General features: G+C 33.8%; 57 protein-coding genes and 1 other RNA gene (2 of these 58 only partly in view). 24 read left to right on the forward strand and 34 right to left on the reverse strand.

Features of this window, described 5'->3' with window-relative positions; all coding sequences use genetic code 11:
* Window positions 1-83, forward strand: partial view of a DUF6252 family protein gene (locus tag ED556_RS06905; protein WP_296321180.1) — the 3' portion only. The gene continues 868 nt to the left of window position 1, outside the view; the window shows 83 of its 951 coding nt (coding positions 869-951); the start codon falls outside the window, past its left edge; its stop codon occupies window positions 81-83.
* Between the two features lie 346 nt (window positions 84-429).
* Entirely contained in the window at window positions 430-1,359 is a 930-nt protein-coding gene (locus tag ED556_RS06910) for a hypothetical protein (RefSeq protein ID WP_296321183.1), read from the forward strand.
* Window positions 1,360-1,409: 50 nt separating this feature from the next.
* Here the strand turns inward: ED556_RS06910 and ED556_RS06915 are convergent, their stop codons facing one another.
* From ED556_RS06915 to ED556_RS06930, 4 genes are read right to left on the reverse strand one after another with little or no spacing between them, the layout of a single operon-like run.
* Window positions 1,410-2,141: a head GIN domain-containing protein gene (locus ED556_RS06915; RefSeq protein ID WP_296321185.1), complete on the reverse strand. Its 732-nt coding sequence runs from the start codon at window positions 2,139-2,141 to the stop codon at window positions 1,410-1,412.
* A 35-nt stretch (window positions 2,142-2,176) separates the two neighbouring features.
* Complete coding sequence (locus ED556_RS06920; RefSeq protein WP_296321187.1) at window positions 2,177-3,268, reverse strand: hypothetical protein; 1,092 nt, start codon at window positions 3,266-3,268, stop codon at window positions 2,177-2,179.
* Window positions 3,265-3,792 (reverse strand): hypothetical protein, encoded by a 528-nt coding sequence (locus ED556_RS06925; protein WP_296321191.1) that lies wholly within the window; start codon window positions 3,790-3,792, stop codon window positions 3,265-3,267. Before ED556_RS06925 ends, ED556_RS06920 begins: the two co-directional genes overlap by 4 nt.
* Before the next feature lie 2 nt (window positions 3,793-3,794).
* Window positions 3,795-4,349 (reverse strand): RNA polymerase sigma factor, encoded by a 555-nt coding sequence (locus tag ED556_RS06930; protein WP_296321193.1) that lies wholly within the window; start codon window positions 4,347-4,349, stop codon window positions 3,795-3,797.
* Window positions 4,350-4,580: 231 nt separating this feature from the next.
* Here ED556_RS06930 and lon point away from each other — a divergent pair, with 231 nt between their 5' ends.
* The 3 genes from lon (at window position 4,581) to cmk (ending at window position 8,835) form a co-directional block, all read left to right on the forward strand.
* Window positions 4,581-7,031 carry an endopeptidase La gene (gene lon, locus ED556_RS06935; RefSeq protein ID WP_296321196.1) on the forward strand — a complete coding sequence of 817 codons (2,451 nt, stop codon included), beginning with the start codon at window positions 4,581-4,583 and terminating at the stop codon, window positions 7,029-7,031.
* 98 nt (window positions 7,032-7,129) lie between these two features.
* Window positions 7,130-8,149 carry a type IX secretion system protein PorQ gene (gene porQ, locus ED556_RS06940; RefSeq protein WP_296321200.1) on the forward strand — a complete coding sequence of 340 codons (1,020 nt, stop codon included), beginning with the start codon at window positions 7,130-7,132 and terminating at the stop codon, window positions 8,147-8,149.
* Entirely contained in the window at window positions 8,149-8,835 is a 687-nt protein-coding gene (gene cmk / locus ED556_RS06945) for a (d)CMP kinase (RefSeq protein ID WP_296321202.1), read from the forward strand. The genes porQ and cmk overlap by 1 nt, the downstream gene beginning before the upstream one ends.
* Before the next feature lie 47 nt (window positions 8,836-8,882).
* Here cmk and ED556_RS06950 read toward each other — a convergent pair whose 3' ends face one another.
* Window positions 8,883-9,260, reverse strand: a complete 378-nt coding sequence (locus tag ED556_RS06950) for a LysM peptidoglycan-binding domain-containing protein (RefSeq protein WP_296321206.1) — start codon at window positions 9,258-9,260, stop codon at window positions 8,883-8,885.
* Window positions 9,261-9,619: 359 nt separating this feature from the next.
* Here ED556_RS06950 and rpsA point away from each other — a divergent pair, with 359 nt between their 5' ends.
* From rpsA to ED556_RS06985, 7 genes are all read left to right on the forward strand, one after another.
* On the forward strand, window positions 9,620-11,461 hold the full coding sequence (gene rpsA / locus ED556_RS06955; RefSeq protein WP_296321209.1) for a 30S ribosomal protein S1: 1,842 nt from the start codon (window positions 9,620-9,622) through the stop codon (window positions 11,459-11,461).
* Window positions 11,462-11,586: 125 nt separating this feature from the next.
* Window positions 11,587-12,126 carry a bifunctional pyr operon transcriptional regulator/uracil phosphoribosyltransferase PyrR gene (gene pyrR / locus ED556_RS06960; protein WP_296321212.1) on the forward strand — a complete coding sequence of 180 codons (540 nt, stop codon included), beginning with the start codon at window positions 11,587-11,589 and terminating at the stop codon, window positions 12,124-12,126.
* Window positions 12,127-12,130: 4 nt separating this feature from the next.
* Window positions 12,131-13,060 carry an aspartate carbamoyltransferase catalytic subunit gene (locus tag ED556_RS06965; protein WP_296321216.1) on the forward strand — a complete coding sequence of 310 codons (930 nt, stop codon included), beginning with the start codon at window positions 12,131-12,133 and terminating at the stop codon, window positions 13,058-13,060.
* A 2-nt stretch (window positions 13,061-13,062) separates the two neighbouring features.
* On the forward strand, window positions 13,063-13,395 hold the full coding sequence (locus ED556_RS06970) for a ribonuclease Z (protein ID WP_296321219.1): 333 nt from the start codon (window positions 13,063-13,065) through the stop codon (window positions 13,393-13,395).
* 96 nt (window positions 13,396-13,491) lie between these two features.
* Window positions 13,492-14,397 carry a ribonuclease Z gene (locus ED556_RS06975; protein ID WP_296321222.1) on the forward strand — a complete coding sequence of 302 codons (906 nt, stop codon included), beginning with the start codon at window positions 13,492-13,494 and terminating at the stop codon, window positions 14,395-14,397.
* Window positions 14,398-14,481: 84 nt separating this feature from the next.
* Window positions 14,482-15,129: a pyridoxamine 5'-phosphate oxidase gene (pdxH, locus tag ED556_RS06980; protein ID WP_296321226.1), complete on the forward strand. Its 648-nt coding sequence runs from the start codon at window positions 14,482-14,484 to the stop codon at window positions 15,127-15,129.
* Window positions 15,130-15,318: 189 nt separating this feature from the next.
* Window positions 15,319-15,810 (forward strand): CAP domain-containing protein, encoded by a 492-nt coding sequence (locus ED556_RS06985; protein ID WP_296321229.1) that lies wholly within the window; start codon window positions 15,319-15,321, stop codon window positions 15,808-15,810.
* A 312-nt stretch (window positions 15,811-16,122) separates the two neighbouring features.
* Here the strand turns inward: ED556_RS06985 and ED556_RS06990 are convergent, their stop codons facing one another.
* From ED556_RS06990 to ED556_RS07000, 3 genes are read right to left on the reverse strand one after another with little or no spacing between them, the layout of a single operon-like run.
* Window positions 16,123-18,039: an OmpA family protein gene (locus tag ED556_RS06990; RefSeq protein ID WP_296321232.1), complete on the reverse strand. Its 1,917-nt coding sequence runs from the start codon at window positions 18,037-18,039 to the stop codon at window positions 16,123-16,125.
* 14 nt (window positions 18,040-18,053) lie between these two features.
* Entirely contained in the window at window positions 18,054-18,971 is a 918-nt protein-coding gene (locus tag ED556_RS06995; RefSeq protein ID WP_296321235.1) for a type IX secretion system membrane protein PorP/SprF, read from the reverse strand.
* A gap of 21 nt (window positions 18,972-18,992) precedes the next feature.
* The gene (locus tag ED556_RS07000) at window positions 18,993-20,078 is read right to left on the reverse strand and encodes a gliding motility-associated C-terminal domain-containing protein (protein ID WP_296321237.1); all 1,086 of its coding nucleotides are present in this window, start codon (window positions 20,076-20,078) and stop codon (window positions 18,993-18,995) included.
* On the opposite strand from ED556_RS07000, the gene ED556_RS07005 reads away from it, so the two are divergent.
* The gene (locus ED556_RS07005; protein ID WP_296321240.1) at window positions 20,050-20,403 is read left to right on the forward strand and encodes a hypothetical protein; all 354 of its coding nucleotides are present in this window, start codon (window positions 20,050-20,052) and stop codon (window positions 20,401-20,403) included. The two genes, ED556_RS07000 and ED556_RS07005, sit on opposite strands and share 29 nt — an antisense overlap.
* On the opposite strand, the gene ED556_RS07010 is transcribed toward ED556_RS07005, so the two are convergent.
* A complete protein-coding gene (locus ED556_RS07010; protein WP_296321243.1) occupies window positions 20,400-28,652 on the reverse strand; it encodes an Ig-like domain-containing protein in 8,253 nt (2,750 codons plus the stop codon). The two genes, ED556_RS07005 and ED556_RS07010, sit on opposite strands and share 4 nt — an antisense overlap.
* A 506-nt stretch (window positions 28,653-29,158) precedes the next feature.
* On the opposite strand from ED556_RS07010, the gene ED556_RS07015 reads away from it, so the two are divergent.
* The 4 genes from ED556_RS07015 (at window position 29,159) to ED556_RS07030 (ending at window position 33,304) form a co-directional block, all read left to right on the forward strand.
* A complete protein-coding gene (locus ED556_RS07015) occupies window positions 29,159-29,656 on the forward strand; it encodes a phosphoglycerate mutase family protein (protein ID WP_296321277.1) in 498 nt (165 codons plus the stop codon).
* A 41-nt stretch (window positions 29,657-29,697) separates the two neighbouring features.
* Window positions 29,698-31,755, forward strand: a complete 2,058-nt coding sequence (gene ppk1 / locus ED556_RS07020; protein WP_296321279.1) for a polyphosphate kinase 1 — start codon at window positions 29,698-29,700, stop codon at window positions 31,753-31,755.
* A 3-nt stretch (window positions 31,756-31,758) separates the two neighbouring features.
* Entirely contained in the window at window positions 31,759-32,664 is a 906-nt protein-coding gene (locus ED556_RS07025) for an exopolyphosphatase (protein WP_296321281.1), read from the forward strand.
* A 97-nt stretch (window positions 32,665-32,761) separates the two neighbouring features.
* Entirely contained in the window at window positions 32,762-33,304 is a 543-nt protein-coding gene (locus tag ED556_RS07030) for a porin family protein (RefSeq protein ID WP_296321284.1), read from the forward strand.
* Window positions 33,305-33,353: 49 nt separating this feature from the next.
* Here the strand turns inward: ED556_RS07030 and ED556_RS07035 are convergent, their stop codons facing one another.
* Genes ED556_RS07035 through ED556_RS07045 form a run of 3 tightly spaced genes read right to left on the reverse strand, consistent with a single transcriptional unit; the run spans window position 33,354 to window position 36,262 of the window.
* Window positions 33,354-33,935 carry a tRNA-(ms[2]io[6]A)-hydroxylase gene (locus tag ED556_RS07035; protein ID WP_296321289.1) on the reverse strand — a complete coding sequence of 194 codons (582 nt, stop codon included), beginning with the start codon at window positions 33,933-33,935 and terminating at the stop codon, window positions 33,354-33,356.
* Between the two features lie 12 nt (window positions 33,936-33,947).
* Entirely contained in the window at window positions 33,948-34,508 is a 561-nt protein-coding gene (locus ED556_RS07040) for a hypothetical protein (RefSeq protein WP_296321291.1), read from the reverse strand.
* A gap of 5 nt (window positions 34,509-34,513) precedes the next feature.
* Window positions 34,514-36,262, reverse strand: coding sequence for a DNA polymerase III subunit gamma/tau (locus ED556_RS07045; protein WP_296321294.1), 1,749 nt, complete (start codon window positions 36,260-36,262; stop codon window positions 34,514-34,516).
* 99 nt (window positions 36,263-36,361) lie between these two features.
* On the opposite strand from ED556_RS07045, the gene rnpB reads away from it, so the two are divergent.
* Window positions 36,362-36,668, forward strand: an RNA gene (gene rnpB / locus ED556_RS07050) — RNase P RNA component class A.
* Between the two features lie 32 nt (window positions 36,669-36,700).
* On the opposite strand, the gene rsmD is transcribed toward rnpB, so the two are convergent.
* The 3 genes from rsmD to ED556_RS07065 are packed head-to-tail and all read right to left on the reverse strand — an operon-like array spanning window position 36,701 to window position 38,716.
* Entirely contained in the window at window positions 36,701-37,237 is a 537-nt protein-coding gene (gene rsmD / locus ED556_RS07055) for a 16S rRNA (guanine(966)-N(2))-methyltransferase RsmD (protein WP_296321299.1), read from the reverse strand.
* On the reverse strand, window positions 37,237-37,992 hold the full coding sequence (locus ED556_RS07060; RefSeq protein WP_296321302.1) for a DUF3822 family protein: 756 nt from the start codon (window positions 37,990-37,992) through the stop codon (window positions 37,237-37,239). The genes rsmD and ED556_RS07060 overlap by 1 nt, the downstream gene beginning before the upstream one ends.
* 1 nt (window position 37,993) lies before the next feature.
* A complete protein-coding gene (locus ED556_RS07065) occupies window positions 37,994-38,716 on the reverse strand; it encodes a hypothetical protein (RefSeq protein WP_296321305.1) in 723 nt (240 codons plus the stop codon).
* 146 nt (window positions 38,717-38,862) lie between these two features.
* On the opposite strand from ED556_RS07065, the gene ED556_RS07070 reads away from it, so the two are divergent.
* The 6 genes from ED556_RS07070 to ED556_RS07095 are packed head-to-tail and all read left to right on the forward strand — an operon-like array spanning window position 38,863 to window position 44,068.
* Window positions 38,863-40,293: an AAA family ATPase gene (locus tag ED556_RS07070; protein WP_296321307.1), complete on the forward strand. Its 1,431-nt coding sequence runs from the start codon at window positions 38,863-38,865 to the stop codon at window positions 40,291-40,293.
* Window positions 40,294-40,341: 48 nt separating this feature from the next.
* Window positions 40,342-41,070 carry a 3-deoxy-manno-octulosonate cytidylyltransferase gene (gene kdsB / locus ED556_RS07075; RefSeq protein WP_296321310.1) on the forward strand — a complete coding sequence of 243 codons (729 nt, stop codon included), beginning with the start codon at window positions 40,342-40,344 and terminating at the stop codon, window positions 41,068-41,070.
* On the forward strand, window positions 41,070-41,774 hold the full coding sequence (locus tag ED556_RS07080) for an HAD family hydrolase (RefSeq protein ID WP_296321313.1): 705 nt from the start codon (window positions 41,070-41,072) through the stop codon (window positions 41,772-41,774). Before kdsB ends, ED556_RS07080 begins: the two co-directional genes overlap by 1 nt.
* Window positions 41,771-42,388: a CatA-like O-acetyltransferase gene (locus tag ED556_RS07085; RefSeq protein WP_296321316.1), complete on the forward strand. Its 618-nt coding sequence runs from the start codon at window positions 41,771-41,773 to the stop codon at window positions 42,386-42,388. Before ED556_RS07080 ends, ED556_RS07085 begins: the two co-directional genes overlap by 4 nt.
* A gap of 47 nt (window positions 42,389-42,435) precedes the next feature.
* On the forward strand, window positions 42,436-43,518 hold the full coding sequence (locus ED556_RS07090; protein ID WP_296321319.1) for an iron-containing alcohol dehydrogenase family protein: 1,083 nt from the start codon (window positions 42,436-42,438) through the stop codon (window positions 43,516-43,518).
* Between the two features lies 1 nt (window position 43,519).
* Entirely contained in the window at window positions 43,520-44,068 is a 549-nt protein-coding gene (locus tag ED556_RS07095) for a 1-acyl-sn-glycerol-3-phosphate acyltransferase (RefSeq protein WP_296321321.1), read from the forward strand.
* On the opposite strand, the gene ED556_RS07100 is transcribed toward ED556_RS07095, so the two are convergent.
* The 19 genes from ED556_RS07100 to ED556_RS07190 all read right to left on the reverse strand — a co-directional run.
* Window positions 44,065-44,571 (reverse strand): hypothetical protein, encoded by a 507-nt coding sequence (locus ED556_RS07100; RefSeq protein ID WP_296321324.1) that lies wholly within the window; start codon window positions 44,569-44,571, stop codon window positions 44,065-44,067. The two genes, ED556_RS07095 and ED556_RS07100, sit on opposite strands and share 4 nt — an antisense overlap.
* A 211-nt stretch (window positions 44,572-44,782) precedes the next feature.
* Complete coding sequence (locus ED556_RS07105) at window positions 44,783-45,253, reverse strand: nuclear transport factor 2 family protein (RefSeq protein ID WP_296321327.1); 471 nt, start codon at window positions 45,251-45,253, stop codon at window positions 44,783-44,785.
* Between the two features lie 46 nt (window positions 45,254-45,299).
* On the reverse strand, window positions 45,300-46,046 hold the full coding sequence (locus tag ED556_RS07110) for a YebC/PmpR family DNA-binding transcriptional regulator (protein WP_296321330.1): 747 nt from the start codon (window positions 46,044-46,046) through the stop codon (window positions 45,300-45,302).
* A gap of 126 nt (window positions 46,047-46,172) precedes the next feature.
* Window positions 46,173-46,463 carry a 4a-hydroxytetrahydrobiopterin dehydratase gene (locus ED556_RS07115; RefSeq protein WP_296321333.1) on the reverse strand — a complete coding sequence of 97 codons (291 nt, stop codon included), beginning with the start codon at window positions 46,461-46,463 and terminating at the stop codon, window positions 46,173-46,175.
* A 50-nt stretch (window positions 46,464-46,513) separates the two neighbouring features.
* Complete coding sequence (locus ED556_RS07120; protein ID WP_296321336.1) at window positions 46,514-47,344, reverse strand: sugar nucleotide-binding protein; 831 nt, start codon at window positions 47,342-47,344, stop codon at window positions 46,514-46,516.
* 27 nt (window positions 47,345-47,371) lie between these two features.
* Window positions 47,372-48,454, reverse strand: coding sequence for a glycine cleavage system aminomethyltransferase GcvT (gcvT, locus tag ED556_RS07125; protein ID WP_296321340.1), 1,083 nt, complete (start codon window positions 48,452-48,454; stop codon window positions 47,372-47,374).
* A 67-nt stretch (window positions 48,455-48,521) separates the two neighbouring features.
* Window positions 48,522-48,995, reverse strand: coding sequence for a hypothetical protein (locus ED556_RS07130; RefSeq protein WP_296321343.1), 474 nt, complete (start codon window positions 48,993-48,995; stop codon window positions 48,522-48,524).
* 14 nt (window positions 48,996-49,009) lie between these two features.
* Window positions 49,010-49,699, reverse strand: a complete 690-nt coding sequence (locus ED556_RS07135) for a LytTR family DNA-binding domain-containing protein (protein WP_296321346.1) — start codon at window positions 49,697-49,699, stop codon at window positions 49,010-49,012.
* Window positions 49,689-50,753 (reverse strand): sensor histidine kinase, encoded by a 1,065-nt coding sequence (locus ED556_RS07140; RefSeq protein WP_296321349.1) that lies wholly within the window; start codon window positions 50,751-50,753, stop codon window positions 49,689-49,691. The genes ED556_RS07135 and ED556_RS07140 overlap by 11 nt, the downstream gene beginning before the upstream one ends.
* A complete protein-coding gene (locus ED556_RS07145) occupies window positions 50,740-51,396 on the reverse strand; it encodes a hypothetical protein (protein WP_296321351.1) in 657 nt (218 codons plus the stop codon). The genes ED556_RS07140 and ED556_RS07145 overlap by 14 nt, the downstream gene beginning before the upstream one ends.
* Before the next feature lie 118 nt (window positions 51,397-51,514).
* A complete protein-coding gene (locus ED556_RS07150; protein WP_296321354.1) occupies window positions 51,515-51,898 on the reverse strand; it encodes a DoxX family protein in 384 nt (127 codons plus the stop codon).
* Between the two features lie 85 nt (window positions 51,899-51,983).
* The gene (locus tag ED556_RS07155) at window positions 51,984-53,171 is read right to left on the reverse strand and encodes a cytochrome c peroxidase (protein ID WP_296321357.1); all 1,188 of its coding nucleotides are present in this window, start codon (window positions 53,169-53,171) and stop codon (window positions 51,984-51,986) included.
* Between the two features lie 59 nt (window positions 53,172-53,230).
* Window positions 53,231-53,455 carry a hypothetical protein gene (locus tag ED556_RS07160; RefSeq protein WP_296321361.1) on the reverse strand — a complete coding sequence of 75 codons (225 nt, stop codon included), beginning with the start codon at window positions 53,453-53,455 and terminating at the stop codon, window positions 53,231-53,233.
* 190 nt (window positions 53,456-53,645) lie between these two features.
* Complete coding sequence (locus ED556_RS07165; protein ID WP_296321364.1) at window positions 53,646-54,539, reverse strand: DUF2807 domain-containing protein; 894 nt, start codon at window positions 54,537-54,539, stop codon at window positions 53,646-53,648.
* Window positions 54,540-54,543: 4 nt separating this feature from the next.
* The gene (locus ED556_RS07170; RefSeq protein ID WP_296321366.1) at window positions 54,544-54,930 is read right to left on the reverse strand and encodes a hypothetical protein; all 387 of its coding nucleotides are present in this window, start codon (window positions 54,928-54,930) and stop codon (window positions 54,544-54,546) included.
* A gap of 17 nt (window positions 54,931-54,947) precedes the next feature.
* Window positions 54,948-55,442: a DoxX family protein gene (locus ED556_RS07175; RefSeq protein WP_296321368.1), complete on the reverse strand. Its 495-nt coding sequence runs from the start codon at window positions 55,440-55,442 to the stop codon at window positions 54,948-54,950.
* Window positions 55,443-55,557: 115 nt separating this feature from the next.
* The gene (locus tag ED556_RS07180; protein ID WP_296321371.1) at window positions 55,558-56,730 is read right to left on the reverse strand and encodes an AraC family transcriptional regulator; all 1,173 of its coding nucleotides are present in this window, start codon (window positions 56,728-56,730) and stop codon (window positions 55,558-55,560) included.
* A gap of 92 nt (window positions 56,731-56,822) precedes the next feature.
* Window positions 56,823-57,383 carry a tetratricopeptide repeat protein gene (locus tag ED556_RS07185; RefSeq protein WP_296321374.1) on the reverse strand — a complete coding sequence of 187 codons (561 nt, stop codon included), beginning with the start codon at window positions 57,381-57,383 and terminating at the stop codon, window positions 56,823-56,825.
* A protein-coding gene (locus ED556_RS07190; RefSeq protein ID WP_296321377.1) for a DUF1801 domain-containing protein crosses the window boundary here: on the reverse strand, window positions 57,352-57,671 show its 3' portion. It continues 115 nt past the right edge of the window; only the last 320 of its 435 coding nucleotides appear in the window; its start codon lies off the right edge, out of view; its stop codon occupies window positions 57,352-57,354. The genes ED556_RS07185 and ED556_RS07190 overlap by 32 nt, the downstream gene beginning before the upstream one ends.

The following is a 57,671-nucleotide window of genomic DNA, read 5'->3' on the forward strand; positions in this document are numbered from 1 at the left end:
TTGAATTTATTGGTAATGAGTTTCCATCAACTGGCAATTCTGTTACTATTACAGAAGGTAGTTTTGATGTATATTATGACTGAGTAAAATAGCATTTTAAATTTTAAGGGTTTTTTCGGTATTCATAGTTTAACTAGATCTGTTAACCCTAAATACTTGCATAAATATTTACATAGGCTATTTCAAACCCATTAATAGCAACAAATGCGGCTACATAAGATTTAAGTTTTTGATCTTGTATTAAAGATTCCGATAGTGAAAGGTATAGTTGTTTTTGAACTACTAATTTCTTTTATACATTCAACAAAGTGGTTCCTTCCAAGTTTAGTCATTTTCTTTTTATTACTATGTAAAGCCTTTAACACAATAAGACGAAAAAATATAATAATTAATTATTTTTTATGTTTGTGTGTATAAATCAAATTGGTTATGAAAAGAATTTTTGCTTTATGTTGTTTGTTTATATTATGTACTGCATTTCAATGTGATGACGAGCCATTAGAAGGCGAATTTCTTACCGATGATGCTGCAGCATGCTTAGAAGCTACAAATGTTACTTTAGATGCAGCTTTGGCATTTTTTAATACTACTGACGAAAATTATACCGAAATCTGTAATGCCTATAAGGATGCTCTCGAAGCTCGAATCATAGTATGTGGTGATGAAGACGGAAGCTTACAACAACTTATAGACGAACTTGGTGACTGCGTATTAGATAATCAAGATACTTGTCAAGAAGCTGTCGCTGCCAAGAATGAGGCTGAGACAGCATTTAATAACTCTACAGATGTTAATTATACTGCATTATGTAATGCGCTAAAAGATGCTATACAGAACGTTATTGATACTTGCGGTGAAACACAAGAATTGCAAGATCAGATAATTGGATTAGGGAATTGTATTCTTACAGGTGACCCTACTAACGAACTTATCGGTACATGGCTGTTAACGGCTTGGATTGGCGAAGAGCCAATTGACTTAAATAATGATGGCACTGAGAATGTCAATTTCCTAGAAGAAATGGATTGTTATAATGAGGAAACATTAGTATTTAATGATGACGGTACTGGTGCATCTGTAAGTACGTCCTTTGCAGAAATAGAAATATTTCTCGAGATAGGCACTACTAATCAGGTTGATTTTAATGTGACTTGCATTGATGAAGATTCAACTACAGACTTTACTTGGACTCAAACGGATATGACAGTAACTATTACCGATGTTTTTGGAACTAATGATTGGACACTAGACGGTAACACGTTATCAATTCTTATTCCCGAAGGCTTTTCAGTAATTAATGTTGATGACGCTACTGTCAATACCATACAAGATTTAACATTTGTCTACACAAAACAATAAAAAAAACCTTCTCAGACGAGAAGGCTTTTTTAGTGTTTCATATAATTTTTCTAGTTCTCTATACTTCCAGAACCAGAAACTTTAGTATCCTCTTTTGTAGGGTTACCTCTGTATTCAATATCTCCAGAACCTGCAACACGAGCTTTTAATTCTCCAGAGCAATTGACAGATATATCACCAGATCCGGCCACAGATGCATTTACGTTTACAGAATCTAATTTAAAACCATGAATATCACCTGACCCAGCAACACTTACTTTTAAGTTTTTGGACTTTCCTTCTAACGTTAAATCACCTGACCCAGCAACACTAGCGTTAGTAGATTGGGTATTAATATTAAGGATCAAATCACCAGATCCAGCCACGGCTGCACTAAATTCTGAAGCGTTGATTGTACCTTTATTCCATACATCTCCAGATCCTGCAAGAGAAACACTGTTGATATCTTTATATGGAATAGTAATTATTAACGGTTTGTTATTACTAGGTTTTAGGTTCTTTCCTTTTTTAACCTTTACAATTAAGTTACCATTTTTGACTTCGGTGACAATATGTTCTAATAGGTTAGATTCGCCTTTAATGGTTATTTTTCCTTCTTCACCTTCTACTAGCTCAAAGTCCATAAAACCACCACACTTAATACCATCATATTCGCCTGTAGTTCTAGTGATGGTTGTTACATCACCGTTTCCTTTAATTCCTTTTCCACCCCACCATTGGGCATTTGCACTAGTAATTGCAATTAAGAAAATAAAGCTGAATGTTAATTTTAGAGTTTTCATAATAAATAATTTTAACTGAATATTATTTTGATTGATTATTGTTTTTTAAATGTTACGCTACCAAATTCGGAATTTATTTTAACTAAGTTTTTAGAGTTGCTATCTCCATAACTTCCAGAATAATATTTGTTTGACCCATCAATTCTCTTTTTTGAAAAATTGAAATTATCACTATTTCTTAAGGAAGCATGCTCCAAATCGATTTCAAAACTAAAATTGTATGAGGATGCATACCCAATATTTATACCGGCATGTTCACCATCAATTTCTATATTTTGAGCATTTGCGGCTATTTTTTCAATCTTTATAGAGCCAAAATCCGATTTTACAGAGGCATTTTTATAAACATTCCCTATTCTTAGTGTAAGATGGTCAGCATTGCCTGTAATGTTATTTACGTTATCTACCTTAAGTGATTTAAAATCACAGTTATAAGTGATGTTTTCAGCAGCTTCAATATGCCCTGAAGTATGGTCAGCACTAATACTTAAATCTTTGGTTTTTGCAACAGTGTAACTGCTAAAATCGGCATTTATTTTTCCGCTTTTTATATATTCAAAATAGCAGTCTTTTGTATGATCAAAATTTAAGTCATTGCCATCGGCTTTAAGCTCTTTAGTCGAGATGTTGCCATGGTCGCAATTAATTTTAGCAACACCTTCTAGTGTATCAACAGTTACACTTCCAAAGTCATTGTTAATGTCAATAGAGTTTGTGATAGGTATTTTAACTACATAATTGATCTCTAATTTTAAATTCTTTTTCTTACCCCAATTCCACCAATTAGATTTATTTTTTTCAATTCTGGTTATGGCAGATACTAAATTATTTGTTGCAGAAAAATTGACATCAATTTTTTCTAATCGTTCTTCTATTTTCTCTTCATCATTACCACTTACTCTAATTAAAATATCAAATTCTATAGTGTTATTATCCCATGTGATAATATCTACATTACCAAATTTGTTATTTATCTTTAAAGTAGCATCTTTATCTACTTTATAGGTTTTCTGAATTACGCGCTCTCTTGTTGATACATCGTCTTTAAACGTCATATCATTTCCAAAAGTTAAAACTGGTATTAGCAATAAAATGCTCAGTAATTTATATTGTATTTTTAGTCTCATATTGTTTGTTTTTTTAAGTCTTCGATGTTGTTTAAAATATTTTTAAGTATCTCTATTCTGCTCTGAAAATTTGAAATCATTGCATAAATAATCCGCTCATCATTTCCTGTTTCTTCTAAGTCTTTCTTCAAAACAGCATAGTCTTCTTCTAATGCCTTTAATTGACGTTCAGCTTCATAAATTATTTGCTGTGTTAAAGGAGTACGCTCAGCGTCTAACTTCTTTAATTCTTCGCGTATTGTTGCTGTGAAAAAATCCTGGGTCTCAGACATTTCTGGAGAAACACTTGCTAAACCTGTTAATTCATTTTCCGCATTTAAACTTGTAAATACTGTTAGCGCAATGACAACGCTTGCCGCTATCGCTAAAAACGGTCTCCAAAAATTTTGTGGTTTAGATTTACCTTCAGATTGTGATTCTAATTTTTTTAGAAAACGAGCTTCGTGACCAATCGTAGGGGTTTCTAAATCAAACTGATTTTTCAAACCATCAAAAAGATGCTCTATGTCTTTGTTATCTTCCATATCTAATATGCGTTAACACTTAGTTTTTTTCTTAAACTTTCTTTCGCTCTTGAGATTAATGTTCTACTATTTGCATAAGAAATGTTCATAATTTCTGCCACCTCTTCATAGTCATAACCTTCAATTAAATGCAGTGTTAATCCTAAATTATAGTTAGGTTTCAGAGTTTTCATAGTATCTATAATATATTTCGCCTTTTCATTGGCTAAATCATGTTCTTCAATACCATTATTATCTTCAACCTTATAGATGACATCATCTAAAGCAATGGCGTTTTCATTTGCCTGTTTGTTATATTCTGCAATACTATTATTAACTACTATGCGCTTTAACCAAGACCCAAAAACAGTTTTATCTTTAAGAGTGTCGAGTTTAGTGTACGCCGTCAAGAATGATTCTTGCATAATATCCTCAGCCTTATAAGAATCTCGTGAAATTCTTAATGCTGTATTGTACATAGCTTTGTAGTAACGATTGTAAACTTCTATTTGTGCACGTTGATTACCAGCACTACATAGCAAAAGTAACTGTTCAATATTTTGATTGGTTGTTGACAAAAAACACTTGCTTTTACTTACAGATACATAAACTTATTTTGTGTTACACTTTTGAAGAAAAAAGTTTTTAATTTTTTAAAATTAAATGGCATAACAATTGAAATTAATGACATGTGTTTTACGACTAAAGTGACTGTAAAACCTTGATATCTAGCATAAAGTTAGAAAATGTATAACGATTGATGATAGCATTTTGTGATTTTTTAATGACAGAATGACTTAAAATATACTATGGCAAAACAAAAATTTATAGGTCTTGACAGTTTGTCATTACAAGATTTTGATGAAAACTCGGAGTTAATTCCTTTAATGACTCCTGAAGATGAAGAATTAATTAATAGTGAAGTTCTCCCGAATTCACTCCCAATTTTACCATTGCGTAATACCGTTTTATTTCCAGGTGTAGTAATACCAATTACTGCTGGAAGAGATACATCCATAAAATTAATTAATGATGCTAATAATGGTGGCAAAGTAATAGGAGTAGTGTCTCAAAAAGATGAGTCAGTTGAAAACCCATCTGAAACCGATATTTATAAAATAGGAACTGTTGCTCGTATCCTTAAGGTTCTGAAAATGCCTGATGGTAATACAACCGTGATTATCCAAGGAAAGAAACGCTTTGAAATAAATAAGGTTATTTCTGAAAAGCCATATTTAACCGCTACAATATCAGATTTATCTGAGGCGAAACCCGCTAAGGATAATGAAGAATTTAAAGCAATTATTGAGTCTATCAAGGACTTATCTTTAGAGATTATAAAAGAAAGTCCCAACATTCCTACTGAAGCAAGTTTTGCGATTAAAAATATTGAGAGTAACTCATTCTTAGTCAATTTCGTCTCTTCTAATATGAATCTTAAAGTAGAGGAGAAACAAGAGTTATTGGCTATTAATGACCTAAAGGAACGCGCTTTAGCGACACTTAAATATATGAACCTTGAGTATCAAAAGCTTGAACTTAAAAATGATATTCAGAATAAGGTTCAAAGTGATATGAATCAGCAACAACGTGAGTACTTTTTACATCAACAAATGAAAACCATACAAGAAGAGCTTGGTGGTGTGTCGTCTGGTGAAGAAATAGAAGAAATGCGTGGGCGCGCAAAGGCAAAGCTTTGGGACAGTAATGTAAAAGAGCATTTTGAAAAGGAGTTGGCCAAAATGCAACGTATGAATCCTCAAGTTGCTGAGTATTCTATTCAACGTAATTATCTAGAGTTATTCTTGGATCTACCTTGGAATGAATTTAGCGAAGATCAATTCGATTTAAAACGTGCAAAATCTATATTAGACAGAGATCACTTTGGTCTAGATGATGTTAAAAAACGAATTATTGAATATTTAGCTGTACTTAAGCTTCGTAATGATATGAAATCTCCAATTTTGTGTCTTTATGGACCTCCAGGAGTTGGTAAAACATCTTTAGGGAAATCTATAGCTGAAGCCTTAGGTAGAGAATATGTAAGGATATCTTTAGGAGGTTTAAGAGACGAGGCTGAGATTCGTGGGCATCGTAAAACGTATATCGGCGCTATGCCAGGTCGTATAATCCAGAGCTTAAAGAAAGCCGGAACATCCAATCCTGTTTTTGTGCTAGATGAAATAGATAAGCTTTCTGCTGGTCATCAAGGTGATCCTTCATCTGCAATGCTAGAGGTATTAGACCCAGAACAAAACAGCGAGTTTTATGATAATTTCCTAGAAATGGGTTATGACCTATCGAAAGTGATGTTTATAGCTACATCAAATAGCCTTAATACCATTCAACCTGCTTTGCGTGACCGTATGGAAATTATAAACGTAACAGGTTATACAATAGAAGAAAAGATTGAAATTGCCAAGCTTCACTTGTTACCAAAACAATTGAAAGAACATGGACTAGATGATAGTGCACTTAAGATTGGCAAACCACAATTAGAAAAGATTGTTGAAGGTTATACAAGAGAATCTGGGGTTCGTGGTCTTGAAAAGCAAATTGCAAAAATGGTGCGTTACGCAGCGAAGAATATTGCCATGGAAGAAGACTACAATATCAAAGTTTCTACAGAAGATGTGGTAGAAATTTTGGGTAGCCCAAGACTTGAACGCGATAAGTATGAAAACAATAATGTTGCTGGTGTAGTTACCGGATTGGCTTGGACTAGAGTAGGTGGCGATATTTTATTTATAGAATCTATTTTATCAAAAGGAAAAGGTAGTCTTTCTATAACAGGTAACTTAGGAAAGGTGATGAAAGAGTCTGCAACCATTGCAATGGAATATATAAAGGCAAATGCAGACAAATTTGGAATAAAATCTGAAGTATTTGATAAGTATAATGTGCATATCCACGTTCCAGAAGGTGCAACGCCTAAAGATGGACCAAGTGCTGGTGTTACAATGCTTACGTCTTTAGTATCGTTATTTACTCAGCGTAAAGTGAAAAAGAGCATTGCTATGACTGGTGAGATTACATTAAGAGGTAAAGTATTACCAGTTGGTGGAATAAAGGAGAAAATTTTAGCTGCTAAAAGAGCAAAAATCAAAGAAATTCTGCTTTGTGAAGATAATAAGCGCGACATCGATGAAATAAAACCTGAATATTTAAAAGGGTTAAAATTTCATTATGTAAAGAATATGGATGAAGTTTTAGAGTTGGCAATTACTAAACAAAAAGTAAAAAATCCAAAGTCACTATAAATTTTTAAACCTCGGTATAATTACTGAGGTTTTTACTTTTCAAAAAATAAAAGATTTAGACCTACGTTCTAATATAGATTTAGTTATTTTGCAAGTCTATGATTAAGAGGATTACTGCTCTACTTATGTGTTGCTTTGCGTATATGAGTTTTGCCCAACTTGGTGGTGAATCTACATATCAATTCCTTAATCTTATTTCTTCACCTCGACAAGCTGCTCTTGGTGGTAAAATCATTACAAATTTTGACTATGATGTTACTGAAGCCCTTTATAATCCAGCTTCAATAAATGCAGATATGCATAATCAGGTAGCATTAAACTACTCCAGTTATTTAGGAGGAATTAGTTATGGTACTGCTGCCTATGCTTATACTTGGGATCGACGTATACAAACATTTCATTTTGGAGTTACATATATTAATTATGGAGAGTTTGACGGTTACGATCTTAATGGCGTTTCCACAGGTGCGTTTAGTGGTAACGAAGTGGCACTATCATTTGGTTATAATTACAACATACCTTTTACAGATTTTTATATTGGCGCTAATGCAAAAGTTATTACATCATTACTAGAACAGTACAACTCAATTGGAGGCGCAGTGGATATTGGTGTCATGTATATTAATGAACGACTAGATTTTCATGCTGCTTTAACTGTAAGAAATTTAGGTACGCAATTCAAAACTTATGCTGGCAGAAATGAACCGTTGCCATTCGAGGTTAATTTTGGAATGTCACAGACCTTAGAATATATTCCGTTGAGATGGCATTTAACTCTCGAGAATTTGCAACAATGGCCAATTGGTGTTTCAAATCCCGCGCGTGCTACTTCAGATTTGAGCGGTAATCAAACAGAAGAAAAAGTTAGTTTCTTTAATAATGCACTACGGCACTTAATTTTGGGTGCTGAGTTATGGCCAGATAAAGGCTTTAATTTACGCTTCGGTTATAACTTTAGACGCTCAGAAGAATTACGTATTTTAGATCAACGTAATTTTTCGGGCTTGTCATTTGGTGTTGGCCTGAAACTAAATAAAATGAAGTTGAGCTACACTCATGCCAGATATACTGCATCAGCAAATACAAGCTTTTTTGGTTTACAAATAGACCTGAATTAATGAGTAAAATTATCATAGCGATAGATGGTTATTCTTCAACAGGGAAAAGTACTGTTGCAAAATTACTTGCCAAAGAATTAGGCTATATCTATGTAGACACTGGTGCTATGTATAGAGCGGTTACTTATTTTGCAGTTCAGCATAATCTTATTACAGAAGATTCACTAAATAATGAAGCGCTCATTTCAAGTTTAGATGACATAAATATTATTTTTAAGTTTAATGATGCCTTAGGTTTTGCTGAGGTGTATTTAAATGAAGAAAATATTGAATCTCAAATACGCACTCTTGAAGTCTCTAAGTATGTTAGTCGAATTGCCGAAATTTCGGAAGTAAGACGAAAATTGGTTCAAGAACAACAATTAATGGGCAAGGATAGAGGTATTGTTATGGACGGTAGAGATATTGGTTCTGTAGTTTTTCCGGATGCTGAACTCAAAATATTTATGACAGCCTCAGCAGATACACGTGCTAAAAGACGCTATAAAGAATTACTAGAACGTGGGCATAACTTAAGTTATGATGATGTTTTGGAGAATGTAATTACACGAGATAAAATAGACTCTACACGAGAAGATTCGCCATTAATCAGAGTTGAGGATGCCATTGAGTTCGACAATTCCAAAATGACAATTGAGGAACAATTAGCAGCTATACGAAAGCTAGCTGAAGATAAGCTCAAATAAAAAAGGTCTGCTTTCGCAAACCTTCTTCAATTATAGTATTCTGTAGTCTATAAATTAGGAATAACTAATTCTTGATCTGGATGAATCACATCTGGATTACTTAAGATGTTTGTATTAGCAGCAAAGATCTCTTTGTATTTCATTGCATCTCCGTAGTAGTGTTTAGCAATTTTACCTAAAGTATCTCCAGAAACTACAGTATGTCTAGCATACACAGATTCATCTTCTACTTTAATATCTGCCATAATATCAGATGGGTTATCACCACCAATTTCTTTAATCTTGTTCCAAATAGCATCCTTAGCGTATTGCGTACTTGCTGTACCCCAAACCATAAGCTTATCAGCTGATTCTTCTACTTTTCCGTCTTTAATGTTTAATTGTTCTCCTAAGTCAAGCACAGCTTGATATTTTGCTTTGTACATAATATTAAATTGTTTTAGTTTTTAATTATTGTAAAGATATTGATTAAATGTTAAAATCGTAATATGATTTATAGTATTCATACTCTGTTTGTTAGACACCATTTATTTTTGTAAGTCACAATTTAAGGTTCAAAATATAAAAGGACTTAAAATCTGGATTATCTTTTTGTGAACTAATTACTTATAGCTATTCTATTTTGCCTTAAATCTTTGCGAATTAGTAAAAATTAATTAATTTTGCGCTCCCTTTTGCAGGAGATAAGAAAGTGTAAAGGGTTTTAAATAAAGTATATAACAACTTCTGAAGTGTTTCTCCTTAAACTTTCTAAAAGCATTCAGAATACAAATTTTTATCAGCAATGGCTGAAAACAAAACAAAAGAAGCTGAGGTAGCAGTAGAGGCAACTGAAGCTAAAACAACCCAAGCGCCTGTAGTATCTGAGGCACAAGCAAATCCAGAAAAGTTTTTAAAAGAGTTTGATTGGCACAACTACGAAGAAGGTATTGAGCAAGTAGAAGACACTAAACTTGAAGAGTTCGAGAAGTTAGTTTCTGAAAACTTTGTAGATACTTTAGATGATCAAGTTGTAGAAGGTACAGTAATTACTATTACAGACCGTGATGCAATTATTGATATCAATGCAAAGTCTGAAGGTGTAATCTCATTAAATGAGTTCCGTTACAATCCTAACTTAGCAGTAGGCGATAAGGTTGAAGTATTAATTGATGTACGTGAAGACGCTACAGGACAATTAGTATTATCTCACAGAAAAGCTCGTGTAATTAAAGCATGGGATCGTGTTAATAATGCGCATCAAACAGGTGAAATCGTAAATGGTTTCGTTAAGTGTAGAACAAAAGGAGGAATGATTGTAGATGTATTTGGTATCGAAGCATTCTTACCAGGTTCTCAAATTGATGTTAAGCCAATTAGAGATTACGATCAGTATGTAAATAAAACGATGGAATTCAAGGTTGTAAAAATCAATCATGAATTCAAAAACATTGTTGTTTCTCATAAAGCACTTATCGAGGCTGATATCGAGGAGCAAAAGAAAGAAATCATTGGTCAATTAGAAAAAGGACAAGTATTAGAAGGTGTTGTTAAAAACATTACGTCTTACGGTGTATTTGTTGACTTAGGTGGTGTTGATGGATTAGTACATATTACTGATTTATCTTGGTCTCGTATCAATCATCCAAATGAAATTGTTGAATTAGACCAAAAACTTAACGTTGTAATCCTTGATTTTGATGAAGACAAATCAAGAATTCAATTAGGTCTTAAGCAATTATCTAAGCATCCATGGGAAGCATTAGCTGAAGATGTAAAAGTTGGTGATAAAGTAAAAGGTAAAGTTGTTGTAATTGCTGATTACGGTGCGTTTATCGAAGTTGCTGAAGGTGTTGAAGGTTTAGTTCACGTATCTGAAATGTCTTGGTCAACTCACTTACGTTCTGCTCAAGATTTCGTATCTGTTGGAGACGAAGTAGAAGCAGTTATCTTAACGTTAGATAGAGAAGATCGTAAGATGTCTCTTGGTATCAAGCAATTAACGCCAGATCCATGGACAGATATTACATCTAAGTATCCTGTAGGTTCTAAGCATTCAGGTATCGTAAGAAACTTTACAAACTTTGGTGTGTTTGTTGAATTAGAAGAAGGTATCGACGGATTAATCTATATCTCTGATTTATCTTGGACTAAGAAAATTAAGCACCCATCTGAGTTCTGTAACGTAGGCGACAAATTAGACGTAGTTGTATTAGAGTTAGACGTAGAAGGACGTAAATTATCTTTAGGTCACAAACAAACTACAGAAAACCCTTGGGACAAATATGCAGATGAGTTTGCATTAAACTCAACGCATACTGCTAAAATCACTGAGATAGTAGATAAAGGCGCTACAGTTGAATTCAACGAAGATATTGTTGCATTTATACCTCAGAGACATTTAGAAAAAGAAGATGGTTCTAAATTAAAGAAAGGTGAAGAAGCAGAATTAAAAATCATTGAGTTCAATAAAGAATTCAAGAGAGTTGTTGCATCTCACACAGCTGTATTTAGAGAAGAAGAAGCTAAGATAGTTAAGCAAGCTGCGCGTAAAGCAGAAGCTGCTGCTGCCGAAGCTAAACCAACTTTAGGTGACGCTAATGATGCATTACAAGCGCTTAAAGATAAAATGGACGGTAAAAAATAATGTACCATAAATTATAATCTTAAAAGCCCTTCAATTTTGAAGGGCTTTTTTTTTGGATTAGAATTAAGGTTTGTTACTCAAATTATTTAGTTTAACTTTGTTGCCCAAACGCGTTTGGAAGTTCTATGAGTCAAAAAGTATTACTTAATTCAAAAGAAGTAAACATCATCCTTCACAGATTGGCTTGTCAACTCATTGAAAATCACATCGATTTTTCAAATACTGTAATTATAGGTCTACAACCAAGAGGTAAATATTTGGCAGACCGTTTAGCACATATGCTAAAAGAAGATTATGGTATTAAAGACCTAGAATACGGTTATCTAGATATTACATTTTTTAGAGATGATTTTCGTCGTGGCGATAAACCTCTTGAGGCCAACACAACCCATATAGAATTTATTGTAGAAGACAAAAATGTAGTTTTTGTTGATGATGTATTGTATACAGGAAGAAGTATAAGAGCAGCGCTAACAGCAATACAATCATTTGGAAGACCAAAGCACATAGAACTGCTAACACTAATAGATAGGCGTTTTAGCAGACATTTGCCAATACAACCAGATTATAGAGGTAGACAGGTAGATGCCATAAATGAAGAAAAAGTTATTGTAAACTGGAAAGAGAATGATGGTGAAGATTCAGTTTACTTAATAAATAAATAAGCATATGAGTCAATTAAGTGTCAATCACTTATTAGGAATTAAGTACCTTAACAAGGAAGACATTCAACTTATTTTTGAAACGGCTGACCAGTTTAAAGAAGTTATTAATAGACCAATTAAAAAAGTCCCTTCTTTAAGAGACATCACTATTGCTAATTTATTTTTTGAAAACTCTACGCGTACAAAATTGTCCTTTGAACTCGCAGAAAAAAGATTATCAGCCGATGTCATTAACTTTTCAGCTGGGCAATCTTCAGTTAAAAAAGGCGAAACCTTAATAGATACGGTTAATAATATCTTATCCATGAAGGTAGACATGGTAGTGATGCGACATCCAAGCCCAGGTGCAGGAGTGTTTTTATCAAAACATATCAATGCGAGTATTATAAATGCTGGTGATGGTGCACATGAGCATCCAACTCAAGCCTTACTTGATACCTATTCTATAAGAGAAGCCTTAGGTGAGGTTAAAGGCAAAAATGTAGTTATAGTTGGAGATATATTGCACAGTCGTGTAGCATTGTCTAATATTTATGCACTACAATTACAAGGTGCTAATGTCATGGTATGTGGGCCAAAAACATTATTACCAAAATATATAAAGGATTTAGGAGTTAAAGTAGAAACCAACCTAAAAAAAGCATTAGAATGGTGTGATGTTGCCAATATGCTTCGTGTTCAGAATGAACGCATGGATATCAGTTATTTTCCTTCTACAAGAGAGTATGCCCAACAGTATGGCGTTAATAAGGAGTTACTAAACAGCCTAAGTAAAGACATAACAATCATGCATCCTGGACCAATTAATAGAGGTGTTGAGATTACCAGTGATGTTGCCGATTCGGACCAATCTATTATTTTAAACCAAGTAGAAAATGGTGTAGCGATAAGAATGGCCGTTATTTACTTGTTAGCCTCTAAAATAAAGCAGTAGAAATGATATTTAGTAATGACGGAAATATTACAATCATAACCCAAGAGAAAGCCTCTGTAAAGGATTTGGTACGTAAATTAGAGAATGTGTATGATAGATATAAGCATAACCATATCATTGTAAATCTTTCAAGCTTAGAACAGATTTCTCTAGAAGAAATTATAGAATTTTTGAGAATAAGTAATACGCACAGAGCAGATAAAAAGTCTTTTGTTATTGTATCTGATAAGGTTAATCTGGATGAAATGCCAGATGAGATTTGTGTGGTTCCGACACTTCAAGAAGCATATGATATCATCGAAATGGAAGATATAGAGCGCGATTTAGGATTTTAATATAAAAGCCCATAATGGGCAATTGGAAGAGAGTAACCAGTGCCAATTTACATGATTAAATTATTAAAATAATAGTAGTTACAGAAATTCAAATAAATGAAATTGACCATTTTAGGCTGCTATAGCGCTACTCCTAGAACGTTTACTAACCCAACTTCGCAAGTATTGGATATTCGTAATCACTTGTTTTTAATTGATTGTGGTGAAGGCACACAAGTTCAATTAAGAAAAAATAGAATCAAATTTTCACGTATAAAGCACATTTTTATTTCGCATTTACACGGTGATCATTATTTTGGTTTAGTGGGTTTAATATCTACGTTCAGATTATTAAAACGAGAAACTGACCTTCATATTTATGGTCCAAAAGGTCTAAAGGAAGTTATTACACTTCAGATGAAGTTATCTGATTCGTGGACAAATTATAAGCTTATTTTTCATGAACTAACTTCAAAAGAATCAGAATTAATATTCGAAGATGATAAGGTTGAAGTCTATACAATACCACTTCAACATCGAGTTTACACAAATGGATTTTTGTTCAGAGAAAAATTAGGTGAACGTAAATTAGATATGAACGCCGTGCTTAATGAAGATATCGAAGTGGCATACTTTAGAAAACTTAAACAAGGCTTTGATGTTGAAAATAAAAAAGGCGAAATAGTGAAGAATGCGTCTGTAACATTACCGCCTGAAGCCCCAAAGAGTTATGCGTTTTGCAGTGACACAGCTTATGATGAGGATAAAATTTCATTAATCAAAGACGTAGATGTCTTGTATCATGAATCAACGTTCCTTGAAAAAAATGCAAATCTTTGCGAGACAACAAAGCATAGTTCAGCCAAACAAGCTGCTACTATTGCAAAAAAGGCGAATGTGGGACAATTAATTTTAGGGCACTATTCTACACGTTATGATGACATCTCTTTATTTAAAGAAGAAGCAGAACCTATTTTTGCAAATGTAGATTTAGCAGATGATGGAAAAGTCTTCGAGTTTTAAACTAAAACAATTCACAACACTTTAGCTTTTTAACCTCCTATTATCAAGTCAAAAAAAGTAACTTTGCTGTAAACCATAACATGTATGGAAAACGATTTAAGCAATTACAGAAAGTCTTATGAAAAAGGCGAATTACTTCTAAGTAATGTGCCAGAAAATCCTATTGAGTTATTTAGAGATTGGTTTATTGAAGTTGATACACATTTTAACCAAGGAGAAACTAATGCCATGACCATTTCTACTATAGGCTTAGATGGTTTCCCAAAAAGCAGAGTCGTGCTACTAAAGAAATACACGCATGAAGGTTTTGTATTTTACACCAATTACAATAGCGAAAAAGGAAAAGCCATATTAGCTAACCCTAATGTATGTTTATCATTTTTTTGGCCAATGGCTGAACGTCAAGTCATTATTAAAGGTGTAGCAGAAAAAATTGCAGAAAACTTAAGCGATGGGTATTTCGAATCCCGTCCACGCGGCAGTCAGTTAGGTGCAGTAGTATCTAATCAAAGTGAAGTTATTGTTAATAGAGTAGAGTTAGAAGATAAATTAAAAGCGCTTGAATCTCAATTTGAAGGAAAAGAGATTACAAGGCCTAAACATTGGGGTGGATTTATAGTAAAACCTGCTGAGATAGAGTTTTGGCAGGGTCGACCTAATAGACTGCATGATAGGATTAGGTATATATTGACATCAAATTATAGTTGGAAAATAGAAAGATTATCACCTTAAGCCAGCAATAGATAAAGTGTATCAAATATTCGATTAAAAGCACTTAAAATTCAAAATGCGTTAGTAAACAACGATTAAAAACATAAAAAATCGACGAAATACATGTTTTTTATCGATTTTAACATTTTATTAACACTATTAACTAAACAGTAGGTTACTTTAGTAATCCCAAATCTAAATAACCTACTTATGAAAGTAAGACTATTACTATCAGCTATCGCTGTTTTCGCCCTAATGTCTTTGACGTCATGTTCGTCTGAAGATTTCACAGAACAAGAGGTATTAAGTATCGCTGACGCTCCTCAAGCTAAGCCTTTAGAGATTGAAATATTAGAATTAATTAATGCCTACAGGATTAGTAAAGACTTAAACCCATTAACTAATAATACTACTGTTAAAGCAGTTGCGTATACGCATACAGATTACATGAGAGAAGTTAATAATGTTTCTCATGATAATTTTTATGCACGTAAGCAAAGCCTACAAGAAAATCAAAACGCGCAAACCGTTTCAGAAAATGTGGCATTTGGTTATACATCAGCAGAATCTTTAGTTAATGCATGGATTAATAGTCCATCTCATAGAAATAACATCGAAGGAAATTATACAGACTTTGATATTTCTGCAGAACAAGATGAAGAAGGAGACTGGTATTACACAAACATATTTATTAAGAAGTAAGTAATAATAATTATAATTAATGTTAGTAAGCCGTATGAGTTTTTAATTCATACGGTTTTTTTAGTTATGTACCTTTAATCGAATCTCAATTTAAGATGTGTATAAGTCTCTCGCTCCAATTATTAGTCCTGTATTCTCTTAGGAAATATCTAACAAAGTATTTAAAGCTTATATCAGCTGTTTATTAAAGAAATTGATATACAGCTATCAAATAATGTAATTTAGTCTTTAGAATTGGGCTTAATTCCAATAAAAAAAAGCTAGAGACAGGATGCTCTAGCTTTTAAATATAATTGATTGATTTAGGTTCTATTATTCTTTAAGAATATAGAAATAAGATCTTCTATTTAACTGATGTTCTTCTTTAGAACATTTAACACCATTAGAACATCTGTTAAGTAATTGAGACTCACCATAACCAATTGCGCTCTCAATTCTGTCCGCTTCTATTCCGCGAGAAATTATATAATCTCTCGTAGATTTAGCACGTCTATCAGAAAGTCTCATATTATAGCGTTCACCACCACGACTGTCAGTATGCGATTCAATCTTAATGACCATAGTTGGATGTTTTCGCATGACATCAACAATATTTTCAAGCTCAAATTGCGCATCTGTTCTAATATTCCATTTGTCAAAATCAAAGAATATCGGATTAATAACGATTTGATTATCAACAATTAAAGGAATTAATTTTAGGTCAGCGACATTCACTTTTTCATTCTCGTCAGAAGTTGCTACTGTTTTTTGATCATCTTTAAAGTCTGGCTTAGTACCTAATACCGTATACGTTTTATTACAAAGTAGGTTTTCAAATATGTATTTACCGTCTACATCTGTAGTATATTCTTTTAGAATTTTACCATCTTCATCAATTAACTTTACGGTCGCTTCCGGAATTACCTCATTAGTTCTATCATCTCTAACAACACCAGTTATGGTTTGTTCACAGAAATACGTGTTAAAGGCATAAATATCGTCACTTCCTTTTCCGCCTTCACGATTTGATGATAAATAACCTTCTTTCGTATCAGAATCAAAGTTATATGCAAAATCATCAAAACTTGAATTAAATGGCTCACCAAGATTAACGCTTTGAGCATTTTCGTCATTGATAATATTAGATTTATAGATATCTAATAAACCATAGTTAATAAAACCATCTGAAGAATAATATAATGTTCCGTCTTTAGCAATAAATGGAAATGTATCTCTACCAGGTGTATTTACCTTATCACCTAAATTACGAGGTGCAGAATACGTACCATCATCATTGATATCTACGACGTATAAGTCAGATTCGCCTAAACCACCTTCGCGGTCTGAAGAAAAATATAATTGTTTATTATCTGGACTTAATGCAGGATGTGCTGTTGAGTATTCTCTTGAGTTAAATGGAAGTATTTCCAAGTCGCCCCATTCATTATTGTCATTAAGCGTTGCTTTGTAAAGTTCTAAATGCGTAGTTCCTTTTTTGTCATAACCAAGACGCTTTTTAGTGACTAGATTATCTCTTGTAAAGTACATAGTTTTACCATCGTTAGTAATGGCGATAGAGGACTCATGGTATTGCGAGTTTATTCTACTTCCAGGTACTTTACTAGAATTGTCAAATGATAATGATTTATTAGTTCTGTCAACGTTTATTTGATATACATCCAAAAATGGCTCTTTGTTCCAGTCATAAACTTTTGAAGACTCATCTCGAGATGAAGCATAATAAAGTGTATTGTCCTTTACAAAACTACCAAAGTCAGACTTTTCAGAATTAAAATCAACGTTGATGAGTTCTACAAGATTACGTTCGTCAATCTCACCAGTAATTTTATAGATATTAAAATCATCTTGAATATAAGTTTTACCTTCAGTGCCACTATCTTGTCTTTCTTTTAGTTTATTGGCCCATACTTCAGCTTTATCATATTGTTTAGTACTTATCAAAGATTGAATATACTTATAGATATATTCTGAATCTAATTTGTCTTCGTACTTATCTACCGCTAAACCATACCAATAAGAAGATTTTTCAGTATTTGTGTTATTGTAATAAGCATCACCTAAACGTGTTAAAACATGCATAGAACTGTCACCGTCTTTTACAGCAATTTCATAAAGTTCAATTGCTTTAACATAGCCATATCCTTTGAAGAACTTATCAGCTAGCTTCAATTGTGCAAAGCTTGTGGAAAAACAAATTGCAAATAATAATGTTAGTAGTCTTGTTTTCATAGTAATCTGCATTTTTAGAAGTATCTAGGAGATTTAATTCTTCGGCTTTTAAAGATTTCGAACATTAATAAAACTTCGTGTGTACCGCTAGTAAATGGTCTAATATCGGAAATTGGATATTCGTAAGCGTAACCAATTCTCAATTGTTTAGATATTTGAAAGTCTGCAATACCACCGATTGCTGCTGCTTGCTCATTGATACGATATCCACCGCCTATCCAAAACTTATCATAAAATAAGAAATTAGCAGAGATATCAAATGACAATGGCGCACCGTTAGTAGCTTTTAAGAGAGCAGATGGTTTTAATTTTGTGTTTTCACTTAGGTCAAATACATAACCACCGGTAAAGTAATAACTTACTCTTTCAAGCGCTTCAAAAGTACCTTGACCAGTAAATTCATTGGTAAGTATTCTAGGAGCAGAAAGCCCTAAATACCAACGTTCACTATGCCAATATACACCAGCACCAAAGTTAAAATCAAGACGATCTTCAAATCCAAAGATTAGAGGGTCGTTAGCCTGAGATGCTTGGTAATCTCCATCAAGATTATAGGCTGTAATACCAGCTTTTAGTCCAAAGGCTAGTTCTGAATTTAGTCCAGTTCTAATGGTATAAGAGAAATCTCCGTATACATACTGAAAGTTTTCAAATCCTAACTCATCATTAATGACCGACAAGCCAACACCGACTTTATCATTTCTTAATGGGGCATGAATAGACAAGGTTTGTGTTTGGGGTCCACCTTCAAGCCCTACCCATTGACTTCTATGCAATCCAACAGCACTCAATGTTTCCCTAGATCCAGCATACGCAGGATTAATAGAGATTGTATTAAACATATACTGCGTAAACTGCGGAAGTTGTTGAGCAAACGTTACTGAGGTCATCAATAACATAAATGCAATGCCGTAAACTTTATTTAACTTCATAGGTATCAGTTTTTTACTTTTTTATTTGTCAGTAACTACATAAATAGGTCCAGCAAATGGTTCTAAACCACTGTTTCTCAATGTAACTACATAATAATATGTTCCAGTTGGGACATTTCCTGAATTTCCTACAGAGGAATTAATAGTCTGTCCACTCCAATCGTTTTGATAATTGTTGTTTTTGTAAACAACAGCACCCCAACGGTTGAATATTTGTACTTCAGTAACGAAGCCACATGTCTCAACACCTGTTACTCTAAAGAACTCATTCACAAAGTCTCCATTGGCAGTAACAGTGTTAGAAATTTCTACATCTTCTTCACCACAAGGAAGAACTACACAATCATCATTAATTGTAATATTAACATCTACTTCAGTAGCACATGTGTCTCCAATAGTATATCTAAATGTGTATATCTCTCCCACATCACTTTCTTGCGGGTTGAAGAAACTACCATTAATGGTGATATTATTTCCGATTACAATAGACCATGTACCAGTTGTATCAATACCAGTTTCTAGGAAATCGAATAAATCAATCACACCATCATCGAAACATCTGTCTCCATCAACTGAACTAATTGTAGGTGTTGTTACTGATATAGTTTGTGTAAAGTTTGCAACATTACCACAACCATCATCAACTGTCCAATCTCTAACAATCTCGTAATCGTCAGTGTTAGGGAAGAAGTTTATCTCTTCATTGAATATTACGTTAACATCAGCAGAACAATTATCTTCAAAATCTAAATCTGGTATTTCAGGTATAGCATCACATTGTACTGACAAAGTATCATCAAAATTAGGTGTTACTAATACAGGAGCAGTTGTGTCTATAACTGTTATTGTCTGAGTAAATGTATCAGAGATATTACCACAACCATCATCAAACGTCCAAGTTCTTGTTCTAACATATGCATTAGCACAGTTAGCATCATCAGTTGTTTCATCGCTTACTAACGTAATTACAACATTTGTTGCACAATTATCAGTAGCAGTTGGCTCTTGATTTAATGCGTTATCTAGACCATCAGTGTCAGAACACTCTATCGTCGCATCTAAACTACCATTAGGTGTTGTGATTTGCGGTGCAGTTGTATCAATCACTGTAATAGTTTGTACTGCTGTCGATGGATTACCACAACTGTCAGTAGCTGTCCAAGTACGTGTTATAACAAATTCGCCGTCGCAAGCTCCTGGTGTAGTTACATCAGAAGATGTTATATCTATAGTAGTACTACATGCATCAGTAGCAGTTGCTACTCCAGTAGCTGTAGTTGATGTATCATCAGAACATTCTACAGTTACATCCGCAGGAACAGTTAGCTCAGGAGCAGTAGTATCAACAACCGTAATTGTTTGTGTATCAGATACTGAATTACCAGTACAATCTGTAGCAGTCCAAGTACGTGTAATTACTGATTCGCCTTAACAACTTCCAGGAGAAGTTACATCAGAGAAAGTAATATCTATATCTGTACTACATAAATCTGTTGCAGTTGCTTCACCAGTGGCAGCTGTCGACGTATCATCAGTACATTCAATAGTAACATCTGCTGGTAAAGTTAATACTGGAGCAGTTGTATCAATATATGTTAATGTTTGCGATACTGTAGCACTTACGTTACCAGCACAATCCGTCGCAGTCCAAGTACGCGTTGTAGCAACTAAACCACAATTATCCGTAGTTGTAGTATCAACGAACGTAATCACAGGATCGCTATTAGCAACAGAACAAGAATCTGTAGCTGTAGGCGCAGTGAATACTAAATCTTCAGGACACTCAACATCTGCATCAGCACCTTGACCAGCAAGAACAGGAGCAGTTGTATCAATATATGTTAATGTTTGTGATACCGTTGCACTTGCGTTACCAGCACAATCCGTAGCAGTCCAAGTACGCGTTGTAGCAACTAAACCACAGTTATCCGTAGTTGTAGTATCAACGAACGTAATCACAGGATCGCTATTAGCAACAGAACAAGAATCTGTAGCTGTAGGCGCAGTGAATACTAAATCTTCAGGACACTCAACATCTGCATCAGCACCTTGACCAGCAAGAACAGGAGCAGTAGTATCTATATACGTTAATGTTTGTGATACCGTTGCACTTGCGTTACCAGCACAATCCGTAGCAGTCCAAGTACGTGTTGTAGCAACTAAACCACAGTTATCCGTAGTTGTAGTATCAACGAACGTAATCACAGGATCGCTATTAGCAACAGAACAAGAATCTGTAGCTGTAGGCGCAGTGAATACTAAATCTTCAGGACACTCAACATCTGCATCAGCACCTTGACCAGCAAGAACTGGAGCAGTTGTATCAATATATGTTAATGTTTGCGATACTGTAGCACTTGTATTGCCGCAACTATCAGTAGCAGTCCAAGTACGTGTTGTAGCAACTAAACCACAATTATCCGTAGTTGTAGTATCAACGAACGTAATCACAGGATCATTACCAGTTGAACAAGAATCAGTAGCCGTAGGCGCAGTGAACACTAAATCTTCAGGACACTCAACATCTGCATCAGCACCTTGACCAGTAAGAACTGGAGCAGTAGTATCTGTAATAGTTAATGTTGCAGTAAACGTACTTGAGTTATTTGACTCATCTGTTAGTGTGTAGATCACATCTATTGTACCTGCCAATCCACATGAGATAACTAAGTTACTGAATGAATAGTTAGATGTAACTGTAAAGTCATCATCACAGTTATCTGTTGCACAGTTTAATAACTCCTGAATATTATCAGTATTCCATTGATCAGCTAAAGTTTCATTATTTGGACCATCACATTCAATTGTCGTATCTAATGGCTGACAACTTGATGTATCTGGCGGTGTCATATCTTCAACTAATGGGGTAGTTATTTCTTCCATATCAGTTACTGTATTACCATTTAATACATCTTGAGCAGTTACTATAGCTGTATTATCTACTTCAAGAGCGTCAACATCTATCTGAGTTATTGGATATGATGCAGTGTACACCCAAACTTCATTAGGATCTAATTCTGAATCATTATCTAAATCACCCGAAGTTAACTGAAGTGGAATTACTGGGTTTGCATTATCAAGCAGAGAATCAGTAACGTTTACATTTCCTAAACTTGTGTTTCCAGTGTTTGTTAATGTAATTGTGTACGAAATAGTTTCTCCAACTTCAGAACATTCATCCATATTTTCATTATTGAAAACACCGACTTTGACTAAATCAATCGACTGTGTATTACATAAAGTGGTTACAGTTGGTGCATTTCCAGTTATAGTATTATTATCTGATAAATCAGTAACAACATCCTGATTAGGACCTGTAGATGTACCTTGAACAGTTGCTTGGTTTGTAACATTACCAGCGTCAATATCGCTTTGAGTTATTAAATACGTGGCAGTGAAAACCCAATTTTCATTTACATCTAATAACATATCTCCATTATCATCTCCACTTACTAATACAATATTAACTGCTGGATTAGGTGCTTCGAATAATGGGTCGGTTATAGATATAGCACTAAGAGGCACGTTACCTTGGTTAGTAACCGTAAATGTATAGTTTATAACTTCACCTACATCAGTACATTGATTTTGATTACCATCAACAAAAACTCCAGTTTTTACTAATGCAATACCTGGTGCAGGTGTTTGCTGCACTGTAATATATACAGTAGCTGTATCGGTAGCACCGTTATCATCCGTAATGGTGTATGTAAATTGATCGTTACCAGTAAATCCTGGGTTAGGTGTGTATGTAAAGGTACCGTCAGGGTTTATTGTCAGTGTACCGTTAGCAGGGTTTGTATTACTAGTTACGGTAAAGTTATCGCCTTCAGGGTCATTGTCATTATCTGTTACATTACCACTGATTTGCGTGTCAATTTCAGTGTTGTACGCATCATCATTAGCTACAGTGATATTACCATTATCTGGCATCACTTGAATAGTTACTGTAGCAGTATCACAAGCAGGTGTTGGTGTATTATCGTCACAGATAGTATATGTGAATGTATCCTCACCGATAAATCCTGGGTTAGGTGTATAAGTATATGTACCATCAGGGTTCACTACTACCGTACCATTAGCAGGATCTGTATTAGCAGTTACCGTAATTGGGTCACCATCAGGATCAAAGTCATTAGCGATTACTGTACCAGATACAGGCGTATCTACTTCTGTCATATTAGTATCATCGTTCGCCACAGGAGGTTCGTTACCACTAGTAGGCTCAGGTAATACTTCAATAGTTACCGTAGCAGTATCACAAGCAATCGGGTTACCCGCATCACATACTTCATAAGTGAATGCATCTTCACCGATGAAACCAGTGTTAGGTGTGTATGTATATGTACCATCAGGGTTGAATACAAGTGTACCGTTAGTAGGCTGCGATGTAGCAGTAAATGTTTCAGTACCGGCAGGTCCATCAGGGTTCAGGTCATTAGTACCTACATCACCAGAAACAGGAGTATTGATAAATGTATCGTTGATATCATCGATAGCGATGATGTCATTACCAGGATCAGAAACAGTAATATATACAGTAGCTGTATCGGTAGCACCGTTATCATCCGTAATGGTGTATGTAAATTGATCGTTACCAGTAAATCCTGGGTTAGGTGTGTATGTAAAGGTACCGTCAGGGTTTATTGTCAGTGTACCGTTAGCAGGGTTTGTATTACTAGTTACGGTAAAGTCATCACCTTCAGGGTCATTATCATTATCTGTTACATTACCACTGATAGCAGTATCTGTGGCAGTGTTGTACGCATCATCATTAGCTACAGTGATATTACCATTATCTGGCATCACTTGAATAGTTACTGTAGCAGTATCACAAGCAGGTGTTGGTGTATTATCGTCACAGATAGTATATGTGAATGTATCCTCACCGATAAATCCTGGGTTAGGTGTATAAGTATATGTACCATCAGGGTTCACTACTACCGTACCATTAGCAGGATCTGTATTAGCAGTTACCGTAATTGGGTCACCATCAGGATCAAAGTCATTAGCGATTACTGTACCAGATACAGGCGTATCTACTTCTGTCATATTAGTATCATCGTTCGCCACAGGAGGTTCGTTACCACTAGTAGGCTCAGGTAATACTTCAATAGTTACCGTAGCAGTATCACAAGCAATCGGGTTACCCGCATCACATACTTCATAAGTGAATGCATCTTCACCGATGAAACCAGTGTTAGGTGTGTATGTATATGTACCATCAGGGTTGAATACAAGTGTACCGTTAGTAGGCTGCGATGTAGCAGTAAATGTTTCAGTACCGGCAGGTCCATCAGGGTTCAGGTCATTAGTACCTACATCACCAGAAACAGGAGTATTGATAAATGTATCGTTGATATCATCGATAGCAGTGATGCAATTAGATAAAATTTCAACAGCTACAGTTGTAGGGCATAAATTAGCATCAATAACATTTACAGTATAACTACCAGCTAATAAATTAGAGAATGTTCCATTAGCTTGATTAGTACCACCATCAATATTGTATATGTACGGAGGTGTTCCTCCTTGAGCTTCCACAGTTACACTACCTGTTGCATCACAAACAATATCAGATTGAGATGTAATACTAGCAGTTAATGGCGCTTGAGGTTGAATTACATTTGCACTATCAGTGATTACACAACCATTAGCATCAGTAACAGTAACTGAGTAACTTCCTTGAGGAAGATTTGTAATATCTTCAGTCATTTCACCATTAGACCATAAGAATGAATATGGCGCGGTTCCTCCATTAACAGTTAAATCTAACGAACCAGTACTATCTCCAAAACAAGCAACATTAGTTACAGCTATTCCTGTACTTAAAGCAGTTGGTTCATTTACAGTAGTAGAACTCACAGAATTACAACCCGTATCGACATCACTAACAGTAACCGTATAAGTACCAGCAACTAAATTAGATATAGTTTGTGTAGTTTCACCATTACTCCATAAATAAGTAAAGTTACCTAAACCACCAGTTACATTAACGGTAGCTGTTCCGTCATTTCCTCCATTACAAGATACAGGTGTAGATACTGCGCTTGCAGATAGATTTCTACAATCACCATCATTTACGGTTACAGTAGTCGTAGCTGTACATCCATTTGCATCTGTTACTACAACAGTATAATTACCATCACTTAAACCTGTTACAGTTTGAGTTGTTGCACCACCAGGAGACCACAAATATGTATAACCAGGTGTTCCACCAGATGGATTAGCAGTTACAGAACCATCATTTGTTGTTGGTCCAGTTTCATCTGTAGATGTAGCTGTAACACTAATTTCGGTAGATGGCTCAGTTATTGTAATACTTTCTTCAACAGGAGAACACACCGTACCGTCAATAGTAACGCTAACTGTATATACACCAGCAGGTAAATTAGAAATTGTACTTGTTGTACCTGTATCATTTTGATTACTCGCTGGTATTGCAGGACTCCAAACAAAAGTAAATGTAGCATTTGGATTTGCTATAGAACTTGCATTTACAGTGGCGTTTCCAGTGCTATCTCCTTTACATAATATATTGTCTATATCACCAACAACAGCTATTACGGCATCACAGTCACTTACACAGTTGATTACGACACTTTGTACAGCAGTACAGCCATTAGCATCAGTTACTGTAACGGAATATTGAGTACCTCCAGTAATATCTCCTGAAAGGTTAGTTGCTGTTTGTGTTGTTTGCCCATCACTCCATAAATAAGTATAAGGAGCAGTTCCTCCAGAAGGAGTCGCAGTAGCTGTACCATTTGCACACCCTAAAGTTGCATTCGCATTCGTTTTTGTTAACTCTATGCTTACTACCTCAGGTTGAGTAATTTGAACTGGTGCAGATAATGTTGCAGTACACCCATTCCCATCAGTAACAGTTACATTATAAGTTCCAGCAGCAAGACCAGTAATATCCTCAGTAGTGTCTCCATTAGTCCATGCGTAAGAATAAGGTGCAGTTCCACCAGTTACAGTTAAGTCAATAGATCCTGAATTATCTCCATTACACAGTAAGTTTGTACCAGTAGCTTGTACAGTAAGCTCAGCATCAGGTTGAGTAATAGTAGCGCTAGCCGTTTCAGTACAACCGTTAGCATCAGTAATTGTATAGTTATAAGTCCCAGCAGCAAGACCAGAATGTGTTTGTGCAGTAGTTACATCTGTAGCTGTAAAATCACCAGAGATGTCATAAGGGCTAGTTCCACCAGCAAAGCTAATATTAATAGAGCCATCAGAGAAACCGAAACAAGAAACATTAGAAACAACAGTTGCACTAGCTGTCACATCAGAAGGTGCAGCCGCAATAGTTGCGCTAGCCGTTTCAGTACAACCATTAGCATCAGTAATTGTATAGTTATAAGTACCAGCAGCAAGACCAGAATGTGTTTGTGCAGTAGTTACATCTGTAGCAGTAAAATCACCAGAGATGTCATAAGGGCTAGTTCCACCAGCAAAGCTAATAGTAATAGAGCCATCCGTTAAACCGAAACAAGATATTTCAGAAGCAACAGTTGCACTAGCTGTCACATCAGAAGGTGCAGCCGCAATAGTTGCGCTAGCCGTTTCAGTACAACCATTAGCATCAGTAATTGTATAGTTATAAGTACCAGCAGCAAGACCAGAATGTGTTTGTGCAGTAGTTACATCTGTAGCAGTAAAATCACCAGAGATGTCATAAGGGCTAGTTCCACCAGCAAAGCTAATAGTAATAGAGCCATCCGTTAAACCGAAACAAGATATTTCAGAAGCAACAGTTGCGTCTGCGGAAAGAGCAGCATCAGGCTGATCAATCGTAAAATTCTCTGCAACAGTACAACCATTAGCATCTGTAACTGTAACAGCATAAGAACTACCAGCAACCAGACCCGAGATATCTTGAGTATTTGCATTAGTTGACCATACATATGAATATGGTTCCGTACCTCCAGTTACAGTTATATCTATTGCACCAGTAGCATCACCAAAACAATTGACATCAGTAATATCTGAAGCACTTATTGTAAGTGCAGCTGTAGGACTATTAATAATAATAGCACTTACAAATGTGAATAAACAACCAGAAGAGTCAGAAATCTCTACATTATAATCACCAGCAGGTAAATTTGATAAGTCTTGAGTTGTTTGAGGAATCGGATTTCCATCTCGAGTCCATGAATATGTGTAAGGTGGGAAACCACCAGTAACATCTAAGTCTATACTTCCATTCGTATTTCCAAAACAGTCAATATCATTAGTAGAACTTATACTTGCTGATAATGTTTCAAGGGTTATAGATGTATTACTTGGAGCATTCTCACACCCGGTAGCTGTATTTCTAATTCCAAATGTATATGTACCAGGACCTAAATTACTAAAAGTAGGAGAAGATTGGAATGCACCACCATTAATTTGTTCGGAGTTATATTCAAACTCTGGACCAGTTGGGTCGTTAACAATAACATTATATGTTCCGTCAGCATTACATACAACATCCAAGGTTGGATTCATAGGAATATCGTTATATGTAAGTGTTACGGTATTTGTATCAGTTATATTAGAGTTTGGTGCAGGTAGCCTTACTCTATAAGTAAAACTTACATCTCCAACAAAGCCAGGTTGTGGCGTATATGTATAAGAACCATCACTATTAAGGTTAAGTGTCCCTATGGCTGGCCCAGTTACTAATTCGTATGTAGAACCTGAAGGAACAGAAGTTGAATTATCAATCTGTCCATTAAAGATACCATCGATACATCCTAAACCAGTTTGTGGCTGAGCATATCTCTGTAAAACAAAAATTTTACCATCACCATCATCATTTGAAGCCGCTATAAATTCTATTTTACTTATAAGAGATCCAGTAGGTGCTACACTATTAAGGTCAAATAGAGCGATAGCAATTGCTTGACCATTATCAATCTTTCTACCAGATTGCCAGTAATCTGACTCATCCCCATCATTTGGACCTCCATTTCCATTGTCTGGTGGTATAACAGTACTTCCTCTTAAATCACCATTAGTTCTAACAAATGTATCTCCTAAAACAGTTTCTGTAGAAGAGCCTGGCATAAAACCAAACATTCTTATGTAAAAACAGTTATTACCACCACGTTCTGTAACAGCTAAAATCCCACCTTCGTTAGATGGAATTGCTGGAGAGTATGATAGTGTTTGAATCTGTGCATCGGTTTCATCTTCACCATTAGTACCGTTTGCTTCATCAAAATCTAAACAAATATTATCACCATTACCATTAGCAGTAAAATAGTGATTTAAGTTTGGATCTTGAAATGCATCTAAAGCAGCTGAATTCCAGGGACTTCCTGGTCCACCTGTAGATGTAGCACTACCTGAAATAACAGTTGAATTATTTTCCCTAATAGCGTTTATACTATTACCACCAGGTCCAAGTCTAGTTAACTCGTAACCAGAAGGTACGGCAAAAGTTTCATATATAACTCCATTAACAGTGATAGACTGAATGGTTGCTGGCCCATTATTTTCTGTGGCATCTATATCTCCGTTTCCATTAGTGTCTTGGATATCTGACCATTGGAAAGTAACACCTGTCCTTATAGAAGGAGATTGAGTTCCTATCTGGGCATTAATAGAAATAGGTAAATAAAGTAAACCAATAAAGAGTAGTCCTCTTATTGCTTTATACATTGAAATACAATTGTACTTGTTTTTCATAATCGTTGGATTATCTTAATATATTTTACACTGGAGATAAAGTATTAGGACTGTTCTTTAAAAAAGTCACAGACGTATACCTAATCAACAGCATGATCACTTCTATGTTTAAGGGAATCGGTACGAATGTACCTAAATGGATTGATTAATTTAATTAATAGCAACACAAATCAACGCCGTTCTGATCATAGTAGCAAATAAAACATACTAAATGCCCATATTTTCGTTAAGCGGTATTTATAAAACTTTAAACTGATTTTTATGCATTTCGTCTATTAAATGTATCTTTTTGACATATTATTTTTACGTAAAATCGTACAGTTCAACGTTGACTTGCTCAAAAATTCAGTTAGTTAATAATTTGTGATATCCTATAATATTTTTAAGGTTATTTACGGTTATTTTTTTATTTAATAGCTAATTTTGGTTAATAAAACGATGGCAATATATAACTTTAATCTGATAAAATTGCATTTAAACGATAAAAAATTACATTTAAACGATATATGAAGACTATAATATTTGTGAGACATGCGAAATCTTCATGGAAACATGATGTTTCAGATATCGATAGACCTTTAAAGTCTCGAGGTATCAACGATGCCCTATTAATTTCCAAAGAGTTAAAACTCAAAAATATTGAAATCGACTTTGTGTATACAAGTCCTGCTAATAGAGCAGCATCAACATGTAAGATATTTATGAACAGTTTAAATATTAATGATGATAAGCTTTTGATAGTTAAAGACCTATATGATTTTGGTGGAGAAAGTGTACTAAAATTTATTACTTCTCTAGATAATGACTATAAAACTATAATGATATTTGGGCATAACTTTGCCTTTACATCATTAATAAATACATTAGGTGATATGTATATTGATAATTTACCAACTGCCGGTATTGCAATTATAGAGTTTAATATAGATTCATGGCAATATGTAAAATATGGGCATACTAGAGCAATAATGTTTCCAAAAGATTATAGATCTGTTAATAATTAGTCTATTTTTTTACAGAGCAATATATTTGTTAAAAAATCGGAATGTCTAAAAAGAACAATTCATACATCAATAGAGAATTAAGTTGGTTACAGTTTAACGCACGCGTATTGCAAGAAGCAGCAGACGAAACAGTACCGCTTATAGAGCGATTACGGTTTATAGGTATCTTTTCAAATAATTTAGATGAATTCTTCAAAGTTAGATATGCAACAGTAAAACGAATTGATCAGGCTGGAAGAGGTGGTAAAAATCAATTAGGTGGTATTAAAGCAGCTGACCTATTAAAACAGATTACCAATACGGTTATTGAGCATCAAAGTACGAGTTTAGAAATATTAAATAGCATACAAAAACAGCTAGCCAGGGAGAATATATTTGTCATAAATGAAAAGGAAATAAAACCTTTTCATCACGATTTTATAAAAAATTACTTTTTTCAGAAAGTAAGTCCAGCATTGGTAACAATTGTTCTTAATGATAATATCGATTTGCCTTTACTAAAAGATAGTGCAGCCTACCTTGTGGTAAAGATGAATTTAAAAAACGGCCTTAAACAATATGCATTGATTGAAATTTCTAGAGCAATGGACAGATTTATTGTTTTACCTGAGTATGAAGGAAAGCAATACATAATTATGCTTGATGATTTGTTAAGGTGTTGCCTTAAAGACATATTCAATATTTTCGATTTTGAATCCATTTCGGCCAATATGATTAAGATAACACGAGATGGCGAATTAGATTTTGACAGTGACTTGAGCAAGAGTTTTATTGATAAAATTTCTGATAGTGTTAAAGACCGAAAAATAGGAGAACCAGTGCGTTTTGTTTATGATAAAACTATAGAAGAAGACACACTGTCTTATTTAATGTCTAAAATGGGAATCGATTCAAAGGATAGTGTTATACCAGGTGGTCGATACCATAACAGACGTGACTATATGGGGTTTCCTAGTTTAGGACGCACTGATTTACTTTATGAGAAAATTAAGCCATTACCAGTTAAAGGATTAAGCCTTAAGGATAGTATATTTAGTACCATAGCAAATAAGGATTATTTAGTACATACACCTTATCATACATTTTCATACATCGTAAAGTTTTTACGAGAAGCTGCAATAGATCCTAAAGTGAGGTCCATAAAGATTACCATTTATAGATTGGCACAAATTTCTCATGTTGCTAGTTCTTTAATTAATGCAGCCAAAAATGGTAAGAAAGTTACTGTATCTATTGAGTTAAGAGCTCGTTTTGATGAAGCTGCTAATATAGATTACGCTGAGCAAATGCAAAGCGAAGGTGTTACCATGCTTTTTGGTGTACGCGGCCTTAAAGTTCACAGTAAAATGTGTGTCATAGAACGCCAAGAAGACAAAAAATTGAGGCGCTATGGTTTCATAAGTACCGGTAATTTTAACGAATCTACTGCAAAAATTTATACAGATTTTACGCTGTTTACTGCAGATCAGCAAATACTAAAAGATGTCAATAAAGTTTTTAACTTTTTTGAAGTTAATTATAAGATCAATAGGTACAAACACATTATAACATCTCCACATTACTCTCAAGCCCGATTATTTGCCTTAATAGATACTGAAATAGAAAATGCCAAATTAGGAAAACCAGCATATATACGGCTAAAAATGAATAGCATTAGTAGCTACAAGATGATAGATAAGCTTTACGAAGCAAGTAGAAATGGTGTAAAAATACAGATGATCGTAAGAGGTATTTGTTCTTTAATACCTGGGATTGAAGGTATGAGTGAAAATATTGAGGTCATTAGTATTGTCGATAAGTTTTTAGAACATACAAGACTCTATATATTCTCTAATGCAGATGATCCGCAAGTATATATTTCCTCGGCCGATTGGATGACGCGTAATATTGATAATAGAGTGGAAGTAAGTTGTCCAATTTATGATAATGATATTAAACAAGAATTATTAGATATCTTTGACATCTGTTGGAACGATAATGTAAAGTCTAGACAAATTACCATTAAGCAAGACAATAGCTATAAAGTATCAGACAGTAAGGAAAAAATTAGAGCACAATTCAAAATCTATGACTACTACCAAAAACAGCTTCAGGAATAATATATGCTAAAGATTAATAAGTATGCGGCTATTGATATAGGTTCTAATGCTGTTAGGCTTTTAGTAACAAGTATCATAGAGCAAGAAAATAAGCCCGTAATTTTCAAGAAAAACTCATTAGTAAGGGTTCCGATACGATTAGGAGCAGATGCCTTTGCCTCTGGTACAATTTCTGATTACAATATTCAAAGAATGAAAGATACCATGACTGCATTTTATTTGTTGATGAAATCTCATGGCGTGGTAAAATATAAAGCTTGTGCTACTTCTGCAATGCGAGAAGCAGTTAATGGTCTAGAAGTATGTAAGTCAATACTTGAAGATTCAAAAGTAAGTATAGATATTATTGATGGTAATGAAGAAGCAACAATAATAGCTGCTACCGATCTAAAAACATTTATTGACCCTAATAAAACATATTTATATGTAGATGTTGGTGGAGGAAGTACAGAGTTTTCAATTATCCATAATTCAGTTAAAAAAGCGTCCAAATCATTTAAAATCGGTACCGTTAGGTTGCTTAATCACACAGTAACTTATGATACTTGGAATACACTTGAAAGTTGGATAAATTCTAACACTAAAGAGTACGATAAGATAGAATTAATTGGTTCTGGTGGAAATATAAATAAGATTTTTAAAATCTCTGGAAAAGATATGGGTAAGCCACTATCTTATTTTTATTTGACTAGCTATTACAATGATTTACAGAACTATACTTATGAAGAGCGCATTACTGAGTTAAACCTTAATCAAGACCGAGCAGATGTAATTTTACCTGCTTTAAGGATATATCTTTCTGCTATGAAATGGAGTGGTGCTAAGGATATTCTTGTCCCTAAAATTGGTTTGTCGGACGGTATTATCAAAAGTATTTTTTACAATACAATTAGCAGTACAACCCTATAATTCTGCCTTTTAACTTATTTTTCAGGTTAGTACTAAATTCTTGGTTTTAATTTGGTGTTTAAACGATATATTCGTGTTGCTATTAAATCTATCACTTATGAGAAAATATTTACTAATTTTTGTTTTGACATTGTTTACTACACTTTCTTTTTCGCAGCGAAGTCAGTATACAACTTATGGTATTAGAGCAGGTATAAACATTACCAACTTAGACTTTGATCCTGGGCCTCTTTTTGATAACCAACATAGAAATGGATTTTATTTTGGAGGTTTTGCCGAGTTTCCATTTTCTGACACAGTTTTTTTAAATACAGAGTTGCAATGGTCTGCTGAAGGTGCAAAAGACGAAAATCTTCGGGCCAATTATCTTAATGTTCCAATCCAGGTGCGTTTGGCAATCGGAGATAACATAACTGTAGGAGCTGGTCCTCAAGTGAGTCTAAAGACCTGGAAAACCGCAGATGGTTTTAGCACATGGAATTTTGCAGGAGTTGGCGGGGTTGAGTACAGAATATTTGATGACTATTTTGTTGACTTAAGAGCGTCTTACAGATTCTCAGATGTGCTAGACGATACTTTTGGTGCAGGTTTAGAAGCAAAACAATTTCTAATACAATTAGGAGTTGGTATTAAAATGTAAGATATTGCATAATATTACTAAAAAAGTCCCATTTAGTGGGACTTTTTTATTACCCATGAATAGTCTCTTTATTACCAAGTAATTGCATAATTTTGGCTTCGTATTCTAGTAAGTCTTCCCATTTTTTATCCACTTCCTCTCGGACACCATATTTGCGAGCAAACTTAAGAAACATGGTATAATGCCCGGCTTCACTAATCATAAGTTTACGGTAAAATTTAGCCAATTTTTTATCTTCTAATTCTTCTGAGAGTAATCTAAAACGCTCACAGCTTCTAGCTTCAATCAATCCCGCATACAATAATCGATGTACCAACTGTGTAGTTCTACTTCCTCCTTTTGGAAAAAATTTTAAAAGTTGCACCACATAATCATCTTTACGATCACGTCCTAAAACCCAACCACGTTCTAAAATTTTATCGTGTACCATTTTAAAATGACTCATCTCTTCATTTGCAAGCTCAATCATTTCTTCAACCAATTCTGTATACTCAGGAAAGCTTACGATTAATGAAATAGCTGTACTTGCAGCTTTTTGCTCACAATAGGCGTGATCTGTTAATATATCTTCAATATTTTTTTCTACAATATTTACCCAACGTGGGTCAGTAGGTAATTTAAGTCCTAACATGACTAAATAGTTTTAGGTTTTAACAGCTTGGATAGTGTATTTTCCTGACGAATCAATGATTAGTTTTAGATGGATGTCTTTATCTTCTTCATCTATAACTTGAGAATATAAGAAATCGATATGCGTTTGGTCTACCAGATTAATGTTGTCATCAATCCAAATATTTTCTAATCGAATATATTTTGAACTGTCGACGCTTAGCGCATTATTATTTATAAAAAACTGCTTGCTCACCGTTTGATTAAACACAATATTATCTTTGAATATCACTTTTACTTCAGCATCAAAATTTCTGTAAGACTCCTTGTAAGTAATCGCATCTTTAAAATACGATTTTGATACGGAAGAATTCATATTGGAGAATAACTTGATCTTGTGCTTAAAACCATTGCTTAATATAGTATCATTGTTTGTTTCAGTATATACTTCAGGATGAAAAGTGATGATTTCTAAGGTATTATTCTCTTTAAACTGTTCAATACTTTCCGTTAATGACTTAGTTTTGGTTTTTCTGCCTTCACAACTAGTGACACCAACTATCAGAATTAATAATAAATAGATATAGTTTTTCATGCTAATTAAACATCAAGTCCAAATGTACGCTTTAAGAGTTCTAAGTTAGGGTTTTTCTCTTTGAGTTTATCATACTTTTCTTTAGGAGTAAATGCATATTTTTTTGCAACTTCTTCATCAACAGTTATATCTAGATGCAGATCATAATTTTTACATGCCTTACGCAAGTAAGCCAAAAGTGGATATTGCGCACGTTCTAATTCAATTTTATTTGTAGTATTAGAATAGGTAAGACTTATAGCTGTGTCCACTAGTTTAGGTACTTCCATTTCCATTATAGATGCCAGAATTTTTTCTCCTTTATTATGTAGAGATGTAGTGTAAGCATTCCAAGCATCAATTAAATCTTGTTCAGTTACAGGTTCTTTTGGTAAGTCGTCTTCATCGATAATAACATTCATTTGTCTTATCTGATGCGCTTTCTTTTCTCTAATGCTTTTTAATGATAGTCCAGATGTGACCTTATCAGACTTGTTAATAGAGATTTTTGGAATTGTTGGTTCAGCAACTGCATCAACGATTTCTTCAACAACCACTTTCTCCTCTTCTTTATGTTCTATGGTCCTATCCTGAGTTATAACTATATTTTCTTCCTGTATTTGTTCTAATTTTTCTTTAACAGGAATTGGAGTTATACCTTTAGATTTAAAGTAAGATGGTGGAATTATGTAATGTTTACTATTTTTTTTTTCTCCATCAAAAGTGATAGAGGCAAGTTGCATTAAAGCCAACTCAACCAAGAGGCGCTGATTTTTACTAGTCTTGTATTTTAAATCACACTCATTAGCAATATCAATAGCATTTATCAGAAAAGCTTGAGAGGCTTTTTGACATTGTTCTACATATTTTAACTTGGTGCCTTCACCAACTTCAAGTAACTCAATTGTACTGGGGTTTTTACAAACCAATAAATCACGAAAATGAGACGCTAGCCCAGCAATGTAATGATGCCCGTCAAATCCTTTGGATAGGACATTATTAAAGTGAACAAGCAATTCAGGGATTTTATTTTCTAAGATTAAATCTGTACTCGTAAAATAAGTTTCGTAATCTAATACATTCAGGTTTTCTGTAACTGCCTGACGGGTTAAATTTTTACCCGAAAAACTTACTACACGGTCAAAGATAGAAAGTGCGTCGCGCATTGCGCCATCTGCCTTTTGAGCAATAATATGCAATGCATCGTCCTCTGCTGTAACACCTTGTTCCTCAGCGATATATTTTAAGTAGTCTTTAGCATCTTTTACCGTAATACGCTTGAAATCAAAAATCTGACAACGTGATAATATGGTTGGAATAATCTTGTGTTTTTCAGTTGTTGCTAAGATAAAAATACAATGTTTTGGAGGTTCTTCTAACGTTTTTAAAAAAGCATTAAATGCAGCTTGAGACAACATATGGACCTCATCAATAATATAAACTTTATACTTTCCAACTTGTGGTGGAATCCGTACCTGATCAGTTAAACTTCTAATATCATCGACAGAATTATTGGATGCAGCATCTAGTTCAAAAATATTAAATGCAAAATCTTCGTCTTCATTTGTATTAAGATCATCACTATTAATCATCTTAGCCAAAATACGCGCACAAGTGGTTTTGCCAACACCACGAGGACCAGTGAATAATAATGCTTGTGCTAAGTGATTATTTTCTATAGCATTTTGTAAAGTATTTGTAATAGCCTGTTGACCAACAACATCCTTAAATGTTTGAGGTCTATATTTACGAGCCGATACTACAAAATGTTCCATAGAAATTACATCTTTTACAAATTTAAGAATAACCCTAATATAGCCATTTCTATGGCTTAAAATTTAATAGTAGTTATTAACAATTTATTTACTTTTGCGGAAGTAAATTGCCTTATCGATTCTAACTTAGGTTAGGGTAGGAAAGTCCGAACACCATAACGCAATCATAGTGGTTAATGGCCACCAACCGAGAGGTTAGGAAAAGTGCAACAGAAAGTATGTACAGGTTATGCTGTAGTGAAATCAGGTAAACTCTATGAGGTGCAATGTCATGTATATCAACGTTTGAGTGTTGCGTGCACAATGTTGAAGGGTAGACAGCTAAAGTTTGCTAGCAATAGTAAACTCAGATAAATGATAAGGGCTCAATTGAGTACAGAATTCGGCTTATAGATTTGCTTACCTATTAATAAGCCTTTTGCATTTGTAAAAGGCTTTTTAATTTTCAAAGAAACTAAACGAGTTACCTCCATAGCTTTTAGAATAACTAAAATTATCCATGTGATCGAGTTTAGTATGTTTAGAATGCTCCACGATTAATAACCCATCGGTTTCTAGTAAGTTATTTTGAAAAACCAATTCTGGGATTTTTTCAAACTCAGAAACATCAAAGTCATATGGAGGATCAGCAAAGATAATTGTATGCTTCTCCTTTGCTTTTTCGAGGAATTTAAACACATCGCTCCTTACAGTCATAATAGCCATATCAAAGCTATCCGCCGTTTTATTTATAAACTTAATACACCCAATATTTGCATCAACAGCTAAAATAGTTTCACTACCGCGTGAAGCGAACTCATAACTAATGTTTCCAGTACCAGCAAATAAATCTAATACGGAAACCTCATCAAAATAGTAATGGTTATTAAGAATATTGAATAAGGCTTCTTTTGCCATATCAGTCGTTGGTCTAACAGGCAGTTGTTTTGGTGCGACAATTTTTCGTCCCTTATATTCTCCAGATATAATACGCACTAAAAACTATTTTTTATAATGAAGTTGGTATGCTCATCAAGTAAACTAACATGTCTCACATACTTATAGGCCATGTTATACAACTCATCTTCTTTTTCAATAGTTCCGCACATTTTTAACTCAGTATGTTCAACGTCAAGTTCTAACTGCTCAAAAGAAAATAATATATAGTAGATAAAATCTTCCTTACTGCCGAATTCGAAATAATTGTAAAAGATTATGTTGTCATTGTCTTTTACTACAATCTGCATTGTTGAGTTTTCAATATTAATATATGCGCATGTAGTGTCTTTATCTAAACCATCAATAGACGCTATAAAAACAGTTGCTGAATGCCTATACGTAAACGCTCCGAATGTTTCAAAAATATAATTATTGATATTTACATATGGGATATAGACATTTACAGCTTCGCTTGCTTCAATTGTATCAGTCGCAATAAAATCTGTTTTAAGTATTTTGGAATTGAACTTTAAATATTCGGCATTATGTGCCTCATCGTACAACGATTGTGGTACTAGAGTCGATAATTCATTATGATAAATAACACCAACTTTATTAAAATCATTGGAAAAAATAGAATTGGAAGATAACTCAGTTTTTAATCTATTGAGCGTTTCAAAAGGTGTAAGTTTATTTTCAAAAAGAATAGAATTGCAATAAGTAATGGTATTTGTATGTGCTGATTTAATACAAAAAGAAAGTCCATTCAAACTTATTTGAATGGACAGTTCATTTATAACTTTAGTTGTCAAATTATTCTTTTTTTGCGAAGTTTTTAGGCCAGTTACCTGTAGTTTTAACTTCGTTCATCGAACCTACTGTAATCGTTGGTCCGTTAACACCATCAACAGAAACAGTTTGTTTTTCGTTCGAAATTAGATTTTTATCTTCACCATCTAAAACAATAGACTTATCTACACTTGCTTCAAAAACTGGGATATCATCTAATTTACCAGCTTTTAATTCAAACTTGGCTCCAGGTTTACCTACGCCAACGTCCATCATCTTGCGATAATCTACATCCTTAAATAATGAATCCTTAACAGAATAGTATCTTAATGTATCGACAAGTGTAATGGTTTTGTACATATCTACACCAAAGGCTCTAGTTTGCTCTTCATCGAGGATAGTACTATCTCTACGCTGAGTTACTGGTACTTGAGCAGAGTCTATGAATTTTATTAAGTTTTCGTATTTATCAGTGTATTCTCCGTTTACTTGTTTGTAAGCAACTTGTGCTTTTTGTATATCAATCAAACGATCTACAACCACTTGATAGCGCTCATCCTTAATTTCATTAAACCTAAGCTCATCGTAAACCGAATTAAATGTAATATAACCTAAATAAACAATTATACCCCAAAGTAGAAGATTTAAAATAGGCTTCATTTTCTTTGGTACAAATTTGTCAATTAACCATACAATACCGATGGTTAGTAGAATTATAGCAACAACTACAAGAATTACTTTTAACATAGTTAGTATATTTTATTAGGTCTTTCGCAAATCTACAATTTTTTTTTAATCGTAAAAGCATATTAAATAAAAATGTGAAAAATTGAATTATCAATAAATATCTGCACTTAAGAAGTAGTATATTGGCATTCAATTTCGTATTGAAGATGATTAAAAACGCAGCTGAATTTTACAAGCTTATAAAATCCAAATTCCCTTTTAGACCTACTAATAAGCAGGATATAGTTTTGTTGCAACTTTCAGAGTTTCTTTTCGATAAAAAACCAAATGCTCTTTATTTGTTAAAAGGTTATGCTGGCACAGGAAAAACAAGCATAATTGGTACTATAGTTTCTAATTTATGGCAGGCCAAAAAAAGTGCAGTTTTATTGGCGCCAACAGGTAGGGCAGCAAAAGTAATTTCAAACTATTCTAATAAAGAAGCGTTTACAATACATAAGAAGATTTATTTTCCGAAGAAAGAAAAAGGCGGTGGTGTAAAATTTGTAATGCAGCCCAATAAGCATCGAAATACGATTTTTATAGTTGACGAAGCTTCTATGATACCAGATATACCAACAGACTCTAAGCTTTTTGAAAATGGCTCTTTACTAGATGATTTAATGCAATATGTGTATTCTGGACATCAGTGCAAATTACTTTTAATTGGAGATAAAGCGCAACTACCTCCAGTAAAATCAGAGTTGAGTCCAGCTTTAGACGCTTCAAAATTAGATTTAAACTATAACAAGCACGTAACTTCTATAGAGCTAGATGAAGTTGTTAGACAAGAACAAGATTCGGGTATATTAGATAACGCTACAGAATTACGTGAAGTTTTAGAAACTTCATTCTACGATAGTTTTAAGTTCAATGTAAGCGGTTATCAAGATATTGTTAGGCTTATAGATGGCCATGAAATTATGGATGCAATAAACGACGCATACAGCAAAGATGGTTATGAAGAAACGGCAATTATTGTAAGAAGTAACAAACGCGCTAACCTCTATAACCAGCAGATAAGAAGTAGAATTTTATTTAACGAAAGTGATTTGTCTGCTGGAGATTACCTCATGGTAGTGAAGAATAATTATTTCTGGATTAAGCCCACAACTGAAGCAGGATTTATTGCTAATGGCGATATTATAGAAGTACTTGAGATATTTAACATAAAAGAAATATATGGGTTTAAGTTTGCTGAAGTTAAAGTAAAAATGGTCGATTACCCAAGGATGCGTCCTTTTGAAACCGTCTTACTATTAGATACAATTAACTCCGAAAGTGCTTCATTAACTTACGAAGAATCAAATCGGTTATATCAAGAAGTTGCAAAAGATTATGCTAACGAAACCTCAAACTACAAACGATTTTTAGGCGTAAAAAACAATAAGCATTTTAATGCGCTTCAAGTGAAGTTCTCTTATGCAATTACATGCCATAAATCCCAAGGAGGACAATGGAACACTATATTTGTAGAGCAACCATATTTGCCGAATGGACCAGATAGAGATTACATTCGCTGGTTATATACCGCAGTGACTAGAGCTAAGGAAAAACTGTATCTCATTGGTTTTAAAGACCAGTCTTTTGTTGAATAGTTTATGTCAATCCAAACCCTTATTTTTGGGTATGAAAATCAGTAATAGATGAAGATTATTGCCATGATACCGGCACGATACGCTGCCTCACGATTCCCAGCAAAATTAATGCAAGACCTTGCTGGTAAAACAGTGATTTCTAGAACTTATGAAGCTACAGTAGCTACAGGGTTGTTCTCAGAAGTTTATGTCGTAACTGATAGCGAAATCATATTTAATGAAATTAGGTCTCAAGGTGGTAATGCTATTATGAGTAAAAAGGAGCATGAGTCTGGCAGCGACCGAATAGCAGAAGCTGTACAAAATGTAGACTGTGATATTGTTGTTAATGTTCAGGGTGATGAACCTTTTACTGAGCGCGAAAGCTTAGAAAAAGTTCTAGAAGTATTTAAACATGATTATCAAAAGGAAATAGATTTAGCGTCTTTAATGGTTGAGATTAAGGATTTAGAAGAAATCAACAACCCTAATACGGTTAAAGTAATTGTTGATCAAAATAACTTTGCACTCTATTTTTCGAGAAGTCCAATTCCTTATCCACGTGATGAAAATGCTGGTGCACGATATTTTAAGCATAAAGGGATTTATGCATTTAGAAAACAAGCACTTTTAGATTTTACGGTATTGCCAATGCAATTTATCGAGGCTACAGAGAAAATAGAATGCATTAGATATTTAGAATACGGCAGGAAGATTAAAATGGTAGAAACCACCATACAAGGTGTAGAAATAGACACACCAGAAGATTTAGAACGGGCAAAAAAGCTGTGGAAGTAATGGCTGAAGTTTCTCAAAATATAAAAGTCATAGGGTTTGATGCAGATGATACATTGTGGGTTAATGAAACCTACTTTAGAGATGCTGAACAAGAGTTTGGAAAACTGTTATCTCAATTTGAAACACCAAATAAAACGGATCAAGAGCTCTTTAAAATGGAAATAAAAAACCTACCACTGTATGGTTATGGTGTAAAAGGATTTGTGCTTTCAATGGTTGAAATGGCTTTAGAGCTATCTAATCATACAATTTCTAATGATACCATTTCAAAAATTCTAGATATAGGTAAAGACATGATCAATAAACCTATTGAACTTTTAGATGGCGTAGAAGACGTTTTGAAGGCGTTATCAAAAAAATACAAACTCATAGTAGCGACTAAAGGCGATTTACTAGACCAAGAGCGGAAATTGGAAAAATCAGGTTTGATAGATTATTTTCATCATATTGAAGTTTTAAGCGAAAAGCGAGAAGAAAACTATATCAAGTTATTAAAACATCTTGACATCAATCCATCCGAATTTTTAATGATAGGAAATTCACTGAAGTCAGATATTTTACCACTTGTTAATATTGGTGCCAGTGCTATTCATGTGCCATTTCATACAACTTGGATTCATGAAGAAGTATCACAAACCGAAACGAGATTGGTTAATTATAAAACAGTGAAAAGCTTAACTGAGGTTTTAAGTATAATTGAATGAAGGTTATAGATGTAAATTCTTGGAATAGGAAAATGCATTATGAGCATTTTAGGCAACTTCAAGACCCATATTTTGGTGTTGTCATTCCTTTTGATGTTACTAAAGCTTATGAGTTTTCCACTAAAAATAAGATAGGCTTTTTTGTGAAGTATTTACACGATTGTATGAAAGCTATTAACGCCGTTGATAACTTTCGTTACAGAATTGTAGAGGAACAAGTTGTTGATTTTGAGACTATTAATGCTTCGGCAACGATAGCACGCCTAGATCATACATTTGGGTTTTCTTTTATTAAGTATGATACAGATTTGAGTGTTTTTATTGAAAACTATAAAAAAGAAAAGCATCGAATTTTAAACTCTGATGATTTGTATCCGTCAAATAATGGGCAAGATTGTATCCATTGTTCAGCAATTCCATGGTTTCACTTTTCTGGTCATAAAGAACCTAGATCTGGAAATCAAAAGTCTATACCAGAGTTGGCATTCTCAAAGGTGGAGATTAAAGACCAAAAGCGAATGATGAATGTTTCAATAAATGTTAACCACGCTTTGATTGACGGTTACCATGTAGGATTATTTGCAGAAAAGTTTCAATATTATTTAAATCAATAATCGTATTAGTCAAGAGTATTTTTATTTTTGTTTTAGAAATAGAGTAGATGAGTTTTAAAAATTTTCCAATGGTTTCTCGTGTCATTTATGGCAGAGGAAGTTTTAATCAGCTAGATGAGATTATTTCTTCTAAGCGTCAAGGACGAGAAGCTCCATTTATATATTTCGTTGATGATGTGTTTAAAGGCAACCATTGGTTAACCTCACGAATTACTTTATCATATAGAGATAAAATTATCTACATACCAACAGAAGAAGAGCCAAGAACCTCACAAATAGACCAACTTGTAGAAGATATAATTCTTGAGTTTAGTGAGCGACCTTCGGGAATTATTGGTATTGGTGGTGGTATTGTAATGGACATTGCTAAGGCAGTTTCTTTAATGCTTACCAATGAAGGCGAATCTAAAGATTATCAAGGTTGGGATTTAATCAAAAATTCGGCAATATATCATGTAGGTGTCCCAACAATATCTGGTACAGGTGCAGAAGTATCAAGAACAACAATATTAACTGGGCCAGATAAAAAACTTGGAATTAACAGTGATTATACACCATTTGACCAAGTAATTTTAGACCCAGAATTGACTAAAGATGTTCCAAAGCACCAATGGTTCTACACAGGTATGGACTGTTTTATTCATTGTATAGAATCTCTTAATGGGACCTTCTTAAATGCGTTTAGCCAAAGTTATGGTGAAAAGGCTTTCGATATTTGTAAAGAAGTTTTCCTTTCTGATGGCTTATCAGAAAAAGAATCACAAGACAAACTCATGATGGCATCATGGCATGGTGGAATGAGTATTGCCTATTCTCAGGTTGGTGTTGCTCATGCTATGAGTTATGGTTTAGGTTATCTATTAGGAATAAAACACGGAATTGGCAACTGTATTGTTTTTGAGCATTTGGAAGAGTTTTATCCCGAAGGCGTAGAGCTATTCAAGCAAATGAAGGCAAAACATAAAATTGAATTGCCTAAAGGCATATGTACAGACCTTGACCAAAACCAATTAGACATTATGATAGATGTTGCCTATAGTCTTGAGCCACTTTGGGAAAATGCTTTAGGAAAAAACTGGAAATCTAAGATTACTAGAGATAAGCTTCAAGAATTATACTTAAAGATGTAGTATGAAATTCCTTGCAAAGCTTATCTATTTTAAAATTCTCGGTTGGAAGGTTGTTGGTAATACTAATTTTTCAAAAGACAAGATTAAAAAAGCGATTATAATTGCTGCACCACATACAAGCTGGCACGATTTCTTTATTGGACTATATTTGAGAAAAGTTACAGGCGTTAAAACAAATTTTATTGGTAAAAAAGAACTATTTGTTTGGCCACTTAACTATTATTTAAGAGCTATTGGTGGGCGATCAATTGATAGAACATCCGGGCAAAATAAAGTGGAGTCCATTGCCAAACTTTTTAGTAATGAAGATGAATTTAGATTAGCGCTCGCGCCAGAAGGTACCCGAAAAAAAGTCGAAAAATGGCGTACAGGATTTTATTACATAGCCAAAGCAGCAAAAGTGCCTATTATAATGTTCACTCTAGATTATAAAAATAAACAGAATACAGTTTCAGAACCTTTTTATCCAACCGATAATATAGAAGAAGACTTTAAATATATTAGGGCGTTTTACAAAGGTGTTATTGGTAAAATACCCGAATATTCTTAGGTTTTTCTTAGTTTAGCCTTTACTTTCTTCTCTTTTTCCTTTATTTCATCATTAGCGCTTTTACCTGGGAATATTAAGGAAGTACTCGCGTATGTAGTACCAAAATTCACATTAGCATAATACACTTGACTAATAGCATCTTTTACCTGTTCTTCACTAAGTTCTTTAAGAGGATGAACAAAAGCTGACCAAATAACACCTTCAGAAATAGCGTATTTTACGTCTAAAGCCGAATGAAAATTAGCAATAAGTGCCTTCTCAAGCATATGCTTTTCTAAACTAATGGTTTCTGCTATTGGCGATATGATGCGCATTCTGTTATTATTTGCATCAGTCAGGACAACAAACACAGTTTCATTAATTTGAAATTGCCATCTCCCATTTTCACCTTCGATTTTATCCGCGGATTCTTTTAGTATAGAACCTAGTTTGTCTACTGTCATATCTTGAGCAGACGCATTAAATAAGGCAAAGACAAAAATTAAAATCAGAATATTTTTCATGATAAAAAGATTAAACAAGGAATAAGTCGCTATTAACTTTACTAACTAACATATCTCGTTAGTTAAAAATAGTTTTAAATGAGATTTTGGCATAAGCTTTGATTTATGAATAATAAGTAATGAAACATAAAATAAACCATAGTGTCACTAGAAAGAAACATTACAATAAAAAGCTGTCTTACATTTACGACAGCTTTTTTTCAGTACTAACCTAACCAGATAAATTGCTTTGAAACTTGTCCAAAAGATGGTTGGTTTGCTGTTGTAATTTCTTTTTAAAGAACCCAGTGCCACCGATTAGTACACCCTTGAAGCCAAGAGCTTGTTTTGACCATTTATGTAAGTCAAAAGTATCAACATGTTTTATAATTAGACCATCTTTAAACTCAAACTCGGCTTTAATTTTGTTGTGGACTTTTCTGCCAGTTTTACTAAAGTTATATATCGCTTCCCAATTAGCTTTTCCCTTATCTTCGTCAGCTTCGATGTTTGAAGATGTAACAATGAATTTTTTACCTTTTTGAGCGTTACAGAGCATACGCCACATGTCCTTTGCGCGTTCTCCTTTTAAAGTTCCAAATGCAGGGTCAGTGAATTCAATATCTTTATGATAACATTCCGCCATCGTTTCAGCATCTTGATTAGAAAATGCAGTGTAGAATTTTTCAATTAAATTTTTCATACTTAAAGCTACAAAAAAAGCCTTCAATTTTGAAGGCTTAATTAGTTTAATCTGTGGTTTCTTCCATCGTATGGTAGACGTTTTGCACATCATCGTCTTCTTCTAATTTTTCGATGAGTTTTTCGACATCTGCCATTTGCTCTGAATCTAATGTTTTTGTGACTTGAGGAATACGTTCAAAACCTGAAGAAATAATCTCAATATTGTTTTCTTCTAAATACGATTGAATACTGCCAAAACTCTCAAAAGGTGCGTAAATCATTACACTTGTTTGTTCGTTTCCATCAGCATCTTCATCAGTATCTTCAAAAATCTCTTCAACACCAAAGTCTATAAGCTCTAATTCTAACTCTTCCATATCAAGGTCTTCGTTTTTAACCTTAAAATTGCAAGTATGGTCAAACATAAATACCACAGAACCAGATGTACCAAGACTGCCATCACATTTGTTAAAGTAAGAACGTACATTAGCTACGGTGCGCGTATTATTATCTGTTGCTGTTTCTATAAGTATGGCTATACCGTGTTGTGCATAACCTTCAAAAATAACTTCTTTATAATCACCTTGACTTTTATCAGAAGCACGCTTTATAGCACGTTCTATATTGTCTTTAGGCATGTTTACAGACTTTGCATTTTGAATTACTGCTCTAAGTCTAGAATTACTATCGGGGTCAGGTCCGCCTTCTTTTACGGCCATTACAATATCTTTACCAATACGTGTAAAGGCCTTACTCATAGCTGACCAGCGTTTCATTTTTCTTGCTTTTCTGAATTCAAAAGCTCTTCCCATATAGTACTATATTTAAGTTATTAATTAATTGTACGAAGATGCACAAATTTAAAAAAATATGTCAGGTATAAAAGCCCATAATAGGCATTTGGCAAATAATGTTTAATGCCAATTAACATAACTAAATTAATCTTCTGGTTCTACAATAAAGTCTATAGCTTTTGCAAGCTGAAAGTCTTTCTCTGTAACTCCACCGGCATCATGTGTAGATAAAGATATTTTAAGCACATTATATACGTTAGACCAATTAGGATGATGATTTAAAGCTTCACACTCAAAAGCAATTCGACTCATTGCACTAAAGCAATCTTTAAAATTCTCGAATTCAAATTCTGAATGTAATGCGTCGTCAAAATAATCCCAATCTGGTAATTGTAATAGCTTAGCTTGTATGGTATCGTCATTAAGTTTACTCATGATAAATAGGTTTGTATTAAAATTAGGTAATACCTACGAGTAAAGCAAGCCTATTTATTAAGTTCTTCTAATACTACTTCACTGGTTATTTGAAGATGTTTTGGTAGCTTATTATACTTAGGTAATACAGCTAAATAACGATCTTCATTTGTAGTATATACTCGTTTTAAAGCAACTTTTGTTTGAGAAATGCTTGAGACTAATTGGCTAATAAATTCATCGTGGTGCACCAAATCTGTACTTCCTAAATGAAAAACACCATATTTATTTCTATTGATAATGTAATGAATTTGCTGTGTCACTTTTTTATCTAAAGTCACATTCATGATGAGGTTAGGGAAAATTTCTACAGCTTCATTATCAGCGATATTAGCCTTTATCTCTTGTATTCGTGGGCAATTAGAACCAAAAACCATTGGCAATCTTAAAATAGCTACTTGCTTTTTGGGCATGCGCAGTAACATGTTTTCAATTTTAATTTTAAAATGGCCATAAATACTATGACTCAATGTTTTATCGGTTTCGTAGCTTGGGTATTTACTATAGGCGTCAAAGGCATTTGCAGAGGACAAAAATATAATCTTTGAGTTGTGCTCTAATGCATACTCTGCTATATGTGTATGAGCTATAGTTTGTGCATGAAAGTCACCTCGTAATGCAGATATAATAATATCGGGTTTTGTGATTTCTAATATTTCATAAATGTCATCTTCTTTAACATTATAATGAAACATGTGTGCATTGTTTTCAAACTCTTTTTTAGGTGTAAAGTAAGTGCCATAAGTTCTGAAGTAATCGCACAACTCTTTATAGATAGCATTACCTAAATAGCCACTGGCACCTAGTATGAGTATTTTATGTTTATGCACTTTCGTCTTCATTAATCTTACAACGCTAATCGTGCACTTTTAGCCTTTATAAAAAGGTAATTTTATAACAGTAGCCGGGATTGCTTTTTTACGAATTTGAATATTAATTTTACTATCTGCCGATGCAAATATTCGTGGAACATAGCCTAAACCAATACCTATACCTAGACTAGGACTCATTGTACCAGAGGTTACTCTACCAATGGTTTTACCAGAATTATCGACTATATCATAGCCATGTCTCGGAATGCCGCGCTCATCTAGTTTAAAAGCTACCAATCTATTTTCGGGTTTACGTGCTTTTTCTGCTTCTAAAGCTTCACTATTTGTAAATGGTTTATTGAACTTACAAATCCAGCTTAAGCCGGCTTCAATAGGAGAAGTAGTATCATCAATGTCATTACCATAGAGGCAATATCCCATTTCTAAACGCAGTGTATCTCTAGCAGCTAATCCAATAGGTTTAATTCCAAAGTCAGCACCAGCTTCTAATACCTTATCCCAAATTTGTTTTACTTCAGAATTTTTACAATAAATCTCAAATCCACCACTACCAGTATATCCAGTTGCAGATATTATCACATGCTCTATACCTGCAAAATCTCCAACTACAAAATTGTAAAAGCTTATCGAAGACAAGTCATGACTTGAAAGTGATTGCATAGCTTCAACAGCCTTTGGACCTTGTATAGCAAGCAATGAATAATCTTCACTTAAATCGCGCATTTCGGCACCAACATCATTTTTTGAGGATATCCAATTCCAGTCTTTTTCTATATTACTCGCGTTTACAACTAATAGATACGTTTCTTCTTTGACTTTGTATATAATAAGGTCATCTACAATTCCGCCATCGTCATTTGGTAGACAGCTATATTGTGCTTTTCCAATCTCTAATTTTGAGGCATCATTACTGCTTACTTTTTGTATTAACTCTAAAGCATTTGGACCTTCAATTAAGAACTCTCCCATGTGAGATACATCAAAAACGCCAACAGCATTTCTAACAGTTTCGTGTTCTATGTTTACACCTTCGTATTGTACCGGCATATTATAGCCAGCAAAAGGTACCATCTTAGCTCCTAGAGCAATGTGAGTGTCTGTTAACGCAGTATTTTTCATCTGTAAATGACTTCAAAATTTGATGCGCTAAATTAATGAATTTTTAGATGAAATTATTTCGTAATTGCTATTTTAATTCTTCTAAAATTTGATCATAATCGTACTGCAAATCTTCATGAAAGGTTTTGATTTTTTTGTCAATAGCAATAAGCTGTCTTTGATAAAGATTATCGAGAGTTCTGTTTCTGTGGATGTTGGGCTTTAGCTCATTTAAACGTTGGCAAAAATAGAGTAGAAGCTCAACTTCGGTTGTTTTAGTATTGCTGTATCGGCTAAAAGTTCTTATCTGTCTTAATATTTTACGAATCGTCTTTTTCATATAGAAATAACTATCCGTATTCATTGTATTGAAGTACTCATCCAAATGCGTTTTTATACTTTCTACATACTCGTCCTCATCATGCGCCAAAAATAACAAGTAGGTTAGAAGCTCTTTGTTTTCTTTTTTAAATCGACCTAACCTGAGGCATAATTGTAATAAATCTTCTTTAGATAGGTGTTGAAGTTCTTTTTTTAATGTTACGATTGATGCTGCTTTCACAAAATATGATTTAGTTACAGATTTAACGCCGCTAATACTTTGGCCTTGTAGGTTTGCCCGATAGGGATGTTTTTATTGTCTATAGTAATTTGATTTCCTGAAAGTTGCTGCATTTTATTTAAGTTAACGCTAAATGATTTGTGCGTGCGTAAAAAATATGCCGGTAGTTTCTCAAGGAATTTTGTAAATGTGCTATGAGTAACAATACTTCTACCTTCTAAATGCACTTTTACATAGTCTCCAAAAGCTTCAACATAAGCAATGTTAAGGAATTCTACTTTATGCAGCGTTTTGTTTTCCTTTAATATAATAAATTCAGCTACAGAATTTTGACTATCACTAGCACTTAATACTTTTCCTATGGCAGTTAAAAAACGTTCATAAGCGATTGGTTTTAGTAAGTAGTCAGTTGCATTAACTTCAAAACCATCCACAGCGTATTGTGGGTAAGCAGTTGTAAATATTACAGCAGGTGGGTTTTTAAGACTTTTGTAAAAATCTAAACCGGTTTGATTAGGCATGTTAATATCAAGAAATAATAAATCAATATTGCTATTTAGTTGGAGATGCTTAAAGGCTTCTGAAGTGTTATTGCATATAGCTTCAAGCTCTAAGACTTGAGTCTCACTAATAAAATGCTGTAGAACCTTTTGAGAAGACAATTCATCATCTACAATAAGGCAATGTATTTTGTTAGTCTTCATTATTGAGTTCTATAGTAACTTTGAATAGTTTTTCGGTTTCAGTGACTTTAAAAGTATGGCGATTAGGATAAACTAAATTAAGATTATTTTCCAAGTTTTTTAGACCAACACCTGAGTAGTTATCATCTAATTTTTGATCAGTATTTAATTTTGAATTCGAAATACTAAACCTAAACTGATTTGACTTTTGATACAACTCAATATCGATATGTTCATTTTCGTCTGCTCCAGAAAATCCATACTTATAGCTATTTTCGAGAAGCGGCAATAGTAACATAGGGTATATGTTGAAATTTTCATCTTCAACATTAACATTTAAGTTTACCTTATTTTCAGATTGACCTCTATACTTCTGAAATGAGATGTAATTATTAATGAGTTTAAGCTCATCTTTTAAACTTACTTGCTCAGTGTCCGAATCATATATTACATAGCGTAAAACGTCCGATAATTCCACGATGGCTTTAGTAATATCTTTTTTCTCCTCTAGAGCCATTGCGTAAATCACATTTAGAGAATTAAATAAGAAATGCGGATTAATCTGGGCTTTAAGAGCTAAAAGCTGTGTTTGAATCTGAAGGTTTTGCAGTTTTAAAAGTTCGTTTTCCTTTCGATTAAAATAAAACCAGTCTTCGGTTAATTTAAATAGTGTAGTTGCGGTTAAAATTATTATAAATGCAATATATAATCCTGATTTTGACAAATAAGATACAAAGAAATAATTAGGGAATAATGTATCTAATAGAGGATATAATATGAGACTACTTATAAAAGAGAAAATAACTAGATTAGCAATAAAACACACAAAGTATAGACTGTACTTTTCATGTTTCAAAAACTTTGGAATAAGCACATAAAAATTAATATTTACAGGCACCGCAACTAAAATAAGAAAGCCTAAAGTATATATTATATCTGCTGCTATAGGTGTCTTTCCTTTAGAGAAAATAAATAAAAGGATGATAAATGATAACGACCACAGCACACTATTAAATATTAGTGGTCTGTGGAAGTTTTCTCTTGTGAAAAGTGTATTTAAATTAAGGTTTTGCATCTGCAGGTCTCAATTTATAAATATCATCATTATCCCATTTTTCTTCAAAATCTGATACAGTAAATTTTTCAAGAAATTGATACAGCTCTTGACTAGAAGCCGTTAATACTAAATCTTGGTCAATTCCAATTTTTTCGTGCTTAATACGAAGTCGATTATTTTTAATTAGGCTTTTTATTGCTTTTTCTGATAACCACTTGAGTGTTATTTCGTCATTATTGAAGTTTACCTGAGCTACTGAGTGTGTCTTTAATAAATGCTGTCCAAGTAAACCATTTAACTCATCACTATCGTATTCAAATGGTGTGAAGTCTAAGAATATGTGATCATTAACTTTAAATGGCATTGCAATAAATGAAGCTTCGGTTTCCTTTTTTGTATACTTTACAAAATAACCTTCTTTATAACGATTGTATGCATCTTTATCTTCTTTTGACAATGATACATTGGGATCATTATCTTTTTCCCAGACTTCTTTAAAAGAAATAATTTCCCATGCTCCTTTTTTGTTATCTGTCCATTCCCCTTTAAGTGCAACGTTATATTCTAAAGCTTGACTCACATAAAATGGCTGAATAGATTTAACAATACATGAGCTGAATAAAAAAATACTGAGTATTGCTATTAAATGTCTTGATTTCATAAGTTCTGTTTTAAAAGTTTAAGCTAAACTCTAACAAACAAGAATGAGCTGCAACGAATTTCGACAAACACAATGCAACTCATGCCAAACATTTAAACTGTGGTATAAATTCCTATTTCTAACGTCCTTTTCTGCCATCAATTGAGTAAGAACCGGGACCAGCTAAAAATATAACTATAAAGGCAAATAGATATAACAATGCTTTCTCCTTGGTGCCAATTGGGTCACTAGCATGTACAATAAATGCAGCAACTGCCATAGTAAGTATAGATGGTATTGCCGCTAATTTGGTCTTTAGACCAATGATAATTAATACTGGCGCAATTACTTCACCAATTACTGCCAATATTACTGTTGGTAATGAGCCAATACCTAATGGATCAGGGAAACCAGCTGAGTTAGCCAATCTATCAATTTTTGGGATACCATGAGTAAGCATTAATCCTCCAAAACCTACTCGAAGTAGTAATAGTGCTAAATCATTAAAGTTCATTTTTAACATAGTTAAGGTTATTTAGTTATAACATAAAGGTAATAAAAAAAGCACCTCTAATCAGAGATGCTTTTTGAGTAATCTTAAAAAACAATCAATCTATAAATGGATTGCTCCATTTTTCATTACTGTAAATATCGTTTCCTGCCAAAGTCCTTAAAAATGCTATGACTGCTGCTCTCTCTTGGTCAGTTAAATTAAGTTGCTGACCTACACCATTTGGTCTTAATCTTGGATCTAAGTTTGTGTTACCAGCTACATTAATATTATTATAATGGTTAAGCACAGCTGTCAATGTATTACTTGCTCCTAGATGCATAAATGGCCCATTATTACTGCCGTCGGCTTTTACAACATCTCTGAGTGTTGGAGAACGTGTAACATCTAAATCAGCACCTGAATTATCTATACTACCTATAACTCCATTATTAAGTGAGTTTGGATCAATACTAAATTCTGGTGCTTGATGGCATCCAGCACAGCCAATACCGCCGGCAATTCTCACTCCCATATTATTGAATACCGGCGGCTGCAAAAATAGCTGTTTACCTAAGTTTTCTTGATCTGTAAAATTTGTAAATGGCTGACCATCATTGTTCGCATTTTCTCGACCTTCATCATATCTACTATCAAAAGATTGAATACTTCTAATAAATTGCGCTAATGCATCTTGTATCAACGCTTCAGTAATTGTTTCATTGCCAAAAGCTCGATTAAACAACTCAGGGTAGTAATCTATAGTCTCTAATCTTTCGATTAAATCATTAAAGTCTAAGTCGCCATTTTCACCACTAAATCCCATTTCCACGTGGTCTTGTATTGGCATAGTTGTTTGAATTTCTAAAGTATTAGCACGCTCGTCCCAAAAGAATCTTGCTTCGTCAGAGAATCTTGCATTAACCAAACGCATCGAGTGTCTTCCTGTTACACCATTAACACCAAGGCTAGCCTGATCATCATCACTAAATGCAAGTTCTTGTCTATGACAACTGGCACAAGAAACGCTATTGTTTACCGAAAGGTTTGTATCATAAAATAATACACGGCCAAGCATAGCGCCTTCGTCAGAGATGCCATTATTACCGGTATTGTCTCTAGTTATATAATTAGGAATATCTTGATTTGCATAGTTTGGGAGTACATCAAAGTTGGCAGTAAAATATTGCGAAAAGTCAAATGCTTGATTGGGGTCGTTTGTATCTACTGGAGTTAGCCCATTATCACTATCTGAGGAACAAGAGCATAGTGCAATAGCTAATAAAATAGGGAGTACGTTTTTCATGTATGATTTCATTAGTTGTTTGTAGTATGACTAATGATACACGAAAAGGTTTAAAAATGTTAAGAATAAACTTTCGCGACTTTACGATTTAATTTCTTTTGATGCATGTTTTCTAAAACCGTATTTATTTCTTGTCGTTTTTGAGTAAGTTCGGTAATTGAACCAGATGGTGAAGTGGTATATTTTTTCTTACACTTTTGGCATTGGTATTCTTTAATGTGAGACGTGATCTTTTTAGTGACTTTTAGGTCATGACCATACAATGAACAAGCGAGGGATTTCATTCAGTTTATGTTTTTTTACTCTTAAGGGTTAGAAATTTAGTAAAATAAATTAAAACCACAATGCTAGGCTTCTTCTAATGGTTGATATTATTTGTTAAAAGGTAGAAATCAACATTAACTTTTCGTTTTAAGAATGGAAAAATCTCCAATACACTAATATTGGAGATTATATAGGTTTTTAGCTAGAAGTTTATTCGAATAAGTTTACCAATTTACCTTCATCTTCTGCGGTTATTACAACTAGTAGTTTCTTAAAACCTAAAGTCGTTTGTTTATATATTTTGGTTCCCACTGACCACTTTTCTTTGCGCTTCGCATTTGGCATCATTGGAAAGCCGTAACCAAAATAACTTCCGTCAGCTTTAGGACCTTTTACTATAAAATGATTTCGGTTAGATGAGTTGTTTTTAATTTTAAATGAAATCCATCTAATGTCATCTTTTTTCATTTTATAGTTAGATTTTGATACTGCAATTCCACCAGATTTTGTTTTTATTTTGTTGTCTTTAGGTAATTGTGTGTAAATCAATTTACCGTCATTAGAAACATCTGCCCACAAGTACAAAATAGGATTAACTTTTATAGTACCTGAATCCCACAGATTGACAAATACTTTGTTAGCTTTGATAGCAGTAGCATCTATTTGACCAATTTCTGTACCTAATCTTAACGCTTTAGTTTCTCCGTCGATAATGACTTTTCCAATGTTGGCATTAACTCTTAACTCGTCGTTATTAACGTTAGTGATTACTGTTGTATCATGTGTGTCGTGTACAACTCTTTTTAAGTTTGGTGCACCAATTTTAATAATGATATCTTGGCTTGGTTGAATCCACTTTAATTGGCTAAAATGTATGGTTCCATCAACTATTTCGGTATCTATATGTTGAAAAAGATTTGAGTCAGCTGTAATTTCTAAACGTTCGGTAGCTGAATTATCAATAGTAATGTTAGCATACAAGTCTATTTTAATAGTCTCTACATTTTCAAACGGAAAGCTTCTGGTTTCTATGGTTTTGTTTCCTTTTACTTGAGCGATGCCTGCAATACTTACAAACATTAGCAATAATTGTAGTTTTTTCATGATATTAATTTTTAGTGATTTTTGATTCTGAATTGTTATATATAGCTTCGTAAGTAAAGTTCTCTGGCTCATACTCAAATTTTATAAATCGATTATTCTGGTCTTGTAGTTCGTACTCATCATTATTCACAAACTTGAAGTGTATACCAAACTGTGCAGCTTGTATTTCGACATTAGCTTCGTAAATACTATCGCCATCAGCATCTGTTAATGGTATTGCTTTTTCCCAAGAAGGTGTTGTAAATTGTCCTTTTACACTTGGATTATTAATGTTCTCTATACCAGACATATCTACTTTAAAGTGAAATGTTTTTAAATGTGTTTCTTGCACACAGCTACTTAAGAAAGTGGCAATTGTGATAATGTAAATTGATTTGAATAAGGTTTTCATACTGTATTGTTTTGATATTATTTTAATTTTTTGCTGATTAGAAAGTCTAGTCCAAATCTGCCTGAGCCTAGAGTTAGGTTGTACATAGCAACCCATAAGAAACTTAAAGCAGGAAGCATTCCCCAAAGCCCTTGATTCCATTTTTGAAGAAATATGGCCACGAGCATTGTACACATTATTAAAAAAGACCATATACGCGTTCCAATGCCCAATGCTAATAACATACCACCTACAGCTTCACTAAATGCGCCCATCCAAGCAAAGAAAATTGGAAACATTGCAAATATGCCACCATAGGCTTTTACATCCTCTGGGAACCAAGCAGCGACTTCAAATAAGTCTAAATGTTGACTATCTGCAGTCCACGGTACACCAAATTTATCGGCACCAAAACTTAATGAAAGTGCAATACCGCATAAAAATCTAATTACAAAAAATGTAAAGTCAGCAAACCAGTTTTTTTGTGTTGCTGGTTTAATAATAAATTTTAAGAGTTGTTTTAATCGTATCATCGTTTTTGTTTTGTGCTGACTAGATCAGCGTTATTGATGACACAAATTTGCGGCAGAATATCTCTGTGGACGACTTATAACGTACTATAACGTCTTAAATACGATTTGAGACGTCTTAATTTAACTGAGATTTTAAATATTCGGTAGGAGAGAAGCTCGTAAGCTTTTTAAATACGCGATTAAAAGTAGCTTTACTATTAAACCCACATTCTTGAGCAATGCCTAGTAAAGATAATTGTTGTTGTTTATTTTCTTTCAGCATAGTTTTAAATGCTTCAACACGATAGCCATTTACAAAGTCATTAAAGTTCTTATTGAAACCTGAATTAATAGTTTCAGATAATTGACCTCGTGTCATGTTTGCAAGTTTTGCTAAATCTGAAAGATTAAGTTCAGGGTTAAGATATGCCTTTTCATTTTCCATTAAATGCGCTACAATTTTAATATCGTCTTCGGAAATTGATTTTTCTTCCATTCCGTCTTGCGCTTCAGGAATGCCAATAGTTTTAGGCGAAAAACTAAAATCGAGCGTATTTAACTTAGTGGTATCTGTAAAGTAGCCTTTAATCCCTACAAATAAAGTAACTATGGCTGTGAGTAAGTTTAGCCACCAGCGGTCTTGATATCCTAAATCAATAAAGCGCGATCCAATGATTTCTTGTACTGTTCCATAGAAGAATAACACGCTAAAGAGTATTAAGAACATCAGAATCCAATTGAGTTCTAACTTGTAGGTATTAGAAAAGTATTGCTGAATCTTTTTACGGTAATTGTAGAAAAGCTGAAATGTAAACGCCAGGTATACCAGCATAAACGGTGGCTCTATGTATGCCATTATAGTCTGCACATAGGTTTCGTCCAAGTTAATTTTTAAGTAGCCATTTTGAGTTTCATTAAATCCTGGTTGAAGAGCATCGTAAGTAAATATCGAAAGTCTGTAGACAACATAACCAATAGCTAAAGAAAAATGCCACCAATACTTCTTTTTAAATTTAAAATTGGATGTTGTAATAGACTTAACGTATAAATAAATCATAGGTGCTAAGGCCACAGCAATATTTATGAGGAAGTAATTGATTTTTGTAGTTCTAAACTCATTATACCAACCCATAAAGCCAACAGTATAGCAGGTTTGCAAATAACATGTAAGTAGTAAAATAAGCCCCAGAAACAGGTCTGAAATATTTCTTTTTTTAAAGTATCTGGTGAGTAATAATATTACAAATACTAAGCCTTGCAGTACAAGAATTAATAAGGGTAAACTCCAACGATTAAAATCTGGAAACATCTTTTATAGGTTTATAACCTAAAAGTATATGATTTAACTTAAATAGAAAAAATGAATAGGACTCATTTCGTTTAGGAGTTACTATAAACGGACTATTTTATGTTTTTTAGGTCGTTTACTTTTTTAATTCCTTCTTGTTCTCCGAAAGCAAAATTACGCTTTCGGTATAATTCTGTTATCTGCTCCCAGAGACTAATTGCTTTTGCAATTTTGTTTTGTTTTTCATGTAATAAGGCGTAACCTCTTAAGGCGTTTGCAAAATCCTGATGACTAACATCCTTGAGCGACTCGTATATATGCAATACTTTGTTATAATAGACTTCGGCATCAGCCAGTTGATTAATCTCTAAGTATAAATCAGCTAAATGCCTCATGGAGTGGGCAATTTTTGTGGAGTCTTTCGATTTTTTGTAAGTAGAAACAGCTAGTTTACAATACTCTATTGCTTTTAAGTAATTATCTGAATCAGCTTCATATTGCATTTTTATATGATAGATTCGACCTAAAAAATAAAAATCATCGGGATGACATAAGGCTTCTGCAGATTTTAAAACCCTTTTAGAGTCTTCGTAATTACCAATACCTCTTAATTGCCATGCTTCGCTTAAAAGGTGAGTCATATTATTTTCGGCATGCGCACTCATGATGTTCATTAAGGTAATCTATCGATTCTTGACACAGTTGCTCTAGTACATCAATATTTATATCAGAAAGTCTTTTAATGTATATACAAGCTTTTCCCATTTTAAACTTTCCAAATTCCTCTAATAAGCGATTACTTTTTTCCGTATCGGAGTACACATATAATGAAAACTGAGCTTTACGAGGTGAAAACCCTAACATTGGCGCATCACCTTCATGACCGCTTGCATATTTGTAATGATAGCTTCCAAAACCAATAATAGTTGGTCCCCACATTTTTGGTTCAAAACCAGACCATT

It is taken from the genome of Winogradskyella sp. (assembly GCF_003712105.1).
Lineage (GTDB): Bacteria > Bacteroidota > Bacteroidia > Flavobacteriales > Flavobacteriaceae > Winogradskyella.

Bases quoted from the DNA above. Each gene is read 5' to 3' on its own strand.
- ED556_RS06910 (WP_296321183.1), top strand. From the start codon at position 430: ATGAAAAGAATTTTTGCTTTATGTTGTTTGTTTATATTATGTACTGCA.
- ED556_RS06915 (WP_296321185.1), bottom strand. From the start codon at position 2,141: ATGAAAACTCTAAAATTAACATTCAGCTTTATTTTCTTAATTGCAATT.
- ED556_RS06920 (WP_296321187.1), bottom strand. From the start codon at position 3,268: ATGAGACTAAAAATACAATATAAATTACTGAGCATTTTATTGCTAATA.
- ED556_RS06925 (WP_296321191.1), bottom strand. From the start codon at position 3,792: ATGGAAGATAACAAAGACATAGAGCATCTTTTTGATGGTTTGAAAAAT.
- lon (WP_296321196.1), top strand. From the start codon at position 4,581: ATGGCAAAACAAAAATTTATAGGTCTTGACAGTTTGTCATTACAAGAT.
- porQ (WP_296321200.1), top strand. From the start codon at position 7,130: ATGATTAAGAGGATTACTGCTCTACTTATGTGTTGCTTTGCGTATATG.
- cmk (WP_296321202.1), top strand. From the start codon at position 8,149: ATGAGTAAAATTATCATAGCGATAGATGGTTATTCTTCAACAGGGAAA.
- ED556_RS06950 (WP_296321206.1), bottom strand. From the start codon at position 9,260: ATGTACAAAGCAAAATATCAAGCTGTGCTTGACTTAGGAGAACAATTA.
- rpsA (WP_296321209.1), top strand. From the start codon at position 9,620: ATGGCTGAAAACAAAACAAAAGAAGCTGAGGTAGCAGTAGAGGCAACT.
- pyrR (WP_296321212.1), top strand. From the start codon at position 11,587: ATGAGTCAAAAAGTATTACTTAATTCAAAAGAAGTAAACATCATCCTT.
- ED556_RS06965 (WP_296321216.1), top strand. From the start codon at position 12,131: ATGAGTCAATTAAGTGTCAATCACTTATTAGGAATTAAGTACCTTAAC.
- ED556_RS06970 (WP_296321219.1), top strand. From the start codon at position 13,063: ATGATATTTAGTAATGACGGAAATATTACAATCATAACCCAAGAGAAA.
- ED556_RS06975 (WP_296321222.1), top strand. From the start codon at position 13,492: ATGAAATTGACCATTTTAGGCTGCTATAGCGCTACTCCTAGAACGTTT.
- pdxH (WP_296321226.1), top strand. From the start codon at position 14,482: ATGGAAAACGATTTAAGCAATTACAGAAAGTCTTATGAAAAAGGCGAA.
- ED556_RS06985 (WP_296321229.1), top strand. From the start codon at position 15,319: ATGAAAGTAAGACTATTACTATCAGCTATCGCTGTTTTCGCCCTAATG.
- ED556_RS06990 (WP_296321232.1), bottom strand. From the start codon at position 18,039: ATGAAAACAAGACTACTAACATTATTATTTGCAATTTGTTTTTCCACA.
- ED556_RS06995 (WP_296321235.1), bottom strand. From the start codon at position 18,971: ATGAAGTTAAATAAAGTTTACGGCATTGCATTTATGTTATTGATGACC.
- ED556_RS07010 (WP_296321243.1), bottom strand. From the start codon at position 28,652: ATGAAAAACAAGTACAATTGTATTTCAATGTATAAAGCAATAAGAGGA.
- ED556_RS07015 (WP_296321277.1), top strand. From the start codon at position 29,159: ATGAAGACTATAATATTTGTGAGACATGCGAAATCTTCATGGAAACAT.
- ppk1 (WP_296321279.1), top strand. From the start codon at position 29,698: ATGTCTAAAAAGAACAATTCATACATCAATAGAGAATTAAGTTGGTTA.
- ED556_RS07025 (WP_296321281.1), top strand. From the start codon at position 31,759: ATGCTAAAGATTAATAAGTATGCGGCTATTGATATAGGTTCTAATGCT.
- ED556_RS07030 (WP_296321284.1), top strand. From the start codon at position 32,762: ATGAGAAAATATTTACTAATTTTTGTTTTGACATTGTTTACTACACTT.
- ED556_RS07035 (WP_296321289.1), bottom strand. From the start codon at position 33,935: ATGTTAGGACTTAAATTACCTACTGACCCACGTTGGGTAAATATTGTA.
- ED556_RS07040 (WP_296321291.1), bottom strand. From the start codon at position 34,508: ATGAAAAACTATATCTATTTATTATTAATTCTGATAGTTGGTGTCACT.
- ED556_RS07045 (WP_296321294.1), bottom strand. From the start codon at position 36,262: ATGGAACATTTTGTAGTATCGGCTCGTAAATATAGACCTCAAACATTT.
- ED556_RS07065 (WP_296321305.1), bottom strand. From the start codon at position 38,716: ATGTTAAAAGTAATTCTTGTAGTTGTTGCTATAATTCTACTAACCATC.
- ED556_RS07070 (WP_296321307.1), top strand. From the start codon at position 38,863: ATGATTAAAAACGCAGCTGAATTTTACAAGCTTATAAAATCCAAATTC.
- kdsB (WP_296321310.1), top strand. From the start codon at position 40,342: ATGAAGATTATTGCCATGATACCGGCACGATACGCTGCCTCACGATTC.
- ED556_RS07080 (WP_296321313.1), top strand. From the start codon at position 41,070: ATGGCTGAAGTTTCTCAAAATATAAAAGTCATAGGGTTTGATGCAGAT.
- ED556_RS07085 (WP_296321316.1), top strand. From the start codon at position 41,771: ATGAAGGTTATAGATGTAAATTCTTGGAATAGGAAAATGCATTATGAG.
- ED556_RS07090 (WP_296321319.1), top strand. From the start codon at position 42,436: ATGAGTTTTAAAAATTTTCCAATGGTTTCTCGTGTCATTTATGGCAGA.
- ED556_RS07095 (WP_296321321.1), top strand. From the start codon at position 43,520: ATGAAATTCCTTGCAAAGCTTATCTATTTTAAAATTCTCGGTTGGAAG.
- ED556_RS07100 (WP_296321324.1), bottom strand. From the start codon at position 44,571: ATGAAAAATATTCTGATTTTAATTTTTGTCTTTGCCTTATTTAATGCG.
- ED556_RS07105 (WP_296321327.1), bottom strand. From the start codon at position 45,253: ATGAAAAATTTAATTGAAAAATTCTACACTGCATTTTCTAATCAAGAT.
- ED556_RS07110 (WP_296321330.1), bottom strand. From the start codon at position 46,046: ATGGGAAGAGCTTTTGAATTCAGAAAAGCAAGAAAAATGAAACGCTGG.
- ED556_RS07115 (WP_296321333.1), bottom strand. From the start codon at position 46,463: ATGAGTAAACTTAATGACGATACCATACAAGCTAAGCTATTACAATTA.
- ED556_RS07120 (WP_296321336.1), bottom strand. From the start codon at position 47,344: ATGAAGACGAAAGTGCATAAACATAAAATACTCATACTAGGTGCCAGT.
- gcvT (WP_296321340.1), bottom strand. From the start codon at position 48,454: ATGAAAAATACTGCGTTAACAGACACTCACATTGCTCTAGGAGCTAAG.
- ED556_RS07135 (WP_296321346.1), bottom strand. From the start codon at position 49,699: ATGAAGACTAACAAAATACATTGCCTTATTGTAGATGATGAATTGTCT.
- ED556_RS07140 (WP_296321349.1), bottom strand. From the start codon at position 50,753: ATGCAAAACCTTAATTTAAATACACTTTTCACAAGAGAAAACTTCCAC.
- ED556_RS07145 (WP_296321351.1), bottom strand. From the start codon at position 51,396: ATGAAATCAAGACATTTAATAGCAATACTCAGTATTTTTTTATTCAGC.
- ED556_RS07150 (WP_296321354.1), bottom strand. From the start codon at position 51,898: ATGTTAAAAATGAACTTTAATGATTTAGCACTATTACTACTTCGAGTA.
- ED556_RS07155 (WP_296321357.1), bottom strand. From the start codon at position 53,171: ATGAAAAACGTACTCCCTATTTTATTAGCTATTGCACTATGCTCTTGT.
- ED556_RS07160 (WP_296321361.1), bottom strand. From the start codon at position 53,455: ATGAAATCCCTCGCTTGTTCATTGTATGGTCATGACCTAAAAGTCACT.
- ED556_RS07165 (WP_296321364.1), bottom strand. From the start codon at position 54,539: ATGAAAAAACTACAATTATTGCTAATGTTTGTAAGTATTGCAGGCATC.
- ED556_RS07170 (WP_296321366.1), bottom strand. From the start codon at position 54,930: ATGAAAACCTTATTCAAATCAATTTACATTATCACAATTGCCACTTTC.
- ED556_RS07175 (WP_296321368.1), bottom strand. From the start codon at position 55,442: ATGATACGATTAAAACAACTCTTAAAATTTATTATTAAACCAGCAACA.
- ED556_RS07180 (WP_296321371.1), bottom strand. From the start codon at position 56,730: ATGTTTCCAGATTTTAATCGTTGGAGTTTACCCTTATTAATTCTTGTA.
- ED556_RS07185 (WP_296321374.1), bottom strand. From the start codon at position 57,383: ATGAACATCATGAGTGCGCATGCCGAAAATAATATGACTCACCTTTTA.